This is a genomic window from Vibrio sp. G-C-1, from assembly GCF_021728015.1.
GTDB classification, from domain to species: Bacteria; Pseudomonadota; Gammaproteobacteria; order Enterobacterales; family Vibrionaceae; genus Vibrio; species Vibrio splendidus.
In genome coordinates this window covers 1-57671 of the sequence record NZ_JAKKCR010000014.1, presented here as the reverse complement: position 1 = coordinate 57671, position 57671 = coordinate 1, and the positions used below count along the sequence as shown (strand labels likewise).

General features: G+C 44.1%; 48 protein-coding genes, 1 tRNA gene and 1 riboswitch (1 of these 50 running past the window's edge). Of the genes, 22 read left to right on the top strand and 27 right to left on the bottom strand.

Translation table 11 applies throughout. From position 1 onward, the window contains the following. Together rpmF and yceD are read right to left on the bottom strand one after the other, a co-directional pair. Positions 1-14, bottom strand: the beginning of a protein-coding gene (gene rpmF / locus L3V36_RS18855) for a 50S ribosomal protein L32 (protein ID WP_004737376.1). Its footprint begins 157 nt before the window's first position; 14 of the gene's 171 nt are visible here — the first part of the coding sequence; its start codon is at positions 12-14; the stop codon falls past the left edge of the window. A 44-nt stretch (positions 15-58) separates the two neighbouring features. Further along, on the bottom strand, positions 59-586 hold the full coding sequence (gene yceD, locus L3V36_RS18850; RefSeq protein ID WP_004733994.1) for a 23S rRNA accumulation protein YceD: 528 nt from the start codon (positions 584-586) through the stop codon (positions 59-61). A 149-nt stretch (positions 587-735) separates the two neighbouring features. On the opposite strand from yceD, the gene L3V36_RS18845 reads away from it, so the two are divergent. Then, a complete protein-coding gene (locus L3V36_RS18845) occupies positions 736-1317 on the top strand; it encodes a nucleoside triphosphate pyrophosphatase (RefSeq protein ID WP_102447618.1) in 582 nt (193 codons plus the stop codon). A 288-nt stretch (positions 1318-1605) separates the two neighbouring features. On the opposite strand, the gene rluC is transcribed toward L3V36_RS18845, so the two are convergent. Continuing rightward, complete coding sequence (rluC, locus tag L3V36_RS18840; protein WP_017078123.1) at positions 1606-2550, bottom strand: 23S rRNA pseudouridine(955/2504/2580) synthase RluC; 945 nt, start codon at positions 2548-2550, stop codon at positions 1606-1608. Positions 2551-3168: 618 nt separating this feature from the next. Here rluC and rne point away from each other — a divergent pair. After that, positions 3169-6402: a ribonuclease E gene (gene rne, locus L3V36_RS18835; protein ID WP_102447617.1), complete on the top strand. Its 3234-nt coding sequence runs from the start codon at positions 3169-3171 to the stop codon at positions 6400-6402. Positions 6403-6660: 258 nt separating this feature from the next. Next, positions 6661-8208: a SulP family inorganic anion transporter gene (locus L3V36_RS18830; RefSeq protein ID WP_004733998.1), complete on the top strand. Its 1548-nt coding sequence runs from the start codon at positions 6661-6663 to the stop codon at positions 8206-8208. A 111-nt stretch (positions 8209-8319) separates the two neighbouring features. On the opposite strand, the gene L3V36_RS18825 is transcribed toward L3V36_RS18830, so the two are convergent. Beyond that, the gene (locus L3V36_RS18825; RefSeq protein ID WP_017093775.1) at positions 8320-8769 is read right to left on the bottom strand and encodes a low molecular weight protein-tyrosine-phosphatase; all 450 of its coding nucleotides are present in this window, start codon (positions 8767-8769) and stop codon (positions 8320-8322) included. Positions 8770-8853: 84 nt separating this feature from the next. Between L3V36_RS18825 and cobO the strand changes: the two genes are divergently transcribed. Beyond that, positions 8854-9459, top strand: coding sequence for a cob(I)yrinic acid a,c-diamide adenosyltransferase (gene cobO / locus L3V36_RS18820; protein WP_029224603.1), 606 nt, complete (start codon positions 8854-8856; stop codon positions 9457-9459). Positions 9460-9694: 235 nt separating this feature from the next. Here the strand turns inward: cobO and L3V36_RS18815 are convergent, their stop codons facing one another. The 3 genes from L3V36_RS18815 to apbC all read right to left on the bottom strand — a co-directional run bounded on the left by L3V36_RS18815 (position 9695) and on the right by apbC (position 13904). Next, a complete protein-coding gene (locus L3V36_RS18815) occupies positions 9695-11821 on the bottom strand; it encodes an AsmA family protein (protein ID WP_208775269.1) in 2127 nt (708 codons plus the stop codon). A 106-nt stretch (positions 11822-11927) separates the two neighbouring features. Beyond that, positions 11928-12569: a uridine kinase gene (gene udk / locus L3V36_RS18810; protein WP_004734002.1), complete on the bottom strand. Its 642-nt coding sequence runs from the start codon at positions 12567-12569 to the stop codon at positions 11928-11930. Positions 12570-12827: 258 nt separating this feature from the next. After that, positions 12828-13904 (bottom strand): iron-sulfur cluster carrier protein ApbC, encoded by a 1077-nt coding sequence (apbC, locus tag L3V36_RS18805; RefSeq protein ID WP_017078118.1) that lies wholly within the window; start codon positions 13902-13904, stop codon positions 12828-12830. 158 nt (positions 13905-14062) lie between these two features. Between apbC and metG the strand changes: the two genes are divergently transcribed. Continuing rightward, positions 14063-16123, top strand: coding sequence for a methionine--tRNA ligase (gene metG / locus L3V36_RS18800; RefSeq protein WP_208775267.1), 2061 nt, complete (start codon positions 14063-14065; stop codon positions 16121-16123). Positions 16124-16344: 221 nt separating this feature from the next. Beyond that, the gene (locus L3V36_RS18795) at positions 16345-16824 is read left to right on the top strand and encodes a DUF1456 family protein (protein ID WP_004734005.1); all 480 of its coding nucleotides are present in this window, start codon (positions 16345-16347) and stop codon (positions 16822-16824) included. A gap of 142 nt (positions 16825-16966) precedes the next feature. On the opposite strand, the gene fadR is transcribed toward L3V36_RS18795, so the two are convergent. Next, the gene (gene fadR / locus L3V36_RS18790) at positions 16967-17806 is read right to left on the bottom strand and encodes a fatty acid metabolism transcriptional regulator FadR (protein WP_017084025.1); all 840 of its coding nucleotides are present in this window, start codon (positions 17804-17806) and stop codon (positions 16967-16969) included. A gap of 639 nt (positions 17807-18445) precedes the next feature. Here fadR and nhaB point away from each other — a divergent pair. Together nhaB and dsbB are read left to right on the top strand one after the other, a co-directional pair. Then, on the top strand, positions 18446-20038 hold the full coding sequence (gene nhaB, locus L3V36_RS18785) for a Na(+)/H(+) antiporter NhaB (protein WP_108149842.1): 1593 nt from the start codon (positions 18446-18448) through the stop codon (positions 20036-20038). A gap of 131 nt (positions 20039-20169) precedes the next feature. After that, positions 20170-20694, top strand: coding sequence for a disulfide bond formation protein DsbB (gene dsbB / locus L3V36_RS18780; protein ID WP_237296704.1), 525 nt, complete (start codon positions 20170-20172; stop codon positions 20692-20694). A 122-nt stretch (positions 20695-20816) separates the two neighbouring features. On the opposite strand, the gene L3V36_RS18775 is transcribed toward dsbB, so the two are convergent. After that, positions 20817-21437: a YecA family protein gene (locus L3V36_RS18775; RefSeq protein ID WP_208775261.1), complete on the bottom strand. Its 621-nt coding sequence runs from the start codon at positions 21435-21437 to the stop codon at positions 20817-20819. Positions 21438-21648: 211 nt separating this feature from the next. Here L3V36_RS18775 and L3V36_RS18770 point away from each other — a divergent pair, with 211 nt between their 5' ends. Together L3V36_RS18770 and dusC are read left to right on the top strand one after the other, a co-directional pair. Beyond that, complete coding sequence (locus L3V36_RS18770; protein ID WP_102481761.1) at positions 21649-22203, top strand: type II secretion system protein; 555 nt, start codon at positions 21649-21651, stop codon at positions 22201-22203. A 71-nt stretch (positions 22204-22274) separates the two neighbouring features. Continuing rightward, a complete protein-coding gene (gene dusC / locus L3V36_RS18765) occupies positions 22275-23231 on the top strand; it encodes a tRNA dihydrouridine(16) synthase DusC (protein WP_017084026.1) in 957 nt (318 codons plus the stop codon). Positions 23232-23272: 41 nt separating this feature from the next. Here dusC and L3V36_RS18760 read toward each other — a convergent pair whose 3' ends face one another. From L3V36_RS18760 to yfbV, 4 genes are all read right to left on the bottom strand, one after another. Then, positions 23273-24739: a GGDEF domain-containing protein gene (locus tag L3V36_RS18760; protein ID WP_208775260.1), complete on the bottom strand. Its 1467-nt coding sequence runs from the start codon at positions 24737-24739 to the stop codon at positions 23273-23275. Positions 24740-24929: 190 nt separating this feature from the next. Next, complete coding sequence (malZ, locus tag L3V36_RS18755) at positions 24930-26798, bottom strand: maltodextrin glucosidase (RefSeq protein ID WP_208775258.1); 1869 nt, start codon at positions 26796-26798, stop codon at positions 24930-24932. 190 nt (positions 26799-26988) lie between these two features. Beyond that, positions 26989-27954 (bottom strand): ABC transporter substrate-binding protein, encoded by a 966-nt coding sequence (locus tag L3V36_RS18750; protein WP_208775257.1) that lies wholly within the window; start codon positions 27952-27954, stop codon positions 26989-26991. 349 nt (positions 27955-28303) lie between these two features. Then, on the bottom strand, positions 28304-28756 hold the full coding sequence (yfbV, locus tag L3V36_RS18745) for a terminus macrodomain insulation protein YfbV (protein WP_017084030.1): 453 nt from the start codon (positions 28754-28756) through the stop codon (positions 28304-28306). Positions 28757-29100: 344 nt separating this feature from the next. Here yfbV and L3V36_RS18740 point away from each other — a divergent pair, with 344 nt between their 5' ends. Together L3V36_RS18740 and pta are read left to right on the top strand one after the other, a co-directional pair. Continuing rightward, positions 29101-30297, top strand: a complete 1197-nt coding sequence (locus L3V36_RS18740; protein WP_004734016.1) for an acetate kinase — start codon at positions 29101-29103, stop codon at positions 30295-30297. 147 nt (positions 30298-30444) lie between these two features. After that, positions 30445-32610 carry a phosphate acetyltransferase gene (pta, locus tag L3V36_RS18735; protein WP_004734017.1) on the top strand — a complete coding sequence of 722 codons (2166 nt, stop codon included), beginning with the start codon at positions 30445-30447 and terminating at the stop codon, positions 32608-32610. A gap of 93 nt (positions 32611-32703) precedes the next feature. Here pta and L3V36_RS18730 read toward each other — a convergent pair whose 3' ends face one another. From L3V36_RS18730 to moaA, 11 genes are all read right to left on the bottom strand, one after another. Further along, a complete protein-coding gene (locus L3V36_RS18730; protein WP_102447613.1) occupies positions 32704-33642 on the bottom strand; it encodes a glutathione S-transferase family protein in 939 nt (312 codons plus the stop codon). A 354-nt stretch (positions 33643-33996) separates the two neighbouring features. Then, positions 33997-34983 (bottom strand): murein tripeptide/oligopeptide ABC transporter ATP binding protein OppF, encoded by a 987-nt coding sequence (gene oppF, locus L3V36_RS18725; protein WP_004734019.1) that lies wholly within the window; start codon positions 34981-34983, stop codon positions 33997-33999. Then, positions 34980-35951: an ABC transporter ATP-binding protein gene (locus tag L3V36_RS18720; protein WP_017078105.1), complete on the bottom strand. Its 972-nt coding sequence runs from the start codon at positions 35949-35951 to the stop codon at positions 34980-34982. The genes oppF and L3V36_RS18720 overlap by 4 nt, the downstream gene beginning before the upstream one ends. 42 nt (positions 35952-35993) lie before the next feature. Next, the gene (gene oppC, locus L3V36_RS18715; protein ID WP_004734021.1) at positions 35994-36896 is read right to left on the bottom strand and encodes an oligopeptide ABC transporter permease OppC; all 903 of its coding nucleotides are present in this window, start codon (positions 36894-36896) and stop codon (positions 35994-35996) included. A 15-nt stretch (positions 36897-36911) separates the two neighbouring features. Beyond that, positions 36912-37832 (bottom strand): oligopeptide ABC transporter permease OppB, encoded by a 921-nt coding sequence (gene oppB / locus L3V36_RS18710; protein ID WP_004734022.1) that lies wholly within the window; start codon positions 37830-37832, stop codon positions 36912-36914. 116 nt (positions 37833-37948) lie between these two features. Beyond that, the gene (locus L3V36_RS18705; RefSeq protein WP_102447612.1) at positions 37949-39580 is read right to left on the bottom strand and encodes an ABC transporter substrate-binding protein; all 1632 of its coding nucleotides are present in this window, start codon (positions 39578-39580) and stop codon (positions 37949-37951) included. 663 nt (positions 39581-40243) lie between these two features. Continuing rightward, positions 40244-40717: a molybdopterin synthase catalytic subunit MoaE gene (moaE, locus tag L3V36_RS18700; RefSeq protein ID WP_017088565.1), complete on the bottom strand. Its 474-nt coding sequence runs from the start codon at positions 40715-40717 to the stop codon at positions 40244-40246. A 2-nt stretch (positions 40718-40719) separates the two neighbouring features. Then, a complete protein-coding gene (moaD, locus tag L3V36_RS18695; RefSeq protein WP_004734025.1) occupies positions 40720-40965 on the bottom strand; it encodes a molybdopterin synthase sulfur carrier subunit in 246 nt (81 codons plus the stop codon). Next, complete coding sequence (gene moaC / locus L3V36_RS18690) at positions 40962-41441, bottom strand: cyclic pyranopterin monophosphate synthase MoaC (protein ID WP_004734026.1); 480 nt, start codon at positions 41439-41441, stop codon at positions 40962-40964. Before moaC ends, moaD begins: the two co-directional genes overlap by 4 nt. 12 nt (positions 41442-41453) lie before the next feature. After that, a complete protein-coding gene (gene moaB, locus L3V36_RS18685; RefSeq protein WP_108189401.1) occupies positions 41454-41966 on the bottom strand; it encodes a molybdenum cofactor biosynthesis protein B in 513 nt (170 codons plus the stop codon). A gap of 356 nt (positions 41967-42322) precedes the next feature. Beyond that, positions 42323-43312, bottom strand: a complete 990-nt coding sequence (moaA, locus tag L3V36_RS18680) for a GTP 3',8-cyclase MoaA (RefSeq protein WP_108189402.1) — start codon at positions 43310-43312, stop codon at positions 42323-42325. Beyond that, positions 43301-43453, bottom strand: a riboswitch (molybdenum cofactor riboswitch). (Overlaps the previous gene by 12 nt.) Before the next feature lie 194 nt (positions 43454-43647). On the opposite strand from moaA, the gene L3V36_RS18675 reads away from it, so the two are divergent. Then, positions 43648-44535, top strand: a complete 888-nt coding sequence (locus L3V36_RS18675; protein WP_017092489.1) for a YvcK family protein — start codon at positions 43648-43650, stop codon at positions 44533-44535. A gap of 90 nt (positions 44536-44625) precedes the next feature. Here the strand turns inward: L3V36_RS18675 and luxU are convergent, their stop codons facing one another. The 3 genes from luxU to uvrB all read right to left on the bottom strand — a co-directional run bounded on the left by luxU (position 44626) and on the right by uvrB (position 48716). After that, on the bottom strand, positions 44626-44970 hold the full coding sequence (luxU, locus tag L3V36_RS18670; protein WP_102448429.1) for a quorum-sensing phosphorelay protein LuxU: 345 nt from the start codon (positions 44968-44970) through the stop codon (positions 44626-44628). Between the two features lie 24 nt (positions 44971-44994). Further along, positions 44995-46383 carry a quorum-sensing sigma-54 dependent transcriptional regulator LuxO gene (gene luxO, locus L3V36_RS18665; RefSeq protein WP_004734031.1) on the bottom strand — a complete coding sequence of 463 codons (1389 nt, stop codon included), beginning with the start codon at positions 46381-46383 and terminating at the stop codon, positions 44995-44997. Positions 46384-46685: 302 nt separating this feature from the next. Next, the gene (gene uvrB / locus L3V36_RS18660; RefSeq protein ID WP_108189403.1) at positions 46686-48716 is read right to left on the bottom strand and encodes an excinuclease ABC subunit UvrB; all 2031 of its coding nucleotides are present in this window, start codon (positions 48714-48716) and stop codon (positions 46686-46688) included. Between the two features lie 509 nt (positions 48717-49225). On the opposite strand from uvrB, the gene L3V36_RS18655 reads away from it, so the two are divergent. The 9 genes from L3V36_RS18655 to gloA all read left to right on the top strand — a co-directional run bounded on the left by L3V36_RS18655 (position 49226) and on the right by gloA (position 57474). Next, positions 49226-49301, top strand: a tRNA-Asn gene (locus tag L3V36_RS18655). 485 nt (positions 49302-49786) lie between these two features. Continuing rightward, complete coding sequence (gene rsxA, locus L3V36_RS18650; protein WP_004734039.1) at positions 49787-50365, top strand: electron transport complex subunit RsxA; 579 nt, start codon at positions 49787-49789, stop codon at positions 50363-50365. A gap of 2 nt (positions 50366-50367) precedes the next feature. Continuing rightward, positions 50368-50961 carry an electron transport complex subunit RsxB gene (rsxB, locus tag L3V36_RS18645; protein ID WP_004734040.1) on the top strand — a complete coding sequence of 198 codons (594 nt, stop codon included), beginning with the start codon at positions 50368-50370 and terminating at the stop codon, positions 50959-50961. Between the two features lie 7 nt (positions 50962-50968). After that, positions 50969-53671, top strand: a complete 2703-nt coding sequence (gene rsxC / locus L3V36_RS18640) for an electron transport complex subunit RsxC (protein ID WP_208775719.1) — start codon at positions 50969-50971, stop codon at positions 53669-53671. Beyond that, entirely contained in the window at positions 53671-54717 is a 1047-nt protein-coding gene (rsxD, locus tag L3V36_RS18635; protein ID WP_004734042.1) for an electron transport complex subunit RsxD, read from the top strand. Before rsxC ends, rsxD begins: the two co-directional genes overlap by 1 nt. Before the next feature lie 13 nt (positions 54718-54730). Further along, a complete protein-coding gene (rsxG, locus tag L3V36_RS18630) occupies positions 54731-55360 on the top strand; it encodes an electron transport complex subunit RsxG (protein ID WP_017092700.1) in 630 nt (209 codons plus the stop codon). After that, complete coding sequence (locus L3V36_RS18625; RefSeq protein ID WP_004734044.1) at positions 55360-56052, top strand: electron transport complex subunit E; 693 nt, start codon at positions 55360-55362, stop codon at positions 56050-56052. Before rsxG ends, L3V36_RS18625 begins: the two co-directional genes overlap by 1 nt. Positions 56053-56258: 206 nt before the next feature. Continuing rightward, positions 56259-56894, top strand: coding sequence for an endonuclease III (gene nth, locus L3V36_RS18620; protein WP_102537434.1), 636 nt, complete (start codon positions 56259-56261; stop codon positions 56892-56894). Between the two features lie 163 nt (positions 56895-57057). Next, positions 57058-57474, top strand: a complete 417-nt coding sequence (gene gloA, locus L3V36_RS18615; RefSeq protein ID WP_004734046.1) for a lactoylglutathione lyase — start codon at positions 57058-57060, stop codon at positions 57472-57474. Positions 57475-57671: the final 197 nt, after the last annotated feature.

Sequence of the window (57671 nt, the reverse complement as noted above, 5' to 3'; positions counted from 1 at the left end):
TTTTGTACGGCCATTGACCCTACTCCTATGTAAATTCTTAAAGATACTTACTAATAAGTTACTTCTTTAAGTTTTTTAAAACATCAAATGGATTCGGCTTTTTATCTTCCTCAATTTCTTCAGGAAGTTCACCAAACACCAAGTTATTTGAGTTAACGCTACATTTCGCATCGTCGTGCATTGCTATTTGTGGCAATCCAAGGATGAACTCGTCTTCAACTAATTGAATCAGGTCTAACTCACCGTACTCGTTCAGATCTACCAAATCGTACTCTTCCGGTGCTTCCTCTTCACTTTTCTCGCTGTAAACAGGAGTATAAGTAAATTGGACATCGCACTCATGTGCGAAAACCTCATTACAACGTTGACACTCTAAATCGACTTCGACGTTAGCTTTACCAGAGATAACGACTAATCGTTGTTCATCAAGCCCAAATGACATTGAGACTTGCGCGTCACGTTTTACGCCTTCAGTTGTTTCAGTTAAACGCTTCAAAAGACTGACTTGAATGATACCATCCATATCGAGTCGTTTTTGAGCCGTTCTTGCCGGATCAACTGTACGCGGTATTTTTTCCTTTTGCATAGGGCGCGAATCTTATCTTCCAAATCGTGTTTAGTCAAAGGAAATGGCAAAAAAAATGTACTTTCCTACCTTTCCTGTTCAGAGCATTATGAATAGCAGGATAAGTTACGTTATCCTGAACTAAATGCTTACACGAATTGTAAATTAAAATGAGAAATTACCAACTAGTTTTAGCTTCTACATCTCCATTTAGGCAAGAGATCCTCAAAAAACTACAGTTAGACTTTGTCACAGCGAAGCCTGACTGCGATGAAACACCACTTCCAGAAGAGACACCTCAACAGTTAGTGATGCGTCTTGCCGAGACAAAAGCCAAGTCTTGTACTACCGAACAACCAAGCCTAGTGATTGGTTCCGATCAAGTGTGTGTGATTGATGGAGAAATCATTGGTAAACCACACACTCGTGAAAAAGCGATTGAGCAGCTATCTCACCAAAGCGGCAAAAGCATCACTTTCTATACTGGGATAACCATATGGAACAGCGAAACCAATAAAGCCGACACTCGCTTAGATACCTTCATCGTGCATTTCCGTGATTTAACACAGCAGCAAATCATTTCTTATGTTGAGAAAGAACAGCCTTATTACTGCGCAGGCAGCTTTATGTGTGAAGGGTTAGGTATCGCGCTATTTAAACAGATGGAAGGTAAAGACCCGAATACCTTGATCGGTTTACCTCTGATCGATCTGGTTGATATGTTAGAAGCGCAAGGAATGAGCGTACTATAACGGATACCCTCTCTTTGTTAGAGATTCCCTACTCCTTCCTTCGTCAGTCTAGGGAAGGACGAAGATAGCTACATTATCCAATCAGCTCATGATGTAGAACCTGACTTTAAAAAGTCGTCATCCTTAAGAGCGAGGAAAGAGCGAGTTGGGGATCTTCTACAACAGATGAAAACAAAAAAGGTTGACGAATTTCGTCAACCTTTTTTGTTAATAGATAAGTAAGGCTAGAAACAGCTAACCCTTTCGTATCTCGTATCTCGTATCTCGTATCTCGTATCTCGTATCTTCTTAAAGCTTACGTAGACCAGTGAGTGCTCTCTCTAGCCTTTTTTCCATTGGAGCCGAGATATCCATCTTCTCTTCGCTACCTGGGTGGGTAAACTTAATGTTGGCGGCATGTAAGAACAAACGATTCAATCCTACTTTACCCGTGTAAGCATCAAAACGACGATCACCGTAACGGTCATCCCAAGCAATTGGGTGGCCAGTATACTGAGCATGTACGCGAATTTGGTGCGTACGGCCGGTAATTGGGCTTGCCTGAACTAACGTCGCATCTTGGAATTTTTCCAAAACCTTAAAACGAGTTTCAGAAGCCTTACCATTCGGGTTAACGCGAACAATACTGTTTACTTCATTTTTCAATAAAGGGGCATTAACCACTTTACAGCTGTTCTTCCATTCGCCCATCACTAAAGCGAAGTAGTATTTTTGAACCGTTTTTTCACGGAACTGTGCTTGAAGGTGTCTTAGCGCAGAGCGCTTCTTAGCAACAAGCAAAATGCCAGACGTATCTCTATCAATACGATGCACTAATTCAAGAAAACGAGCATCAGGGCGAAGTGCACGCAATGCTTCAATCGCGCCAAACTTTAGCCCACTACCACCATGAACAGCAGTGCCAGACGGTTTATTAAGAATCAGCATGTGATCATCTTCATAAATGATGCACTGTTCTAATTCAGAAACCTTATTGAGTTTCGTGCTTGGCACGTTCTCTTCTGTTTTCTCTTCAATAGTGACTGGCGGGATACGAACTAAATCACCTGCTTTTAGTTTGTATTCAGCCTTGATGCGTTTTTTGTTTACGCGGACTTCGCCTTTACGCACGATTCGGTAAATCATGCTTTTCGGGATGTTTTTTAATTGGTTGCGTAAGAAGTTATCAATACGCTGACCAGCCATATCTTCGTCAATGTCGACAAATTGGACTTGGGTTCTAATTTCGCTCATTGGGCCATTGTATCACTGTCACTTTTGATAATTGAGATTTTCTTAACCCTATTCTGAACTTATTTATCTATAATCCCTGCCGATCTATCCCTAAAAGGTCATTGAAGTTCTATATTTCTTTGATTCTTCGGACAAAAAAGCACCAAGCTTCCTGCAAATTAAAATATCAATTGATAAATTATTTATAGACAGTGAGTTAGAGCTATCAAAACCCAAACAAAAACTGTTTTTTTTACCGCATTACGACAAAGCAGATTGCTGTGTTTACCGACCACTGCTATAGTTCACAGCTGCTATCAATGGATTGACTAATATTTAAACAGCTAACCATTCATAAGCAAGTAAATGAGTAGATGACTCAGATTAGACAGTGCTGCAATCGGCGTAAGACACGGTCAACTGAGTTCCTTATCGCTCTACTCACGTACACTCATGTTGAGTATTCACCGCCACATCGCGGATCATAGGCTAACTCCCTATGATGACTGACGTGCCCCAGAGCATCCCTACTCCAGCCGGGAGGCTGCACCGATAAAGCCATGGGATCTGGCACCATGAGAAACGAATAAAGCGATAAGACCAATGATGAAAATAAGAAAAGACAATGAGAATTTCTAAATGAAAAGAATGTTAATTAACGCAACTCAAAAAGAAGAGTTGCGTGTCGCTTTGGTTGATGGCCAGCGACTGTTCGATCTAGATATCGAAAGTCCAGGTCACGAGTCAAAGAAAGCGAATATCTACAAAGGACGTATTACCCGTATTGAACCAAGCCTAGAAGCGGCATTTGTTGATTACGGCGCAGAACGTCACGGTTTCCTCCCTCTTAAAGAAATTGCCCGCGAATACTTCCCTGAAGGTTATACATACCAAGGCCGTCCTAGCATTAAAGAAGTGCTAAGAGAAGGACAAGAAGTAATCGTACAAGTTGAGAAAGAAGAACGTGGTAGCAAAGGCGCTGCACTGACAACTTTCATCTCTTTGGCGGGTAGTTACTTAGTTCTTATGCCTAATAACCCTCGTGCTGGCGGTATTTCTCGTCGTATCGAAGGTGATGAACGCACTCAACTGAAAGCAGCATTAAGCACTCTTGAGCTTCCTCAAGGCATGGGCTTAATCGTGCGTACAGCAGGTGTTGGCAAAAGTGCAGAAGAGCTAGAGTGGGACTTGAACGTTCTATTGAATCACTGGGGCGCTATTAAGCAAGCTTCTGATTCAAATGCAGCTCCTTTCCTTATTCACCAAGAAAGTAACGTTATCGTTCGTGCGATTCGTGACTATCTACGTCGTGATATTGGCGAGATTCTAATCGACAGCAATACTATTTTTGAACGTGCACAAGCGCACATTCAATTAATACGCCCAGATTTCATGAATCGCGTTAAGAAATACGATGGTGAAGTGCCACTATTTAGCCATTACCAGATTGAAAGCCAGATCGAATCAGCTTTCCAACGTGAAGTTCGTCTTCCGTCTGGTGGTTCTATCGTGATCGACCCAACAGAAGCTCTAACTTCTATCGATATCAACTCTGCTCGTGCAACAAAGGGCAGCGATATTGAAGAAACAGCGCTAAACACTAACCTAGAAGCAGCCGATGAAATTGCACGTCAATTACGTCTACGTGACCTAGGTGGTCTTGTTGTTATCGACTTCATCGATATGACTCCGGTTCGCCACCAACGCGAAGTTGAAAGCCGTCTACGTGATGCCGTTCGTTTAGATCGTGCACGTGTTCAGATTGGTCGTATTTCTCGCTTTGGTCTTCTAGAGATGTCTCGTCAACGTTTGAGCCCATCACTAGCAGAAGCAAGCCACCACATTTGTCCTCGTTGTACAGGTACTGGTGTTGTTCGTGATAACGAATCTCTAGCACTTTCTGTTCTACGTTTGATTGAAGAAGAAGCTCTGAAAGACAACACAGCACAAGTACTTGCTGTTGTGCCTGTTCCAATCGCCTCTTACCTTCTGAACGAAAAACGTCGCTCAGTAAACCACATCGAGAAGAACCAAGAAGTTAAGATCACTGTTGTTCCTAACTCTGACATGGAAACACCACACTTTGAGGTTATCCGTGTTCGTGAAGGTGAAGAGTTCGATCTACTCTCTTACTTGCTGCCTACCAAGCTAGAAGCTTTAAAAGAAGCAGAAAGCAAAGAACCAGTAGAACAGACTATTCGTCCTAAGAAGATCGAAGAGCCTGCTCTGAAAGGTTTCGCGGCTCCAGCTCAATCAGCACCTACTCCTGCACCAGCTCCTAAAGCTGTTGAAGAGAAGAAAGTTGAACCAGCTGCAACGCAAGAACCTAGCCTAATTGGTCGTTTCTTCAAAGCTATCGGTAGCTTCTTATTTGGCTCTTCAACTCAAGAAGAGAAGAAAGAAGAAGAGAAGAAAGAAGAAAAACCTAAGAACAATCGCAACAACGGTAACCGTCAACGCCGTGATCGTAACGACAACCGCCGTCGTAACCAACGTGGTGACCGTGGCGAACAACGTAACGAGCGTGGTGACCGTGGCGAACAACGTAACGAGCGTGGTGACCGTAGCGAACAACGTAACGAACGTGGCGACAATCGCAACGAAAACCGTGACAACAAACGCCGTCGTAAACCTGTACGTGATGAGAAACCTGAAGAGCAAAAAGAAGCAGCTCCACAGCAAACTCGTCAGCCTCGTAAGCCTAAGCAAGATCGTCGCAATAAGCCACGTGATGAGCAGAAGCAACAAGAAGAGCAAGTACCATCTAAATTAGCAGAAGAAGGTCTACAGCTAGCGGCAGAAGCTCAAGCTGATAAACCAGAAGCGCCAAAGGCGAAGCCTGAAGCAAAAGCTGTGAAAATTAAAGAGCGTCGTCAACGTCGTAAGCTGAACAAACTGGTTCGAGTTAAAGACCAGCAAGCTCAAGCAGAAGCTGACAACAATGCCGATAACGCTTCAAAAGAGCAAAAGGTACAAACAGCAAATCACGAACAAGCTGTGGCTCAAGAGCAAAAAGTTGCGGAACAAGTAGATGCAACTCAAGTAGATGCTGAGCAAACAGAACAGGAAGAGCCGAAGCAACGTCGTAACCGTCGTTCTCCACGTCACCTACGTGCAAGTGGTCAACGTCGTCGTCGCGGTCGTGATCGTCGCCCTAACCCATTCCGCCTACGTAAAGGTGGTGTAGCTTCTCCTGAGATGGCTATGGGTAAAGTGATGCCTCGCTTCATTCCAAAACCTCACCACAATCAGACAAAACCTGAAGTGGCGGAAATGGACGTTGCTGTTGAAGCTCAAGTTGCTACTGAAACTCAAGCTGTTGTTCAAGCTCAAGAGCAAAATACAGCTCAAGAGAATGCACTTCAAAGCAACGTAGTGATGGCTGGCGGTTTTGCTTGTCCTGAATTAGCTATGGGTAAAGTAATCATCTCTCGTGAAGACGCAGTTGCTGCTGAAGAAACTCGCTCTGAAGCTCAGGTAACTGAAGCTCCTGCAGTCGTTGAAGAAGCACCAGTGGTTGTTGAAACTGAGAAAGTTGAAGCTCCAGTGATTGTAGAAGCGACGAAAGTCGAAGCGGCTGTTGCAGTAGAAGAGACAACACCAGTTGTTGAAGCTGAAGCACCTAAAGCTGAAAGTGCAAAAGTTGAAGAAGCGCCTGTTGTAAAAGCAGAAGCTCCTCAAGCTGCACCAAAAGCAACGGTTGCTAAGAAGCAAGCAGGCTCACCAATGACTAAAGCTCCTGGTCCACAAGAGATCAAAGAGATTGAAGTTGTTGCAGCTCCGTTCCGCACTGAGCGTTTTGTACCGAAAGGTGCAGGTAGTCAAGCAGCGTCGAACCAAGCTGGCGCAGGTATGACTAAGCCAAACTACTAGCGATTACTGATAGATAATCACAAGTAAATAGAATCAAAGGCTGCTTATTAAAGCAGCCTTTTTCATATCTACTAATCGAATAAAAATTAACAGATATATTACTCAAAGTTAGGTTCAACCTTGAACTTAGTCACATTTTTGGGTAGCATTCGCGCACTTATCTTTTCGACACTTCGCTATTGCCGCTCTTTTCCATCACTGTTTGGCTACGCAATACACTCGTGTCGGTAAATCCATTTTTAGCATAGCTGAGCAAACATGTTCGAATTCCCACAATTTTCAAAGCACTCTGTAAAGAATGACGTGCTTTCAGGTCTTACAGTAGCCCTAGCTCTGGTACCTGAAGCCGTAGCATTCGCCTTTGTTGCTGGCGTTGACCCAATGGTTGGTCTTTACGCAGCATTCATCGTAGGTTTAATCACTTCCGTCTTCGGTGGTCGTCCAGGTATGATTTCTGGTGCAACTGGCGCAATGGCCGTTGTAATGGTGAGCCTAGTGGCAACCCATGGCGTTCAATACCTATTCGCAGCCGTTATGCTGGCTGGCCTTCTGCAAATTGCAGCGGGTGTATTCAAGTTAGGTAAATTTATCCGTATCGTTCCACACCCAGTAATGATTGGTTTCGTGAACGGTTTGGCAATTGTGATCTTCCTAGCTCAGCTTGGTCAATTTAAAGCGCCAGACGTAACGGGTGCATTAACTTGGTTACCTAGCGGTCAAATGACACTGATGTTAGGCCTAGTCGCACTCACTATGGGTATCATCCACTTCCTACCTAAACTCACTACAGCAGTACCTTCTTCATTGGTAGCTATTGTAACGGTAACGGCTTTGGTTGTAGGCCTTGATCTTGAAACTCGTACTGTTGTTGACTTCCTACGTACTATGTCTGGCGACGAAGCCGCTACGCTAGCGGGCTCTCTACCAACGTTCTCTATTCCCGCAGTTCCGTTTTCTTTCGAGACACTTCAGATCATCCTGCCATACGCTATTATCCTTGCAGCTATCGGCCTGATCGAGTCTCTACTGACACTAACGGTACTAGACGAGATGACAAACACTCGTGGCCAATCTAACCGTGAATGTGTTGGTCAAGGTATGGCTAACGTAACGTGTTCTGTATTCGGTGCGATGGGTGGTTGTGCGATGATCGGTCAATCGATGATCAACGTAAACTCAGGCGGTCGTGGTCGTCTTTCAGGTATCGTAGCGGCAGTTGCACTACTGATGTTCATCCTGTTTGGTTCTGCACTGATTGAAATGATTCCTCTAGCAGCACTTGTGGGCGTAATGTTCATGGTTGTTATCGGTACGTTTGAATGGGCAACCTTCAAGCTTGCGCGTCGCGTTCCTAAGCAAGATTTCTTCGTTATCGTTCTGGTTACCGTGGTAACAGTACTAACGGACCTTGCGGTCGCTGTTGGTGTGGGTGTTGTTGCTTCGGCACTAATGTTCGCATGGCAACATGCTAAACACATCTACGCAGACAAATCAGTTAACGCTGAAGGCTCTAAAGAGTACAAAGTTAACGGCCCAATCTTCTTTGGTTCAACCGCTAACTTCCTTGAGTTGTTTGACGCATACAACGATCCACAAGATGTTATCGTTGATTTCGCCAACTCACGCGTAACAGACCACTCTGCAATTGAAGCGATCGACACGATTGCTGACCGTTACGCTGCACTAGGCAAAACACTTCACCTTCGCCACCTAAGCCAAGACTGTGTTGCTATGCTGCACAAAGCCGGTAGCTTAGTTGAAGCGAACGTTGCAGAAGACCCAATCTACAAAGTAATGTCTAAGTAATCTTAGCTGTAGCTTTAAGTTAGATTTAGAAAGGCCGACATTCGATGTCGGCCTTTTTTATATCGATGAACCTTGATACTTTATCGCCCACCCAAGAACACAGCGTCTACACTACATTGAACGCAGTATCGCTTCGCTAGACTCTTCGATTAAATCCAACACCAACTCAAAGCCATTTCCTTCACCGTAATAAGGATCTGGTATCTCTTGATATTGTGACTCTCCAAAGCTCAAGAATAGCGCAAGTTTGTATTGAAGGTGGGCTGGACACTGATTCGTTAAATCATCTAAATTCGCCTGATCTGCGGCTAGTATTAAATCAAACTCATCAAAATCATTCATCACTACCTTGCGAGACGTAATACCTTTGAAGCTGTAGCCACGTTTCTCACCTGCAGACTTTGAACGAGAGTCCGGTGGGTTGCCTTGATGAAAATCAATCGTCCCTGCAGAGTCGACCACAACGTCAATATCCAGTTGTTGCGCTTTCTTCCTTAGCACCGCTTCACCTGTTGGCGAACGGCAAATATTCCCCATACAAACTACGAGTATCTTTTTCATCCCTAATCACCTGTTCTTCCGATGGTTTTTGCTATCGTTAAGTTAGGCTATGATAGGCGCAATCACAACTTAAAAGGATTTGTTATGTCGACCGAAGACAACAAAGAACAACGCCATAAAGCAAGACAACAGAAAGTAAAAGAACAAGTTGATGCGCGAGTGGCTGCAGCACAAGAAGTGAAAGGCTTATTGTTGGTTATTACTGGTAACGGTAAAGGAAAATCAACATCCGGTTTTGGTACCATTACACGTGCCGTTGGTCATGGTAAGAAATGTGCCGTTGCACAATTTGTTAAAGGGACTTGGGATAACGGCGAAAAGAACGTTCTTCAAAAACTGGATGTGGAATTCCAAGTCATGGGAACCGGCTTCACTTGGGAAACCCAAGACAAAACAAAAGATATTGAAGCCGCACAACGTATCTGGAAAGAATGTCAGCGCATGCTAGCCGATGAGTCGATTGACGTAATTCTGTTTGATGAGCTGACTTATATGGTGAGCTATGGCTATATCGAACTGGATGAAGTGGTAGAAGCTCTGAATAACCGTCCTAAAATGCAGTCAGTAATCATTACTGGCCGTGGCGCGCACCGTACTCTTACAGAGATGGCGGATACGGTATCTGAAGTTCGTAACGTGAAACACGCTTTCGAATCGGGTGTGAAAGCGCTTCAAGGCGTTGACTGGTAATCGCATTCAACTAGAGATCCCCGACTCGGTCATTCTTCCCTCTCGAGGATGACGACCACTAGACTGTCACGTCCTTGAACAAAGCACGACTGCCTATCGTCATTCCCTTGAACGAGGAACGAGTGTCAAAGGTAATCTCTTTGCTTACTAAGCCCGGATAATAATCAGCACCTAAACAAAAGCGCCACTCCTGCAACAAGAGTGGCGCTTCTTTTATATACGAGTTAGGCAAATATTAGTTAAAGAAACCTTTCAACAAACCGTCAACCGCTTCTTTGGTCTTCTCGTCTTTGATCTTATCCGTTAGCTTATTCACACCACGGTCGATCTCTTTTTGTGCTTTTTGCTTCAACACATCATCAAAAACAAGCGCAAATTTCGGGTCAGCCCATTGGCCTGTCACCTTAATTGGGATGGTCACATCTTTCAGGTCATCAATGTTCTTACCGCCCTGACCTTCAAGCGAACCAACAATCGATGTACGAACAAGGAAGTCGACCGTTTCATTGATGAAGTTTGCTTTACCTTGACCTGTCACGCGTAGCAGTGGTGACTGTGCCGATAAGTCGTTCGTTGAAACCCAACCCTTATCAACTTTCAGTGTCGCTTTCATTGCACTGAAGTCCGTTTTTTGAGCTTCATTTGTGCTTTCAACTTTTTCGCCTTTGATCTTAGCGTAGTTTTCTCGAATCAGTTGAGCAACGTTGATGCCATTAACAGCACCATCTTCAAAGTTAATCACGATAGTACCGACTAGGTTCTTCTTGATTCCTGTTGGCGTCAGGCTCTTACCTTTAACGTTAACATCGATATTACCCGTACCTTCCAGCATATCGTTGTTCGCTACATCAACCAGTAACGGTTGAACCTTCACACCTCTAATTTTCTTCTTAGCCGTGTAAGTCGCTGGTGTTTTACGAGCGTCTAGCTTAGCGGTCGCAGAAATAGAACCTTGGTAAAGATTCGAGGTGAATGAGGTTAGCTCTGCAATACCACGATTAACCGAAAATGCCGTTTTAACGTTCTGCATCTTCGCGTTGTTCGCCTTGAACTTATCAATCGTGATGTCACCTTTCACGTCTAGCGTTTTCAGAGCCGACAGATCAGGTTCGACTTCTTTAGCAGGAGCTGAACTACCAGAGTTTGACGTTGAGCCACCAGCAGAACCAGAAGGAGCAGTGCTCGCAGTTTCTGTTGAGTTGCCTAAACCTAAGAATTCATCTAAATCAATGTTCGGGCTATGAAGAGAAAAACGAACCTTTGGTATTTCAGATAGGGTTACGTCTGCTTTACCGTCTAAAGCAATAGCGTTAGCTTGTAGCTTCTCTAACACAAAGCTCAGGTGGCTCTTATTAAGATCGAAGCTTAAATCAGACAGCATGTCGACTTTCATTGGAGACTGAGGAAGCGTGTCACCTTTGAATGTTGAATCTAACGTTAGCTTATTCAGCGTTACTTTTGAAATCGCGCTATCAACCGTAAGTTCACCGCCACCTTTAAGATCAAGGTCAAGGCCAGCCGCATTGCCGATTACAGCGTAAGTCAGTTGGTTTACCTTATCGAACTCAAACGTATTCAAACCAATCTTTGCTGACTCAATCGACGTTGCTGGATCATTGAACTTAGCGTTTAGGTCAATATTACGCAGTGCGTAACTTGCGAAGCCTTCCGCTAATTTGAATTCTGCACTGCCGTTTGCAGAGAACTTCTGTTGGTTGTTTTCACCAGAAGCCGCAAACGTCGCGGTTGTCCATGTATCAACGGCAAACTCAGAAAGGTTCAAAGACACATCGTATAGCTTAGTGAATGAACCTGCTTGCTTGTCGTCCATCTCAAACAATGCATTTGAAACAGTGACGCCTGCAAGGTTGATCGTCCAACCAGATGCGTCTGTAGCACTTTGCTCTTGAGGCGCAGGTGTTGATTCAGAACTTGCGTCGGCTACAGGCTCAGACTCTTGAGGAGCTGATGCTTGCGTTAGCGCGTCGATATTCTTACGACCATCTTTAAGCGTTTCTAAATAGAATTCTGCACCGTCTAGAGTAATGTTACCAATCTCTAGTTGGTTGCTAAATAACGGGGTAACCGAAACATCAACGCCAACGGTATCAACCTTAAACAGGTTTGGTTGGGTGAACCCTTCAGGGTTACGTAATTCAGTTTGACCAAGTTCGAAGCCAATAGATGGGAAGAATTGCCAGCTGATATCGCCCTCGATCACGAGCTCTAGGCCTGTGTGTTTTTGGGCTTGTTCGACAATTAATGGCTTAAATTGGTTAGGGTTCACTAACAGCACTAGTGCCAGAATTGCTGCAACGACAACAAATACTGGTACAGCTATGAAAATGAGTAGTTTCTTCATCCGCATATTCCTTGCTTAGATTCCAAAAGAAAGTGGCACTATAAAAGTGCCACTGATTCGGTAAAAAATAAAGCTAAGTGAGTCACTTAGGCAAATTTTTATTCGATTAAGACTTCAACAACTTCGCAATGTGCGCTTTTAGCACGTCAATCGCAATACGGTTTTTACCACCACGAGGAACGATAATGTCGGCATGTTGTTTTGAAGGCTCGATAAACTGCATGAACATTGGACGTACTGTTTCTTGATATTGCTTAAGTACCGTGTCCATTGTACGACCACGTTCTTCTACATCACGCTTAACACGGCGTAGTAGACAGATGTCTAACGGTGTATCCATAAACACGCTTGCGTGCATTAGTTTACGAAGACGCGGGTCTGTTAGAAGCAGAATACCTTCTAAAATGATCACTTTCTTAGGTGTAAGTGTAGTCGTTTCAGAAGTACGTGTGTGTTCTGTGTAGCTGTATTCAGGAACTTCTACCGCATTGCCACTCATTAGCTGCTGTAGGTGTTCACATAATAGATCATGATCCAGTGCATTTGGGTGATCGTAGTTAGTTTTAACACGCTCTTCCATACTCAAGTGGCTTTGGTCGCTGTAGTAGCAATCTTCCGTGATAACACCAATTTGATGGTCGCCTACTTTCTCGCGCAACTCATTATAAATTGTACTAGCAATCAGACTTTTTCCTGATGCTGAAGCGCCAGCGATACCTACGATGACACATTGATTATTATCAGACATTAATTTTGCACCCGATATGGTTTGGTGGTGGGAAGAGATAAACCGCCTGATTATAGGGGCTAAACAACATAGATTCTAGTCGCCATTCTAGCTAATTGCAGTCAAATTGATGTTATCTATACATTAAATGAATACAATCGTTTGCTTTAGAATAACTGGCGTACAACTATTTGCACAAACCCAACGGCTCTTTAGCCAAATACAAAAGCTATTTATCTCACCCAAACATTATTTATACGGCCTTAAGACTTATCTACTCTAATCAACCATAGAAAAGTTGATCGCTTCCGGTCTCGCTTTTCCCGTCCAGAACATTTTCGCAGCTACATTTTCAGCCAATTCTAAGTAATGACGAGTGTGTTCGCTGTCCGGGCGACGTATAACCGTTGGGCAACCCGCGTCGATGTCTTCTCGTACATCAATATGCAGTGGAATTTGCGCCAAAATATCGAGGAAGAACTCTTCCGACATGGCTTCTGCACCACCAGCACCGAAGATATGCTCTTTTTCGCCACAATGACTACAAATATGGTAGCTCATATTTTCCACTAGGCCTGCAACTGGCACGCTCACTTTATCGAACATCGCCACACCTTTACGTGCATCGGCTAAAGCCAAGTCTTGAGGAGTCGTCACGACTACCGCGCCCGTTACTGGGATCTGTTGCGACAACGTTAGCTGAATATCACCTGTGCCCGGTGGCATGTCGATAACAAGATAATCCAACTCTGGCCATACGGTTTCGTTAACAAGCTGACCTAAAGCCTTCGCTGCCATTGGGCCACGCCAGATTGCAGCATCATCTTTCGACACAAGATAGCCAATAGAATGAGTAAAAATGCCATGCGCCTCGATTGGCATCATCCATTTGTTATTCTGTACTTCTGGTTTTGCGTCTAGCTGACCAAGCATCATAGGCACAGATGGACCATAGATATCCGCATCCAACAAGCCCACTTTTGAACCTGACTTAGATAACGCAAGCGCAAGGTTTACTGAAGTTGTCGATTTACCCACCCCACCCTTTGCTGACGTCACGGCGATAATGTTCTTAACGCCTTTCAATGGTGTTGCGACTGTAGTTTCTAGCGCAGACGGCTTCACTTTTACTTCAAACTGAAAAGTGCTGACAAGCTGTTGTTCAATCTGGGAGTGAATCCACTGTTCCAGTTCAACCGCGAGCTGATTAGCTGCAAAAGGCAAGGTAATGACAAATGACCCACGCGGATCAACCGATACAATATTTTGGTGTAGCGCCCACTCTGGGATGAGGATTGGTGACTCGAACTCATTCAACCATGAACAGAAATCTTGCTTAGAAGTAAAGTTACGCATTGGGGCTCCTTTTTTTATTTATGCTATCACCCACGGGATGAAGACTGAACCCCTAAAAAACTAGGGGAATCCTTTGTCTGATACCTTGGCGTATCACACGTTATAAAGTAGTATTACCTCTCAAAATTTATACCTATCAAAAAAGCGAATTATTAAGTATGGCAACTGATCCAAGACAACTTTTGGTAACTTGTGCGCTTCCGTACGCTAACGGCTCTATTCACCTTGGCCATATGCTTGAGCATATCCAAGCTGATATCTGGGTTCGATACCAGCGTCTACGTGGCAACACTGTAAACTTCATCTGTGCTGACGATGCTCACGGCACGCCAATTATGCTTAAAGCTCAACAGATGGGTATCACGCCAGAAGAGATGATCGCTGCTGTTAGTGAAGAGCACCAAAAAGACTTCGCTGGCTTTGATATCAGCTTTGATAACTACCACAGCACACATAGCGAAGAAAACCGCGAACTGGCTTCTCACATCTATCTAGAACTTAAAAAGAACGGCTTCATTTCTAGCCGTACTATTTCTCAGCTTTTCGATCCTGAGAAAGAGATGTTCCTACCAGACCGCTTCGTAAAAGGTACTTGCCCTAAGTGTAAGTCAGAAGACCAGTATGGTGATAACTGTGATAACTGTGGTGAGACATACAGCCCAACTGAGCTAATTAACCCTAAATCAGCGGTTTCTGGCGCAACTCCAGTAATGAAAGATTCTGAGCACTTCTTCTTCGACCTACCTCAGTTCGAAAGCATGCTTAAAGAGTGGACTCGTTCTGGCTCTCTACAGAATGAAACTGCAAACAAAATGCAGGAATGGTTCGAGTCTGGTCTGCAACAGTGGGATATCTCACGTGATGCGCCTTACTTCGGCTTCGAAATCCCAGGCGAAAAAGACAAGTTCTTCTACGTATGGCTAGATGCACCTGTTGGCTACATGGCTTCTTTCAAGAACCTATGTGACAAGCGTGACGATCTAAACTTTGACGAATACTGGAAGAAAGACAGTACAACTGAGCTTTACCACTTCATCGGTAAAGACATCGTTTACTTCCACAGCCTATTCTGGCCTGCAATGCTAGAAGGCGCTGGTTTCCGTAAGCCAAACAACGTATTCGTACACGGCTACGTAACGGTGAACGGTGCGAAGATGTCTAAGTCGAAAGGCACATTCATCAAAGCAAGCACGTACTTAAACCACCTAGACCCTGAGTGTCTACGCTACTACTACGCTGCGAAACTAAACAGCCGTATTGATGACCTTGACCTTAACCTTGAAGACTTCACTCAACGTGTAAACGCTGACGTCGTAAACAAGATTGTTAACCTAGCGTCTCGTAACGCTGGCTTCATCACGAAACGTTTTGAAGGCAAACTTGCTGCTGAATTTGCAGAACCTGAGCTATACAACGAATTCGTTGCTGCTGCTGAGCGTATCGGTCAGCTATACGAAACTCGTGAGTTCAGCCGCGCTATCCGTGAAATTACTGCACTAGCAGATAAAGCTAATCAGTACATTGACGAAAAAGCACCTTGGGTTCTTGCGAAAGAAGAAGGCAAAGAGAAAGAGCTTCAAGAAGTTTCTTCTGTCGGTATTAACCTATTCCGCGTGCTAATGGCTTACCTGAAACCAGTTATGCCAGAGCTTGCGGCGCGCACTGAGGCTTTCCTAAACGAAGAGCTAACGTGGGAAGCGATTGCTACACCGCTAACTGATCACGAAATCACTAAGTTCAAAGCGCTGTTTAGCCGTATTGATCCGAAGAAAGTGGAAGCAATGATCGAGTCTTCTAAAGAAGATGCAGCCGCAGAAGCAGCTGCGAAAGAAAAAGCAGAAGCTGAAAAAGAGCAAGCAAGCCAAACTGAGCTAGACAAAGAGCCAATCGCAGACGAGATTGAGTTCGATGCCTTTGCAGCAGTCGATATGCGTATTGCTCGTATCATCTCTTGTGAAGAAGTACCAAAAGCGAACAAACTACTGAAATTCCAATTGGACATCGGTGGTGAGACTCGCCAAGTATTCTCTGGTATCAAGTCAGCGTACAAACCTGAAGAGCTAGAAGGCAAGCTAACGGTAATGGTAGCAAACCTTAAACCTCGTAAGATGAAGTTTGGTATGTCTGAAGGCATGATCCTAGCTGCTGGCCCTGGTGGCAGTGACTTGTGGATCCTTGAACCACACGAAGGTGCTCAACCAGGTATGCGTGTAATGTAATTCTGGTTTCAGTCAGATAACAAGCACTCATAGCGAAATCCCTAATGCACTTTTAACTTGAATGAGTTAATAAGCATTGGGGATTTTTTATACCTACCGAAAATAAGCGTTCTCTGTTAGAGTCGCCGTCAACTATGCTATGTAGAGTAGAAATTGGTTTGTCGACGATAACGGGCTAACCAACACCTCTTTACTCTCCAAACCCTTTTTAGGAATCCCCAGTGACTAACAACGAAATCTTGCGTCGTATTCAACACGCGCTAAACCTTAAAAATGCACAGATCATTAAAGCTATCGAGCAAGCTGATGTGACCGTTGCTCATGACCAAGTGATCAACTGGCTAAAAGACGACAACGACAAGTCATGCTCTACGATGAAAGATAAAGAGTTAGCGGTATTCCTAAATGGTTTTATCAACCTTAAGCGTGGCAAAAAAGAGGGTGTTCAGCCTAAACCTGAAGTTGCTCTGACTAACAACATGATTTTCATGAAGCTGCGTATTGCGTTGAACATGAAAGCAGAAGATGTATTAGATATATTAGAAGTGGTAGGCATCAGCCTAAGTAAGTACGAAATTGGTGCCTACTTCCGTAAACCAGAGAACAAGAACTACAAAGTATGTGAAGACCAACTACTTTGCGATTTTCTAAATGGTGTGCAATTTACTAACCGTCCAGACTCAGAAGAGTTTGCAGGGTAAGTTACTGCCTATTGATAAGTTTTCACCAACTATCGATAAATAAAAAGCGGCGAGATAATTTGATTATCTCGCCGCTTTTTCGTTTTCTTTACGTCGTTTACTTAATAAGTAAACCAACCTAACAAGACTTTAATGAAAAGACCTAGCTGTCGTCTTCAGTAAAGTTTGTTGGTAACGTTGTTTTCATCTCGTTCCAAATCTGTGCGCTTGCGATACCGTAGTTACGAATCACAAGTGGTAAGTTTTCACGCTCACCACTTTCACAAATAACAAACAAGTCTTTGTAGAACTCCATGGCTAAACGACGAGCTTCTGGGTTAGAGAAGTAGTAGCTGCCAACACGGTCGTACAATTTACGAACACCGTTGAAGATCAGACCATAAATTTGGTTACCTGAATGGAATGCTAAACGTTGGAAAAGCATGTAATCGTAGAAGTTAAAAGTTTTAGCAACTAAGATCGTTTGACGCTTCGTTTCATCTTTTTCTGCGTCTTCTTTCACTGATTGTTTGATCTTGTCAGCGTACGGGGAAGACTCTAAGAATTCATCCCATGTCGGTGCCGCAAGTAAAGCTTCACAAGATTCAATCACGTTAGTAATCGTACGCTCAGAAGCTTCTTTATTTGCTTTAAATGCATAGCGCATAAAAATAGGGCTGATATTGGTGCGTGCAGCAAGTAAGTCTTCTACCATTTTGCTTGCGTTATCAACATCCAACGTCATTAATGTATCAAGAATATGAAGACCTGACGTTTCCATAAACTGGTTAACTTTAGTTGGCTTACCGTGTTGGATTGTCAACCAACCATCACGAGCAAGACGCTGAAGTACTTCACGAAGCGTAGTACGTGTAACACCAATCAGCTCAGAAAGCTCACGCTCTGCGGGCAAGATAGAACCTGGAGCGAAACGGCCATTCCAAATACTTTCAATGATATACTTTTCTGCAAATCCTGCCGGGCTTTTAGCCTTAATGACCATCTACACTTCAATCCAATTTAATTATTCTGTTCTAATTTACTCATCATACCACTAGTTCACACCCAGCGGAAACACCCTCAAAAATTTTACTCACCCAAAACACCAGTAGAGTTAAAACTCTAAAGTTCAGCACACGTTTGCACCCTAGGTTTGAAAAGCAAGCAACGATAAACCACCATTTCAACAAACCATTAACACAACAAATTTTCTTTAAAATCAATGAGATTGGTCATAATTTCAAAGTTATTAATTTGCAATATTAAGTTGTAATAATCATATATAAACCGTCGTTATTCTGTTAATTTCAATCATTTCGCTGAAATATTGATTCTAGTCGGTTTTTATCACATTTTAAGTGGTATGCTTGCGCTACTTTGATCGCGTTTCTCAACAAAAAAGAGGTATTTTTAGGGCTACAGGGGTTTTCCTGTTGACTAAATGTTATCTAAGAGTAGAGTTGCGCTCAAAAATTAGCAGTGCTTGAGTTTCTAAGGGAGTGACTTGGCAAGACCACAGAACATTACATGGAATGTAGTTTTTCTAAGTCACTGTTAGTTATAGTTTTTAACAACCTCTATAGCTCGATTCTCAAATGTTGTATTGCTTATCTATTCATAATCAACATAAAAGAGTATTAACATGCCGATGTCTCTCGGAAACGCTTTTATCAAGAACTTCCTTGGTAAGGCTCCTGATTGGTATAAACTTGCCATCATTTCCTTTTTAATCATCAACCCGTTTGTTTTCTTCCTAGTTGACCCATTTGTTGCGGGCTGGCTATTAGTGGTTGAGTTTATTTTCACTCTAGCTATGGCTCTAAAATGCTACCCTCTTCAACCGGGTGGTTTATTGGCAATTCAAGCGGTCGCCATTGGCATGACCAAACCCGAAATGGTTTATCATGAGCTACAAGCAAACCTTCCAGTTTTACTCTTATTAGTATTCATGGTTGCTGGCATCTATTTCATGAAAGAACTGCTTTTGTTCATTTTCACGAAGATCCTGCTTGGCATTCAATCCAAAGTCCTACTCTCTGTCGCTTTCTGTATCGCTGCTGCTTTCTTATCAGCATTCCTAGACGCACTAACGGTAATCGCCGTTGTAATCAGCGTTGCAGTTGGCTTCTACTCTATCTACCACAAGGTCGCATCAGGTAAGGGCACAACGTCAGCACACGATCATACTCACGATGAAGAGATCTCTGAGCTTACACGTGACGATTTAGAAAACTACCGTGCTTTCCTACGTTCACTACTTATGCACGCTGGTGTGGGTACTGCACTCGGTGGTGTAATGACCATGGTAGGCGAACCGCAAAACTTAGTGATTGCTAAGCAAGCCGGCTGGGAATTCGGTGAATTTATCATCCGTATGTTGCCAGTAACATTGCCTGTATTCATCTGCGGCATTATCACTTGTGCACTTGTAGAGAAATTTAAAGTATTTGGCTACGGTGCAAAACTGCCAAATAACGTTCGCCAAATCTTAGTTGAATTTGACAACAAAGAACGCGCAAACCGTACAAAACAAGACGTAGCAAAACTATGGGTTCAAAGTGCAATCGCAGTTTGGCTTATCGTAGGCCTTGCGCTTCACGTCGCTGAAGTCGGTTTGATTGGCCTTTCAGTTATCATCTTAGCAACGGCGTTTACTGGTGTAATTGAAGAGCACTCAATGGGTAAAGCCTTTGAAGAAGCGCTACCATTTACTGCACTTCTTGCTGTCTTTTTCGCTGTCGTTGCTGTAATCATTGACCAGGGACTGTTTAAGCCAGTGATCGATGCAGTACTTCACGTTGAAGATAAAGGCGCACAGCTCGCACTATTCTATGTGGCCAACGGTATCTTATCGATGGTGTCAGATAACGTGTTCGTAGGTACGGTTTACATCAACGAAGTGAAAACTGCACTGGTTGAAGGCATCATCACTCGTGACCAATTTGACCTACTTGCTGTTGCTATCAACACAGGTACTAACCTACCTTCTGTTGCTACGCCAAACGGTCAAGCTGCATTCCTATTCTTATTAACATCGGCACTTGCCCCGTTAATTAGACTGTCTTACGGCCGCATGGTTATCATGGCTTTGCCATATACTATCGTACTGGCTCTTGTTGGCCTTGCTGGTATCGTGTTCTTTGTTGAGCCGATGACTGCTTGGTTCTACGATGCAGGTTGGATCATTCAGCGTACTGGTGAGGTTGTCGCTCCAGTTATCTCTGGTGGTCACTAATCCGATTTTGTGTTGCGAAACACAATAAGTGTATCTAACTAATCAAAAATATTAGTTGATTAGGAAACTTATCCAAGATAAAAAGCTCTGAGTATTCAGAGCTTTTTTATTTTATAGACGGGATTAAATTCGTGAACTTTCTTGCAATGCTCAAAGACTTCTCTAAGGGACGTTTATCTTGGCTTTTACTGCTGGCTTTTATTGTCTTTTTTGAGGCATGCGCTCTCTTCTTTCAACACGTGATGATGCTTGGCCCTTGTGTGATGTGCATCTATGAGCGCGTTGCTATGCTTGCTATCGGTGTCGCTGCAATGATTGGTGCTATTGCTCCGAATAACCCGATATCACGTTGGTTAGGCCTTGCTGGTTGGGGATTTGGCGCCTACAAAGGTTTGACGTTGGCTTTAGAGCACGTCGATTACCAGTTTAATCCGTCTCCTTTCGCAACCTGTGATTTATTCGTTACTTTCCCTAGCTGGGCACCTTTAAACCAATGGGCTCCGTGGATGTTTGAAGCTTACGGTGACTGTAGCAAGGTGGTATGGCAGTTCTTAGAGCTTTCAATGCCTCAATGGCTAGTGATTATCTTTGCGGGTAACTTGGTTGCTTTCGGTTTTGTGGTTATATCTCAATTTGTAAAATCGAAAAACGATTAACACTAGATCATCTAAATTAGAACAACAAAAAGTCGACCACAAGGTCGACTTTTTTATCGCTTAAGCTTTTTATCACTTAAAGAAAGTCTATCACTCAAGCTGAGTTACTCAACAAGCCGTGATTAACTGTTTTTGCCACAGCAGTGTTTAAACTTTTTGCCGCTTTCACATGGGCAAGGGTCGTTTCGACCGATATCTTTAAATGGGTTCACACTCTGTGACTTATTACCCAGCATCGCCTCATCAGCCGCCATTGCAACCTCTGAAATCATCAGATCTATCTGATCGATTAAATCGGCAAGCGCTGGTGGATTTTCGAGCCCGGCCGCAACCATTTGTTGCTGAGTTTGTTCTTCATCAATCCCAAGCATCAAGGTTGTTAGGAGTGCTTGCAGCATACGCAGAGTACCATCCGCGACAGTTACACTTTGCCACTGCTTTTCCACTGTTGGCCAAACCATCATGAAGCCTTCAGCGAAATCCGCGAATTGTTCGTTAAAGTCACCATCAACAAGTACGTCTGTCAGTAAGTATTCACTACGCTGAATCAGGTTGTGCTGGCGATTAATCTGTTCCGTCACGATTGTTACAAGCTCTTTACCTGTTTCAGGTGCAACGATAGCTAACCATTCTTCTGGATCGAGTGGTTTGGTCGCTAAGTTGGAAGCAAGGATTGAACCTTCAATGAACTGTGGAGTAATGTCAGTGATTGATTCCGGTAGGCTTAATAATTGATATGTCATGAAAGCTCTGAATATTGGGGCATTTTCGATATTATAACGCCATACTCCCCAAGATGTCGCCAACCACTTTCCTCTGTTTTCCCGCCAGTAACCATACGCAAACCATTGCTATTCAAATGTCGTCGACATTTTACTTATTTCGCTTTGATAATCAGAATATTGGGTGTAAAAAGCCCACTGAAACATTCAGTTACATATAGGCGTATTCATCATGAAATCAAGGTCCCAAGGTTTTACATTACTCGAGCTTATCGTGGTGATCGTTATTTTAGGTGTATTAGCGGTAACCGCGGCGCCTCGTTTTCTTGGTGTTCAGCGAGACGCTCATGAAGCGTTAGCGCAAGGTGCGTTTTCAGCATTTAGAAACAGCATCGATATGTACCACTCGCAATGGCTTGTCGATGGTGAGCCTGCTTTTGATCAAGTGGTGAATTATGGTGAAGGAGATGTATATCCGTCGGAAACTGGTTTTCCAATTTCGGTTAGAGAACAACCGCCTACAGGAGATCCGCAAGTAGAAGGTGACCAATGTGTGGCACTTTGGAACTCTTTAATTGATTCTGATTTAGTCGCTCGTTCTCAATATGACACTGGCTTTATCCTTCCTTCTGATGAAGCGATTGTTAGTTGGTATACAGGAACACCCGAGTGCTATTACTACTACACTCCGAGCTTTACAACTTCTGAACGTTTACCCATTCTCTATTATTCACCGATTACCGGAGAAGTGAGAGTAACCCGAGAAATGGCGAACACCGCTCCTTAGTGACAATCTAACTAACAAACCGTACAATCACGCCTCGAATTTTTCGGTTCACTTAGTTTCGGTAAAGCAGCATGCGAGTAATACTTGGCCCTATGGAGGGCGTACTAGACCACCTAATGCGTGAGATTCTTACAGAGATCAATGATTACGATCTCTGTGTGACAGAGTTTGTGCGCGTCGTTGATCAACTTCTTCCTCCGCATGTGTTCCACCGTATTTGCCCAGAGCTGCATCAAGGCTCTCAAACCATGGCTGGTGTGCCAATCCATCTGCAACTTCTAGGGCAACACCCGAACTGGATGGCCGAAAATGCTTTTCAAGCGGCAAACTTAGGCGCTAAAGGCATTGATCTTAATTTTGGGTGCCCAGCAAAAGCGGTAAACAAAAGTAATGGTGGGGCTTCACTGCTAAAAGAGCCAGAGCTCATCTATCAAGTGGTGAACGCCTGTCGAGAAGCAGTCCCTGCGCACATTCCCGTGTCCGCAAAAATCCGATTGGGTTGGGAGCACCCGGAAGAGTGCTTTGAAATTGTCGACGCTATCGAGCAAGCAAAAGCTGACGAACTCACTGTGCATGCAAGAACCAAAGTTGGCGGCTATAAAGCCAGTGAAATCAAATGGGATTACATCAATCAAATAAGAGAGAAAACCTCTCTGCCGTTGATTGCTAATGGGGAAATCTGGAACTACCAAGATGGTCAAGATTGCATAGAAGCCACAGGTGTTGATTCATTGATGGTCTGCCGCGGCGCTTTTAATATTCCCAATCTTGGCAACGTTGTTAAGCACAACCACCAGAAAATGCCATGGGACAAAGTAATCGCACTTTTACTCCGCTATTCCGAGTTTCAAATTAAAGGGGATAAAGGCATGTACTACCCCAATAGAGTGAAACAATGGTTTGTCTATTTAAGTAAAGGCTACCCTGAAGCGAACGAACTGTTTAAAGAAATTCGTACTTTCAAAAAAGCGCCACCCATTGTAGAGCGCCTTCAACGTTATCAAGAAGAATACCACCAACCCGTTTGAGTTAGTTCCCCCCTATCGCGATATTGAACTTCATAGCGTGGCTAAAATACGATCTGGTCTTTACCCGTCGTCTTAGCCACGTACAGTTTTTCATCGGCGTATTTAAATATCTCTTCAAAGTTAAGCTTGTTTTGCTCTGTTTCAACAATACAAACACCGCCAGATACCGTAAATCCATTAGGTACAATGTCGGCCGAGTTCGCGCAGACCGCATTTTTTACACGTTCTAATGTCCTTATCAGCATCTCACGATCATCGCCTTTCATATAAACGACAAACTCTTCTCCGCCAAACCGTGCTGCCACATCACTACTTCGAACACTGTTACTAATTTGACGTGACATATAACGAATCACATCATCACCTTTATCGTGACCATGAGTATCGTTAATTGACTTAAAATCGTCTATATCAAATACCGTTAAGGCAAACAGTTGATCGTGCTCTACGCTGCGCCAGAACGCTTCTAAGCCTCGTCGATTCAATAACCCGGTCATTGGGTCTTTAGCTGCTAGTTCTTTGAAGTAACCACGTTCAATATTGGAGTTAACATAAAAGAAAATCGTAACCGAGAACAGGTACACGATAATAGCGACGATTAGGCTGTCTTTTTCATAAACGAAAAAGTGCTCCACTTCGCTAGCAAGATCCAACTCGTAGTACATCGCATGATGAGACGCGACCCCTTCTAGCTTAATCTCGTGATAGAACGTGGCCGTATCAATCGGGCTAGCTAAAGTCGTATCAATAATATCGATCCGACCCGCTAGGTGCTCATTAGAGCTCGCGAGTAACCTGTCAGCATCAATATCTACTGAGAGCATCCCTTGGTGCACTCCTTGATGGAACACGGGAATCGTCATACTAATAATTCGATCAAGGGAGTCAAACCGATATGCAGGGCCAGATAAAGTCAGTAGATCTGGGTTGTTAGCGGTTCTTTGCCAATATGGACGGCTTTTGATGGTCGAAAGTAATTCCTTTCCTAACTCTTTAGCAAAATCTTCCGGTGACGAAATAACGTATCCGCGTTTATCAATAAAATGCACACCATTGTGGAATTCATCAAGTTGAGAGAGAAATGAAAGAATAGGTGCTAGAGCTATTTTCTCGGAAGCACTTTTATAGGTACCGCTGGTTTCTGTACACAAAGATTCTTCACCGACCAGCATATAATCAATATCAACGGAAGGAATGTCGGTAGTTTTACCATCGGCAAGAAGCAGGCTATCGATAGGCCAAATACGGCAAAGACCATCAACCACTTGCTTGTTGTGGTCGAGGAAAAGAGGATTAGCAGATTTGTAGTAATTTGAGAAGCTGTAGTCTAAGGCGGTGACAACTTTAGTAGTTCCTTTGAACACGTCTTCAATACGGTTGAATTCGCTGCTGATGTCTTTTTCTACCGCGTCAAAGTGGTTCTTTCCTATTAGGCCAAGTAGCATCGCGGCGATCACTGCGGGAAACCCGAAGACAAAGGTAAGGCTAAAGTGCCTGTTTACTTTCATATAATGTGCTCTTAGCGATCAGCTGTTTTCATTTACTCCATTAATATTATTACATTAATGGACATTTTCCTCGAGGTAAAAGAGTGTAAGTTGATATGAATCAGGCCGTATCATTGAACAATCGACTCCTTTAAAAAACTAACCCTGCATTGAGCAGGGTTAGCGGATACTGTCTTAGTCAGTTTAAAATTCAACGATTTACCACGTCATAAATCTTAGCTTCCATCGCGGTGACCACAAGATCAACGACACCATTAACAATTGGCTCGCCCTTCACTTTACCTTGTAAGTCAACCAACTCATCTTGTAATTCAATCAACTTCCCTTGTTCTTGCCCAAGCATCCACACAGGTAAAGACAACACTTTTTCATCTTGAGATAGATTGAGCACAACCAGTGTCTTTTCACCCCTAAGGCAACGAGTAAACACTAACGTCTCTGCATCACAATATAACTCTAGGTAAGCACCACTTTGTAAGCTGTGGCGTTCTGTTCTTAATTTTATCAACGCTTGATGGAAAGGGAACCAGTGCGAAGTATCTTCTTTATCCCACGGGAAGCATCTGCGATTGTCTGGGTCTTGACCACCTTCCAAGCCCACTTCTGTCCCATAATACAAACATGGAGTTCCAACATAGGTAAACAGTAACGTCAGCGCCAATTTTTGCTTAGCTTGGTCACCATTTAGAAGCGTTAGCAGTCGAGCCGTATCATGACTGTCCAGTTGATTTAGCTGCGATAATTGATTCAACCAAGGAACTTTAGCTCTCGCTTCAGCTAACCAATCAGAAAAAGCCAACATATCAATATCAATCGGCTCGTACGCGATGTCTTGCTTTGCCAATAGCGCACGAACTGGGTGAGCAAATCCATAATAGTTCATCGATCCGTCTTCTTGCTCTCCCTGTAACCATGATGTAGCCTCGAAGAAGTGCTCTCCCAAGATGTAGGCTTCGGGGTTCTCTGCTTTTGCTGAGTCACGGAATGCTTTCACATAATGTGCGTTGTTATAGGCTCCCTCCCCTTCACCTAACATATGAATCACATCGAAGCGCCAGCCATCGATGTTATAAGGTGCTTTTAACCAGTGCTTAATCACAGAGTCTTGTGACTGGTATATATGTTCTCGCACAGAAACATTGGAGAAGTTTAAGACTGGAAGTGAGCTAATATTTTTCCAACTAACATATTGCTGAGTGTTTTCAGGGTCGAAAAAATAATAGTCATGAAATGCCGAACCTGGGTTGTCATATGCACCGGAGTCAGTGGCTTTCAGTTTATCAAACCAAGGGTGCTCAACCGAAGTGTGATTAAATACCGCATCCAGAACGATTCTCATATCACGCGTGTGAATGTCTTTTGAAAGTGCAGAGAACTCATCATTGGTCCCGAAATGGGCGTCGACATTGTAGTAATCGGTTGTGTCGTATTTATGGTTGCTCGGTGACTGAAAAATGGGGTTGAGATACAACGCGGTGATGCCTAGATCTTGCAGGTAATCTAACTTGCTATGAATACCCGCTAGGTCACCACCAAAGAACTCTGCGGCGCCCGTTCCATTGTGCCCTTCGACAGGCTCGCCCCATTCTTTCACTACGACATCTAAGGTATCTTCTTTTAAGCGATACTCGCCCGCTTTGACACTGATACTCGGATTTCCGTTGCAAAATCGCTCAGGGAAGATTTGATAAAATACCTGCTCCGACACCCATGATGGTGGGCGATGTTGGGTATTAAACTTAAAGTGAAACTCACGACTCGCGACGCGGCTATGGACGCCCTTAGCATCAAGCCAATACTGTCCTTTTGAATCGACAAGCTTGAACGCATAGTGAGTAACGTTTCTGTTTGTATTCGCAGGGAAAGAGGCTTGCCACAGCGTCAACCGCCCTTCAGTACCAACTTGCACCATGTCGAGTAAATACTCTTCATTATCTGGCTCATGCCTCAGCTGTACCTTATTCCAGTCAGTGCGTTCAGACACTAATGTTACGGTTAGCACACCCTCTTTTTCGTGGAAGTAATCGGAGGTTTGAGCATGAAAGATAAAAGGATTCATAGCGGTTCTCGAGCAATATTTAATTTGCTTAAGATATGAAAAATTTCTTTGACCACAACGAGAAAAATAACATCAGTCAAAGTAGATCACGCTTTGTAGATCCACTTTGTTTACAGTAAGTCGATTTCTCTCAAAATGATCAAATGAATCGACCATTTTTCAAGAGGAGGTCCAATTTTCAATTACTCCATCAACGGCTAACTATCGCACGATCAATCACAGACTGAGGCAATGTGACACCAAGCTCACGAGCAGCATCCAAATTCACAACCAGTTGCGAACTCTTTGCAGTTTTAACACTCAGCTTCCCCGGTTTTTGTCCGTTCAGAATAGCAGCCACATAATCGGCGGTTTGCACCCCAACATCATAGTAGTCTAGACCTAAGCCAGCTATCGCCCCCTTACCCACATAAGACGTCGCTCCGGCAACCACTGGCGTTCCAGCCCGGTTCGCAGCTTCTATAAGCCCTTCGATACCACTTGCAACAGTGTTATCTGTCAATGCGTAAATAACATCAGACTTCTTAGCAATGGATTCGGTTTTTGATTCTACATCATCGATGGTTAGCGCTTTTTCAGTGTGCAGAGTAAAACCAAAATCTCGTGCCGACTTCTTTAATAGCCCAACTAACGCGACAGCATTTGCCTCGGCGGGGTTATAAACCACCCCGATTGAATCCGCATTAGGGAGTAATTCTTTAATAAGAGATACGTGCTGGGAAATAGGTGATAAGTCAGAAAGGCCCGTGACATTTCGTCCCGGTTTATCCAATTGTTTAACAAGCCTTGCACCGATAGGGTCAGTAACCGCGGTAAATACAATCGGTATTGAGCGAGTCGCAGAAACCAAAGCTTGCGAAGTCGGTGTCGCGATGCCAACTAAGACATGAGGGTTTTCGCTGACGAGCTCTCTGGCAATTTTTGCTGCCTGAGCGGGGTTACCATCAGCCATTTCATAGGAGAATTCTAAATTTTTTCCCGGTTCGTAACCTTTGGCTCTTAACCCTTCAAGAAGCCCTAGACGCGTCGCATTCAGATCTGGATGGTCGACAACTTGTGAAACCGACACTTTGGCGACGTTCGCCATTACATTGCCAGTCCATAGCAACAACAGACAGCTTAAAACTGCTGCCAATACCTTTCTTACAGAACTCATTATCGCTCCCTAAATCAAGCTCTACTCGTTATTACTCGCTCGAAGAGAACAACATCAAAAATCACTATTGACATTATTACCAGTAACCATTGATAACTTGAAGTGATATTTAACAAAAATACAACAAGGTTCGAATTATGCGGGGATAAGCGGGTTTGTTTAATTTAAAAGGTAAGAAACTCAATGAATACAAGATAAGCACAGCAAATAAAGGCAAGGCTATGTGGATCAAGGGAGGCTAAGCGAATAAAAGGCAAGTGAAGCGATTAGAAGAGAGGAGCAAATCTGAGAACGAGTTATCGATGATGTATGACTGTTCTCAGACTAGAGGGAGAGATGAGACGACCTGCTAGAACCAACGTTCCATTGAAGATTTGTCTAGCTGACGAAATGCGCGATTCAAAATGATCGCCAACTCTTTGTAACGAGGGCGTGGTTTCATTGGTTCCAATGCAAAACCTGTTTCGCTGATCTTCTCGTGCAACTCTCGATACCAAGAAACCAATGCTGGCGGTAATTGAGTGTTCGAACGGTTACCTAACCACCACATGCCTTGAAGTGGCAAGCTAATCGCAAACAACGCCATAACCACAGCTTGCGGCATCGCATGATAATTGTTGAAGACCATTTGTGTCAAAATACTAATAGCAGCTATCGCTGGCATCACTTTCACACCAAAACGCGTGGCTTTAATGATGCGCTGTTCAGGGAAGATAGCGTTTAACTCTTTTCGAACAGGCCAGAGATCCATGTACTTTTGGCCATCTTTTAAACTGCTCGCTAAACCAACTCTATTACTCATATGAGTCTCCCATTAAAAAAAAGTTGAAATCATCAACTAAAAACACAAAAATTTGACGAAAAATAATATTCTTTCAAATTTTTTTGTTATATTTGCACAATATCGCTATTATTTGCAGACCTCAATCTCATTGTTGCCCTTATTTACAATTTAAGCAACTTTGGGACGACTTCTGCAAGGAATGCAAAAGCCTCTTTTTCTGAAAAAGTGCGCTTTCACTTTAATACGGAAATTAACGTTTTTTTGACCAAGGTTAGTACGCAAGCCTATGTGCTTCGACTATTCTTGAGATTAATTTTCATCCTTAACTGATTTCGATCAGAAAAATAAACAGGTAGTCATTAATGTCTAAGCTAGTTTTAGTTTTAAACTGTGGTAGTTCTTCTCTTAAATTTGCTGTTGTTGATGCAGAAACAGGTGCTGAGCACCTAACTGGTCTTGCTGAGTGTCTTGGTCTTCCAGAAGCTCGTATGAAGTGGAAACTTGACGGCAAGCATGAAGCACAACTAGGCGCGGGCGCAGCTCACGTAGAAGCACTATCTTTCATGGTAGAAACTATTCTTGCTTCTAAGCCTGAGCTTAAAGCTAACCTTGGCGCTATCGGTCACCGTATCGTACACGGTGGCGAGCAGTTCACTTCTTCTGCACTTATCACTGATGAAGTTCTTAAGGGTATTCAAGACGCTGCGACTTTCGCACCTCTTCATAACCCAGCTCACCTTATCGGTATCGAAGCGGCTCAACAGAACTTCCCTGGTCTACAAAACGTTGCTGTATTTGACACTGCGTTCCACCAAACAATGCCTTCTGAGTCTTACCTATACGCTCTACCGTACAACCTGTACAAAGAGCACGGCATCCGTCGTTACGGCATGCACGGTACTTCTCACCTGTTCATTACTCGTGAAGTTGCTGGTCTACTAAACAAGCCAGTTGAAGAAGTTAACATCATCAACTGTCACCTAGGTAACGGCGCATCTGTATGTGCTATCAAGAACGGTCAATCTGTAGATACTTCTATGGGCCTTACTCCTCTTGAAGGTCTTGTAATGGGTACTCGTTGTGGTGACCTAGATCCTGCGATCATCTTCCACCTACACGACGCTCTTGGTTACTCTGTTGAAGAAATCAACAACATGCTAACTAAAGAGTCTGGTTTAGCTGGTCTAACTGAAGTGACTTCTGACTGTCGTTTCGTTGAAGACAACTACGGTGAGAAAGAAGAAGCAACTCGTGCAATGGACGTGTTCTGTCACCGTCTAGCTAAGTACGTTGCTGGTTACACTGCAACTCTAGAAGGCCGCCTAGACGCAATCACTTTCACTGGCGGCATCGGCGAGAACTCTGGCCCAATCCGTGAAATGGTTCTTAACCGCCTAGGCATCTTCGGCATCGAAGTTGACAGCGAAGCTAACCTTAAAGCACGTTTCGGCGGCGAAGGTACTATCACTACAGCTAACAGCCGTATCCCTGCAATGGTTATCTCTACTAATGAAGAGCTAGTAATTGCTGAAGACACTGCGAAACTAGCAGGTCTTTAATTGATTTTCCTGACTAGCTTCACTCGAAGCTAGTCAGTTTTTCATATCAAGAAAATGGGGCTCAACTTCTATTCCTACCCCAATTTAAATATCGGTGGGAATAGCAGTTGAGCTTTTTTTATTTCCAATAGTCAAAGGTGTTCGTCAATGTCCCGTACTATTATGCTTATCCCTACAAGCGCTGGTGTTGGTCTTACTAGTGTTAGCATGGGTGTTCTTCGCGCTATGGAGCGTAAGGGCGTAAGTGTTTCTTTCTACAAGCCAATCGCTCAACCTCGCAGCGGTGGTAACCAACCTGATTTAACGTCTACTATCATCAGTGCAAACAGCGACATTAAGATTGGTGAGCCAATCGCAATGACTAAAGCTGAAGCTTTGATCGGTAGCGAAAAAATGGACGAGCTTCTAGAGTCTGTTGTTGAGCAATACAACAAGATCAACAAAGATGCAGAAGTAACGCTTATCGAAGGTCTAGTACCTACTCGTAAGCACCCATTTGCTAACCAAGTGAACGCGGAAATCGCTAAAACACTAGGCGCAGAGATCGTATTCGTTGCGACTCCGGGTACATACAACCCTATTCAGCTTAAAGAGCACATTGAAGTAGCATGTTCTAACTTCGGCGGCACTAAAAACAAGAACATCTCAGGCGTTATTATTAACAAACTGAATGCACCTGTTGATGAAGCTGGCCGTACTCGCCCTGACCTTTCTGAAATCTTCGATGATGCAGATAGCGCTCAACAAGCGAACCTTGAAGTAATGCAAATCTTCAACTCTAGCCCTATCCGTGTTCTTGGCTGTGTGCCATGGAGCATCGACCTAATCGCAACTCGTGCGGTTGATATGGCTAAGCACCTTAACGCTGAAATCGTTAACGAAGGTGAAATCTCAACTCGTCGTATTAAGAGCATCACTTTCTGTGCACGTTCTCTACCGCACATGATTGAGCACTTCAAACCAGGTTCACTGCTAGTAACTTCTGCAGACCGTCCTGACGTTATCGTTGCTGCGGCTCTTGCTGCGAAAAACGGTGTTGAGATTGGCGCAATCCTACTGACTGGCGGTTACGACATTCCAGAAAGCATTGCTAACCTTTGTGCACCAGCATTCGCTTCAGGTCTACCGATCTTCAAGGCTCAAGGTAACACTTGGCAGACGTCTCTAAACCTACAGAGCTTCAACCTAGAAGTGCCTGCAGACGATAAAGAGCGTATCGAGTTCGTTAACGATCACGTTGCAAGCCACATTGATGGCCCTTGGATTGATTCTCTATCTGAAGGTACTCAAGGCATTCGTCGCCTAAGCCCACCAGCATTCCGTTACCAGTTAACTGAATTTGCTCGTAAAGCGGCTAAGCGTATCGTTCTTCCTGAAGGTGATGAGCCACGTACTGTTAAAGCAGCTTCTATCTGTGCTGAACGCGGTATCGCAACTTGTGTGCTTCTTGGTAACCCAGACGAAATTCGTCGCGTTGCTGCACAACAAGGTGTTGAACTAGGCGCTGGCGTTGAGATCATCGATTCTGCATCAGTTCGCGAAAACTACGTAGCTCGTCTAGTAGAACTTCGTGGCGCTAAAGGTATGACTGAAGTTGTCGCTCGTGAGAAGCTAGACGATTCAGTATTCCTAGGTACTATGATGCTTGAAGCTGGTGAAGTTGACGGCCTAGTTTCTGGTGCTGTTCACACAACGGCGAACACAATCGTTCCTCCATTCCAGATCATCAAGACGGCTCCTGATGCTTCTATCGTATCTTCAATCTTCTTCATGCTTCTGCCTGATCAAGTGCTTGTATACGGTGACTGTGCGATCAACCCAGATCCAACAGCTGAACAGCTTGCTGAAATCGCTATCCAATCTGCAGATTCTGCTGCGGCATTCGGTATCGACCCACGCGTTGCTATGATCTCTTACTCTACTGGTGAATCTGGTAAAGGTGCAGACGTAGATAAAGTACGTGAAGCAACGAAACTTGCTCAAGCGAAACGTCCTGATCTTGTGATCGACGGTCCTCTTCAGTACGACGCAGCAATCATGGAAAACGTAGCCGCTTCTAAAGCGCCTAACTCTCCAGTTGCAGGTAAAGCGACAGTATTCGTATTCCCAGACCTAAACACGGGTAACACGACTTACAAAGCTGTACAGCGTTCAGCAGATCTAGTATCTATCGGTCCAATGCTTCAAGGTATGCGCAAGCCAGTAAATGACTTGTCTCGTGGCGCTCTAGTAGACGATATCGTTTACACAGTAGCTCTAACGGCTATCCAAGCAGACCAAGCAGCTCAAGCTGAAGAAAAAGTGATTAACTAATTTTTCTTTTGTAGAAAGCAAAAAACCCTAGATTCTTATCTAGGGTTTTTTTATGTCTAACGCTTAAGGTTATTTGATACTTTTAAGATTAATCTAGCCTCGCCCATGGGCTGACTCTAAATCTAATGCTGGTCCTTTGGGCACAACTTGAGTCGGATTAATACCAGTGTGGCTGTAGTAGTAGTGACGCTTAATATGGTAGAAATCAGTAGTCTCTTTAATACCCTCTACTTGGTACAACTCTTTTAAGTAACCCTGAATATGGACATAGTCTGAAATTCTCTGCTTGTTACACTTAAAGTGACCAACATACACCGCATCGAATCGAACCAGAGTGGTAAACAATCTCCAGTCTGCTTCTGTGATGTCATTACCCGCTAGATAACGATGTTCACTAAGATGTGCATCTACTTTGTCTAACGCCTCAAATAACGCGTCATACGCTTCTTCATAAGCTTCTTGTGTAGTTGCAAAGCCAGTACGATAAACTCCGTTATTGATGCTTGGATAGATATAGTCGTTCCACTCATCAACCTTCTTAGCCAATTCCCACGGATAGTAATCATCCGTGTTGCCTGTTAACTCATTAAATTCTGAGTTGAACATGCGAATAATTTCAGACGACTCGTTACTCACGATGGTATTGGTCTTTTTATCCCACAGTACAGGAACCGTTACTCGTCCTGAGTAATCAGGCTTGGCTTGAGTGTAAATTTGGTGCATACGAGTATGGCCGAATAAAGGTTCAGGTAACCCCATTTGCCACCCTTCACTCATCATGTCAGGGCAGACTACCGTCACGTCAATATGATCGGTTAGCTCTTTAAGTTCACGGAAGATTAAAGTTCGGTGCGCCCAAGGGCAAGCCAATGATACGTATAAGTGATAACGGCCGCTTTCTGGCTGAAATTGTGCACCGGCTTTGTTCTCTATCCAGTGACGAAAGCCTGCATCTTCGCGAACAAACTTGCCACCGCTTTCTTTGGTGTCATACCAAACGTCATGCCAAACACCTTCAACTAACTTACCCATATCCAAACCTCTGTCATCCAAAATTTTTTATACCAATCACAGTAAGTAAATGTTCAGAAATAGCGCAGAGAAAAGGCTTGAGAACAAGGAAGAATTTTTCTGTTAGTAGTTATTCTACAATCAAAAATTCTAACGCCGTTATCGAGCGTTTTAACAAGCTAGGATGAGCAGTTATTTACTACGATTGGTATTAGTATAAAAAAAGCCAACTTTTTCAAAACTAGAAGAAGTTGGCTTAGTTGTTCAAATAATTTGATGAAGGTGAAGATCCTCGAAGACATAAGCATAAAAAAAGCGCAACCTATAAAAAGTTGCGCTTAAGCCTGTCACAGGCTGAACCGTATCAAACGGGTTCTAGACTTGTACGTGCAAGCAAGATACTGCGTGTACGTCGTCGCCTTGAATGGTTGGCTTGGTTTGCGCGCAGGCCTCGGTTGCTTCAGGGCAACGAGTACGGAACACACAACCCGATGGTGGGTTGATTGGCGATGGTAAATCACCTTCCAACATCTGAATCGTTTTGCTGCGCTCTAAGCGAGGGTCTGGAATTGGAACTGCAGACATCAATGCTTTGGTATATGGGTGCTTAGGATCTGAGAACAAGGCATCTGATTCACCTAGTTCAACAGCATTACCTAAATACATCACCAATACACGGTCAGAGATGTGTTTCACCACTGACAAATCGTGCGCGATGAATACCAAAGACAAACCTAACTCTTTCTGTAGTTCCATAAGAAGGTTTACTACTTGAGCTTGGATAGAGACATCCAGAGCAGAAACCGGCTCATCACAGATGATCATCTTAGGTTTCAAGATAAGTGCACGCGCGATACCGATACGTTGACACTGGCCACCAGAGAATTCATGTGGGTAACGGTTGATTACGTTGGGTAGTAGACCAACCTTTGCCATCATCTCTTTAACTCGATCTTTCACTTCCTGTTTAGAAAGCTCTGGATAGAAAGTTTGTAGAGGCTCAGCAATGATGTCCCCTACTGACATACGTGGGTTAAGCGATGCTAGCGGGTCTTGGAAGATCATCTGAATCTCTTTACGAGTCTCACGACGCTTAACTTCCTGCATCTTAGTCAGGTCTTGACCTAACCACATAACTTCGCCTTCAGTTGCCTCAACTAAGCCAATAATTGCGCGTGCAAATGTTGACTTACCACAGCCAGATTCCCCTACTACACCCAGAGTCTCACCTTCGTAAAGGTGAACATCCACACCATCAACCGCTTTAAGGTTTGATGGTTTCGCCCAAGGCCAAGCAGACTTAGCCGCAATGCTAAAGTGAACCTTAAGGTTTTTAATATCTAATAGTAATTCTTTACTCATTTTGTCCAAGTCTCCCAGTCAGAAAAACAAGCACGCTGACGATCTTTCGCAAATGGCTGCAAAATTGGTGCTTCTTGCTTACAACGGTCCATTACCCGATGACAACGATCTTGGTAAGGACAGCCTGTTGGCAGGCGAAGTAAGTTAGGTGGGTTACCTGGAATCGTCGGCAGAATTTCACCTTCGGTATCCAAACGAGGAATTGCTTTAAGCAGGCCTTCCGCATAAGGGTGGCTAGGCTCATAGAATATTTCATCTACTGTGCCGTATTCCATGGTACGGCCAGCGTACATAACTAGAACTTTGTCACAAGAACCGGCAACTACACCCAAATCATGGGTGATCATGATGATTGCTGTATTGAACTCATCTTTAAGCTCGTTCAGCAATTCCATGATTTGCGCTTGAATGGTTACATCCAACGCCGTTGTTGGTTCATCAGCAATCAGTAGTTTTGGACGACATAGCAAAGCCATTGCAATCATCACACGTTGACGCATACCGCCAGAAAATTCGTGTGGATACATGGTAATACGTTTACGTGCCTCAGGGATTTTCACCGCTTCCAGCATACGTACTGATTCTTCGAACGCTTCCGCTTTGCCCATGCCTTTATGCAGCATAAGCACTTCCATCAACTGATCACATACTTTCATGTAAGGATTCAGTGACGTCATTGGATCTTGGAAGATCATCGCGATCTGTTCAGCGCGAACTTTGTTCAGTGCTTTCTCTGGTAGATTGAGAATCTCATTACCTTCAAACTTTGCACTGCCTGAGATGATGCCGTTCTTAGCCAGCAGTCCCATTAGTGCAAATACCGTTTGAGATTTACCCGAACCCGACTCACCAACAATACCCAGCGTTTCGCCTTGGTTGAGTGAGAAGTTCAGGTCGTTTACTGCGGTTACGATACCATCTTGCGTGGTAAATTCGACGCGCAGATCTTTGACATCTAATAAGCTCATTATTGCTTCCTTAATCTTTTATAGCTTTTAATTGCTATTTCTTTATCTGTCTTTTGGATCAAGCGCGTCGCGCAGACCATCACCTACGTAGTTAAAGCAGAACAGCGTAACTACCATGAATGCCGCTGGGAATGCCAGTTGCCAAATAGCAACTTCCATTGTTTGCGAGCCTTCTTGTAACAGCGCGCCCCAACTTGTCATAGGCTCTTGAACACCAAGACCAAGGAAAGATAAGAATGATTCAGTAAGGATCATGCTTGGAATAAGTAGCGTTGAGTAAACCGCAACAATACCCAATACGTTCGGTACGATATGACGTGTAATGATTTTCCATTTACTGACACCACATACGTGAGCAGCCTCAATGAACTCTTTACTACGTAAACTCAATGTTTGGCCACGTACAATACGCGCCATATCGAGCCAAGCAATCGCACCGATAGCAACGAAGATGAGTACGATATTACGACCAAAGAATGTCACAAGTACGATCACGAGGAACATGAAAGGAACCGCGTATAAGATCTCCAGGATACGCATCATCACTCGGTCAGTACGACCGCCAATGAAACCTGAAGCCGCACCGTAAAGCGTACCTATCAGTACCGCTACGAATGCGCCCATCACACCAACCATAAGTGAAATACGGCCACCAATCATCGTACGAACATATAGGTCACGACCTAAACTGTCGGTACCAAACCAGTGATCAGCATTTGGGCCTACGTGCATTGCGTACCAGTCAGTATCATCGTAAGCATGCTGTGCCAACATAGGTAAGAAGATTACCGATAGCACCATAACAATTAGAATGAACAGACTGATCATTGCGGCTTTGTTGCGCATAAAACGAATACGCGCATCCTGCCACAAGCTACGACCTTCAATTTCCAAACTCTCAGAGAATTTTTCGATCGCTTCTAAGTTTTCTTTTTTCTTCAACATAACCATGCGTCCCTGCTAGTAGCGAATTTTCGGGTCAATAAGCGCTAGTAAAATATCAACGATTGCGTTGAACAAGATGAATAGGAAACCAATCAAAATGGTTACACCCATTACTAACGAATAATCACGGTTAAACGCGGCATTAACAAACAGCTTACCAATACCCGGTAGGCCGAAGATGGTTTCAACAACAACTGAACCTGTAATGATACCTACAAACGCAGGCCCCATGTATGAAACAACAGGTAGCATTGCTGGCTTAAGCGCATGTTTAAGAACGATATAACGGTAACTTAGACCTTTAGCTCGAGCTGTACGGATAAAGTTACTGTTTAGGGTTTCAATCATGCTACCGCGAGTGATACGAGCAAAGGTTGCTACGTATAAAAGAGACATCGCGATAACGGGTAGGACGATGTACATGTACGTACCACCGTGCCAACCACCTGCTGGAAATATATGCCAGTGTAAAGAGAATAGGTAGATAAGCGCTGGAGCCAACACGAAGGATGGCATCACCACCCCGAGCATGGCGGTCGACATTATGGTGTAGTCGATCCAGGTGTTGTGCTTCAAGGCGGCAATGGTTCCGACCGTTACCCCCATCAATAGTGTGAAGATAAAGGCAACAAAACCTACCTTCGCAGATACTGGAAGCGCAACAGCAATCAGCTCATTTACTGTGTAATCTTGGTATTTAAAAGATGGACCAAAATCACCCTGAAGGATGTTGGTCAAGTACGTGGTGTACTGTTCAAATACAGGTTTATCTAAGCCGTATTTAGCTTCGATGTTAGCCATAACTTCTGGCGGTAATGGACGTTCGCTTGAAAACGGGTTACCCGGTGCGAAACGCATGAGAAAGAAAGATATAGTGATCAACACCAACATGGTTGGAATCGCTTCAAATATCCTTTTCATAATGAATTTAAGCATAAACTCACTCTTTCAGTCTGTGACAATTAAAATTAGAAAGACGCTACATGCGCGCTCTGCGCATGTAGTGTCTGTATCGTTATAGTTATATTAACTTTTTAGAATCTAAGCTCTTATTATTGAGCTTTGATGTATAAGTCTTTCGAGAAGATCTTATCTTCCGCGTTGTTAGTAGGGAAGCCACCAACGTGCGGATTTAGTAGACGTGATTTCACGTATTGGTAGATAGGTGCGATAGGCATGTCTTGAGCCATTAACGCCTCAGCTTCTAGGTAAAGTGCTTCACGCTCTTCTGCTGATGTAGAGTTAAGTGCTTTATCAATGATTTGGTCGTACTCAGCGCTATCGTAGTGAACACCACCGGTAGTGTTGTTGCTCTTCATTAGCGTTAGGAATGACGACGCTTCGTTGTAGTCACCACACCAACCAGCACGTGCTACTTCGAAATCACCTGAATCTTTAGAAGATAGGTAAGTTTTCCACTCTTGGTTTTCAAGCGTTACTTTAAGACCCAGTGTTTTCTTCCACATAGAACCTAGCGCTACAGCAATCTTCTTGTGGTTTTCAGAAGTGTTGTAAAGTAGGTTGAAGTTTAGTGGGTTGTCTTTGCCGTAACCCGCTTCTTCAAGAAGGCGTGCAGCTTCTTCATTACGTTCTTTTTGAGACATCTTGCCGTAAGCAGGAAGTTCAGGGTTAAAGCCAGCTGTGATTTCAGGCGTTAGGAAGTAAGCTGGTTTTTGACCTTGTGCTAGGATTGCGTCACTTACGATATTACGGTCAATTGCGTAAGAAATTGCTTTACGTACACGAACATCATCAAATGGTGCTTTCTTAGTGTTAAAGATGTAGTAGTAAGTACATAGGTTACCCGCTACAGATACATCTTCCGCATACTCTTTCTTAAGGCGCTTGAAGTGCTCAGTTGGAAGTTCATTTGTAAAGTCGATTTCACCAGATAGGAAACGGTTCATTTCCGCAACTTGGTTTTCGATTGGTAGGAACGTTACTTTATTAAGAACAGTTTTATCATTGTTCCAGTATTGGTCGTTACGCTTGAGTACTAGGCGTTCATTAACAACCCATTTATCGACAGCAAATGCACCGTTACCTACAAAGTTACCCGGCTTAGTCCATTGGTCACCGAATTTTTCAACAGTCGCCTGATGTACCGGCTTCATTGTTGTGTGGCCCATCATCATTACGAAATATGGTACCGCTGTATCTAGTTCAACAACAAGCGTGTTTGCATCTACAGCTTTAACACCTAGCTCACTCTTGTCTTTCTTACCCGCTACGATGTCTTTCGCGTTCACCATCTTGGTATATTCCATGTACCAAGCATATGGAGAAGCAGTGGCAGGATCGACTGCACGTTGCCAGCTGTAAACGAAATCTTCAGCTGTTACAGGATCGCCGTTAGACCATTTTGCATCTTTACGTAGGTGGAAAGTGAATGTTTTGTTGTCCGTCGTTTCCCAGCTTTCGGCTACACCTGGGATTGTATTACCTTCGCCATCTTGGTTCACTAGACCTTCTAGAAGATCACGAATTACGTGAGATTCTGGTACACCTTGAGATTTGTGTGGGTCGATAGTCGCAACTTCAGTACCGTTACCGCGAACAAGTTCCTGAACTTTTGCTAGTTCTGTGCCTGCTGGAACTTCAGCAGCGATAGAAAGAGTAGAAGTGGCAGCCACTGCCAAACCAGCACCTAGAAGAAGGGCCTGAGTGATTTTATTCTTGTACATTTAATAAACTCCAAGTTTTACGTATTGCATCCATGACTTCTTTGCTAAGTTCACTGAACGGCAGTGATTTAGATTTATTTAGCTCAAAATTTAAGCATAAAAATCTAAAACCTTACAAAGATTGAGGCACACACTATCAACCATTGAAGTAATTTGCCATAAACAAGTCGCAAAAAATCGGATAATTCTCCGAATTACTCAAGGTCACAGTGTAAATCTCTAATAAAAACCTAATGAATAGTTAATTACACATAGGAATTAATTAAAAAACAGCCTTTAGTGTTGATGTATCTGAATTGATACTTTTATTTAGCATCTTATGCTAGAACACTGTCGGCAAATTAACATTAATGCCACATGAAATCTAATTGCACATCACATATCCCCTAAATAGACTGCACTATTTGTGAGGATTATCACTTTATACAAAACAGCATAAAGCACTGCACCAAAACAGATTTGGAAATGCACCAAGACAGACTAAATCACGCGTTGAATTCATATGCAACTTGACTGCTTAACCATTTATTAAAGAACCTTTTATTTATAAATCACTTTGTAGCACGCACAAAAAAACCGACGTCAAACGTCGGCTTTCTTACTATCTACGTCCCAACCTGAAATACACTTTCACGTTAAGAGCGAAACACGCTAGGGAGTGGATTATTTCTCCCAACGCTCCGCTGCTTTCGCGTCGGAGTCTCGAGAGTCAACCCAACGAGTCGCCTCAGTAGTACGTTCTTTTTTCCAAAACGGCGCTTTGGTTTTCAGAAAATCCATAACAAACTCACACGCTTCGAAGGCAGCGCCACGATGTGCACTGGATACACCAACGTAAACAATCTGGTCACCGATATCTAGGTCACCAACGCGGTGAATCACTCGCATCTTCTGAATAGGCCAGCGCGCTTCAGCTTGATCACAGATCTCGCTCAACGACTTCTCTGTCATACCCGGATAATGCTCCAGAGACAAACCAATCACGTTGTCGCCAAGGTTCATGTCGCGAACTTTACCAACAAACGTCACAACCGCTCCTGCAGCCGTACCTTGAGCTAGATAATCGTATTCGCCACCCACAGAAAAGTCTTCAGCAGTCACTAATACTCTTGGATCAATAACTCGAGAGTCATTCATGGCTAACCTCCAGTAACAGGTGGGAAGAAAGCCACTTCGTCGCCGTCTTTCACTTCAGTCGTCAAAGGTACGATTGATTGGTTGAGTGCTGCCAGCAGCTTGCCCTCTTCCAATGCGATATCCCATTTCCCTTCTTGTGTTACAAGGTGGCTGCGAATCGCTTCAATAGTATTGTATTGCGCATCGATCTCTAGGCTGTCAACACCGACAAGTTCACGAGTTTGAGCAAAGAAAAGTACCGTAATCATGATTCCACCTTGAAGTGACCTGATTTACCACCCGTCTTCTCTAACAGGCGTACGTTCTCGATAACAATGTCTTTCTGAACAGCTTTACACATATCGTAAATCGTTAGCGCGGCAACAGAAGCGGCCGTTAGCGCTTCCATTTCTACGCCTGTCTTACCTGCAAGCTTACATACCGATTCGATACGAACCTTGTTTTCAGATTCAATGGCTTCAAGTTGTACTTCTACTTTAGTCAGTAGCAAAGGGTGACACAGTGGAATCAAGTCCCACGTCTTCTTCGCTGCTTGGATACCAGCAATACGTGCCGTTGCGAAAACATCACCTTTATGGTGGCTGCCAGAAACAATCAGCTCTAGCGTCTCTGCTGACATTTGAACAAAAGCTTCTGCTCTTGCCTCACGTACTGTCTCTGCTTTAGCCGATACATCGACCATGTTCGCTTCGCCAGACGCGTTAATATGTGTAAATTGGCTCATGCTCAATCCACCTTATACAGAAAGATGTGGCATGAAGTTACAAGGACGGTGACTCGCATCCATCTGTTGCTTGATGATCTTAGTCCAACCTGTGCGGCATGCACCTGTAGAACCAGGCATCGCAAAGATAACCGTGTGGTTGGCAAAACCCGCAATCGCACGAGATTGAATCGTCGATGTACCAATCTCTTCGTAAGACACTTGGCGGAAAAGCTCACCAAAGCCTTCTACTTCTTTGTCGAATAGTGGTTTCAGTGCTTCAGGTGTGCTGTCACGAGATGTAAAACCCGTACCGCCCGTGATCATGATCGCTTGAACGGTGTCATCAGCAATCCACTGAGATACGATCGCACGGATCTTGTACATGTCATCGATAACGATTTGCTTATCAACCACGTTGTGGCCTGCTTCTTTAGCATGCTCAGCTAGGTAACCACCTGACGTGTCATTTTCTTCTGTACGAGTATCTGAAACGGTTAGTACTGCGATGTTTGCTGCTTGAAATTTGCTTTCTGCGTGACCCATTTGTTCACCTATATAAATTTTTCAATTATGAGGGCGTGTTGACCTTTCATGATTAAATTTTGTTCGAGATAAAAGCGTTTTAATCGCGGCGAGGGGGAAGTAGCCTAGTCATTCTAAGCAAATCTCCCTCAACAAAGAGTAAAACGCTTTTAGCCGAACCCTTCGGGCAGCGTTTGCTGGTCATTTCTACTACGTTATCGGCTTCTCATGTAGGCTAGCTACACATCAAAGCCTCTGCCTTGTATAAATACCCAGCAACTCGCTGCAAAAATCAGCTCGAAAGAGCAACACGCCCTAGACTGATTCGCCCAGCTTAAAGAAGCTGAGCGATAAAATGCTTTAGAGTATATAGCGGGTTAACCGCCGATTGACGCCAAGTTTGGAGTCATGCCACTGTTGCCATCGTGTAAGAAGTGGCTAACGGACTTGGTTTGAAGCTGAGCCTGAATTCGATCAATGAGCGCTTGCTCTTGTTGATCTTCTTGAATTAGATCTCTCAGTTCAACACCATGGTCGCCAAACAGACATAAGTGAAGTTTACCGGTCGCAGAAACACGCAGTCGGTTACAACTCTCACAAAAGTCTTTCTCGTAAGGCATGATCAAACCGATTTCACCCTTGTAGTCTGGGTGGACAAACACTTGCGCGGGGCCATCATTAACGGCTTTGACTTTTAACAGCCAACCATTAGCAATAAGCTGGTTGCGGATCGCAACGCCAGACACATGGTGTTTATCGAACAACTCGTCCATCTCGCCGGTCTTCATCAGCTCGATAAAACGTAATTGAATAGGTTTGTCTTTGATCCAATTAAGGAAGGCTGGTAATTCCTGACTATTGAGGTCTTTCATCAATACGACGTTGACTTTGACTTGTTCAAAGCCAACCTCAAACGCTTTATCAATGCCTCGCATAACCTCTGTAAACTTATTCTCACCAGTGATCTGATGGAACATGCGCGAATCTAAGCTATCCACGCTCACGTTTATATGGGTTAAACCAGCATCACGCCATTGCCCTACTTGTTTCTCCATGCGGTAGCCATTCGTTGTCGTGGCTACTTTTTCGATGCCTGGAGTAGAAGCAACAGTATGTATGATTTCAGGAAAGTCTTTACGCAGGCTCGGCTCTCCGCCTGTAATGCGGATCTTTGAGGTACCACAATCTGCAAACGCTTTAACAATACGTTTGATCTCGGGAACACTTAAAAAAGACGAGTTTTTTTGCCCTGACGGTTTATAACCATCTGGCAAGCAGTAAGTACATTTAAAGTTACAGACGTCTGTAACCGACAAGCGCAAGTAATAAAACTTGCGATGGAATCTATCTTCGAATTGTTGCGCCACGGAACACCTTTCCAAACACGGGAGGCATAATCATTTCCAATTAAGCCCTTGTGACAACATGTCACTGGCTCTTGATGCGTATCGGTACAGCAAATACCACTGTGCGACTTAGCATGCGAGAGCTCGGAGTTATGGCAACTGCACGTTATATTCACACGCGCAGTAGCTGAGTAATAAAATACTTAATATTTGTACGTGAATCTAGCTCTGATGACAAAAAACGGGTCACATCGGCAAAAAAAACGTATCAAACCCTCAAAATAACTCTTGTTGAGTATCTGACGAGAAGCATTTAACCTAAATTATAGTTGGTAATAATCTAACAAGAACAAAAAATGAATATTTACTCTTCAAAGAAAGTCGTAGCAATCGGTGGGGGCCATGGCTTAGGTCGTATGCTAGCTGCATTAAAAGACTTTGGTAGCAATGCGACTGGCATTGTTGCAACAACAGATAATGGTGGTTCCACCGGGAGAATTCGAGACTGCCAAGGTGGTATTGCTTGGGGAGATACTCGTAACTGTATCAACCAATTAATCACAGAACCTTCGATCAGTTCGATGATGTTTGAATATCGCTTTCGCGGTCAGGGTGAACTCGATGGTCACAACTTAGGTAACCTAATGCTAACGGCGCTAGACAACCTTTCCGTTCGCCCATTGGAAGCAATTAACCTAATTCGAAATATGCTCAAGGTCGATGTCAATATCGTCCCGATGACCGAGCACCCTTCTGATCTCACGGCGCTATCAATGGACGGTCGTTGGGTAACTGGCGAAACTAACGTTGATGACATGACAGAAAAGCTGCGAATGATGGACTTATCTCCAGAAGTACCGGCAACCAAAGAAGCTGTTGCTGCAGTTGAGCAAGCAGACTGCATTGTCCTTGGACCAGGAAGCTTTTTAACCAGTGTGATGCCCCCGCTGCTACTGCCAGAAATTGGCAAAGCAATCGCGGAAAATACCAAGGCAAAAGTTATCTTTGTTGAAAACCTTTCGCCAGAGCACGGCCCTGCAGGAAAAATGACGCTTCAAGAACAATTGGAGTGGTGTGAACGTACCTGTAAGGCAAGAAAAATAGACATTGTACTGGGCAATGAACCACACCCTGAATTAGAAGGGCAATGGAATTGTGTGACCACTGATCTTGCCTCTCCTAACCGAGATTGGCGACACGACCGTTTAAAACTCCAACAAGCGATTAGGGATCAACTGGCTTAATGCTTGTAGCTTAGGCTAAACGACAGAGACCAGTAAAAACAAAAAAGGAGCATCATGCTCCTTTTTTAGTCTCTTTAATAACTAGCCGCTTTAGAGATCCGTCATCAACTGCTGATATTCAGTGTACGTTGATAACAGGAGCTCTTGCATATATTGGAAATCAATCTCGGTTACAGGCAATGCTTGCTTCACTTTTGCGTCTAAGCTAATCGCAAAACTACACAAAGAGTCTGCGCCAAAACTCGCAGCGCTACTCTTAAGTGCATGGCTTATATCAGCCAAGTACTTAGATGTATCCGACGCTTTATTTATCTCTAGATGTTCGTAGTAGCCTTTCAACTCACCTAAGAAGATTTCCAGCAAAACTGGTACATTCTCTTGCCCTATTTCACCGGCGAGCTCATCAACTTTTTGCTGATTTAATACTTTCGTCATTATGATTTTCTTATTGTTTGGTGATTACTGCTTCGCATTCCACGTTTGCAACTTACGGTATATCGTCGATGGACTGACATCTAAGAAACCGGCCGCGCGGGGAATGTTGCCGTCACACGCTTTTATGGCCTGTTCGATAGCCGTCTTCTCAGTGATCCACAATGGGAAAATATCTTTTACCGTGATGTCTTCGTTCTGCTTCTCTTTCAAGCGCAAGCTGTTTTCAATCGGTTGGTTCAATGGTGGTGGAAGCATGTTGAGAGTAATCTCTTTGCCGTTATTCAATACCACCACGTTCCGTAATACGTTTTGTAGCTGACGAACGTTACCCGGCCACTCATATTGATTAAAGCGATCAAGCACTTCCTGAGCAAAACGCACAAACGCCTTACCTTCCTCAACCGACATGTAACCTAGTAACGAGTACGCAATCTCGATGACATCTTCACCGCGCTCGCGCAATGGCGGCAGGTGCAATGGAATCACGTATAAACGATAGTATAAATCTTCTCTAAAGCGACCTTCTTGTACTTCTTTCCAAGGGTCACGGTTGGTTGCACATACGAAACGAACATCGACACTCTTCATCTTCGAAGAGCCAACTTTTTGAAAAGTACCGGTTTGGATAAAGCGCAGCAGCTTGGTTTGCAGCTCTAAGTCCATTTCGCACAATTCATCAAGGAATAGTGTTCCGCCATCAGCAAGTTCAGCGGCACCTTGACGATCAGTTGCAGCACCGGTAAAGGCGCCTTTAACGTGGCCAAATAGCTCACTTTCAATCAGATCTTTAGGGATAGCCGCACAGTTAATCGCGATGAAAGGCTTGTCACCACGCTTGCTCGCCGCATGAATAGCTTCTGCACAAACCTCTTTGCCCGTACCACTTTCACCCGTGATGAAAATACTGGCTTTACTCGATGCTGCAGAGTCGATAGTTCGGTAAACCTGCTGCATGGTTTGGCTACTGCCAATGAAACCTTGATAGTTTTGGTTTCCCGGATGTTCCGAGCTGTTTTTAAGTTTGGTGGCTTTGCGGATCGCGTTGTTCACCGTAATACGGAGTCGGTCGGCTTCACACGGCTTGATAAGGAAATCTTGAGAACCATGACGCATGGCTTCTACGGCGGTATCGATAGAACCGTGAGCCGTCATGAAGATAACCGGAACTTCAGGGTATTTTTGTTTTACAGCAAATAGCACGTCCATACCCGTCATGTCAGGCAGACGTAGATCTAATAAAATAAGGTCTGGGATTCGATGATTCAAACTCTCGATTGCATCGCGGCCAGTGCCGACAATGTTGATATCAATTTCGAGCGGTGTAAGATACGAGCGATATAAAGCTGCTACCGAAGCGGTATCCTCGACCATCAACAAATACTTCGATTTGTTATCTAGCGTTTTTGATTGCATATCCTAGCCATTTATAATTTGCATTTCTTATTATAGTCGCATTCCGCTTTGCATTATGCAAATTAGCCACAATATTTGTAGTGTGTTTTTTTACTTACTTCAAATAATCAATGTTTTATCTATCTGGCACGAACGATGCAACGGTATAAATGACCTTCGGGTCACCTAGCCAACTGACGTTGTTAGTGGACCGAGTGTTCACAAACGTAAGCCAGTAGAACATTTACTACTGGCTGTTTTTTTGCCTGAAACACTCTCAATTCTTGTATTGAGGGGAACAATTCTTCGAATGAAAAGTGAGATTAGCTGTTGGTAATAAACTGCTTTCTTAGCTGCTCAATTTCATCACGCTTCTGTGCGGCCAATTCAAATTCTAGGTTCTGAGCATGCTGATACATCGCAGTTTCTAGCTTGCTGATCTCTTTATCAAGCTGTTGCGGTGTAAGTACTGCATAACTTTCAGAAGGCTCTGCAACCTTAGATAGAGGAACTTGCTTCGATTGGCGCTGCTGCTTCGACTTGGTTAGATCACCCAACTCCATAATATCTTTGATATTACGTTTAAGCGCTTGTGGCGTGATACCTTGCTCTTCGTTGTAAGCTTGTTGTTTTTCTCTACGACGATCAGTCTCATCAATCGCTTTTCTCATCGACTTGGTGATTGAATCACCATACAAAATTGCTCGACCTTCCAAGTTACGAGCTGCACGACCAATGGTTTGGATCAGAGAACGCTCAGAACGCAAAAAACCCTCTTTATCTGCATCAAGAATAGCCACCAGCGACACTTCAGGCATATCCAAACCTTCACGAAGTAAGTTAATACCTACTAACACATCGAACTCGCCCAAACGTAGGTCTCGAATAATCTCTACACGCTCAACGGTATCGATATCTGAGTGCAAGTAACGAACCTTAACACCATGCTCACTAAGGTATTCGGTTAAGTCTTCTGCCATTCGCTTAGTTAGCGTCGTGACAAGCACACGCTCTTCCTTAACAGAACGTATTCTTATCTCAGACAGTAAGTCATCAACTTGAGTAGCGACAGGCCTTACTTCAATAATCGGGTCAAGTAAGCCAGTAGGACGCACCACTTGATCAGCAATCTCACCATCTGATTTCTCAATCTCATAATTACCCGGCGTGGCCGACACAAAAATGGTTTGTGGCGCGATCGATTCGAACTCTTCAAATTTCATCGGACGGTTATCCAACGCAGAAGGCAACCTAAAGCCAAACTCAACCAAAGTCTCTTTACGAGAGCGGTCACCTTTATACATGGCGCCAATTTGCGGCACAGTTACGTGTGACTCATCGATGATCAGCAAACCATCATCAGGCAGGTAATCAAATAACGTTGGAGGCGCTTCCCCTTCCGCACGGCCGCTCAAGTATCGTGAATAGTTTTCGATACCGGAACAGAAACCCAGCTCAGTCATCATCTCGATATCAAACTGAGTTCTTTGAGAAATACGCTGTTCTTCTAACAGTTTGTTGTTGTCTTTTAAATATTGAGCCCTATCGCGCAACTCATCCTTAATCTTCTCAATCGCCTCAAGGATCTTCTCTCTTGGGGTGACATAGTGAGTTTTTGGATAAACGGTAAAACGCGGTAAGTCTCTTTGTTTCACCGCACCAGTCAGAGGATCAAAAATACTAATGCAGTCCACTTCGTCATCGAACATTTCAATTCGAACCGCATCTTGGTCAGATTCAGCGGGAAAGATATCAATAACTTCACCACGAACACGGAACTGCCCACGCTCAAACGCGACATCGTTTCTTGAATATTGCAGCTCAGCCAAGCGGCGTAGAATGTCTCGCTGATCCATCACCTCACCACGACTCAAATGAAGCATCATCTTCAAATAAGACTTAGGATCACCAAGACCGTAGATAGCCGATACAGACGCAACAATAATGGCATCTTTTCTTTCTAACAAAGCTTTGGTCGCTGAAAGTCTCATTTGCTCAATATGAGCATTTATCGACGCATCTTTCTCGATAAAGGTATCCGTGGTTGGAACGTAGGCTTCCGGTTGGTAATAATCGTAGTAAGAAACAAAGTACTCAACGGAGTTATTCGGAAAGAAAGATTTCATCTCGCCATAAAGTTGAGCTGCCAACGTTTTGTTAGGCGCTAACAAAATTGCAGGTCTTTGAGATTGAGAAATGACGTTGGCTAACGTAAAGGTTTTACCAGAGCCCGTAACCCCTAATAGAGTTTGATGTGCCAAACCGGAATCTAATCCATCTAATAATTTGGTTATTGCAGTCGGCTGATCTCCGGATGGGCTATAGTCCGATACCAAGTCAAAGAGTTTACTCATAGGTCGCCATTTCCATACTGTTTTTATAATCAGGTCATTGTCACTCTAGGAGGAGTGTAGTTGCAACTATTATCTAGAGAAATGCATCTTAAGATTAGATATCAGTGATAGCTTTTACTTTTAGAACTTGGTATTATCCGTGCCCTTGCAAGATCTCTTCAGCTAAATCACTCAATTTTTCATCCACTACTTTTCCCCAAAAAATCTAAAAATAGCACTTGTTTTACTGTATGTTTTATAATCGTCAAAAGTTATACAATAGTGATATTTTGATACAAATCTTTTAAATACATTACCTTACCTCAGATTTTTATATTCTCAGATTTATCCCAATTATTGTTGTTAAAGTTTCACACACACACTTATCCACAATTTTGGTGGATAACTAAAGAAAGGCTAAATCCGGTAAGGCGTCCAAGAAAGTAAAGTTTTTTATATTATTTTTTTCTGCTATTTTTTGTTGACAGAAATTCGGACTATTATTAGAATTCGCGTCGCTAACAAGCAATTCCCCTTTAGTTCAGTTGGTAGAACGGCGGACTGTTAATCCGTATGTCGCAAGTTCAAGTCTTGCAAGGGGAGCCAAATTCAGAAAAAAGCTCAATCGAAAGATTGGGCTTTTTTCGTATATAACTGCGACTAACTTGTTCCAAGTTAATGTCACAAACCTAGCCGCCCGCGTTCAAGTCTCGACAAGGGGGCCAAATTTAAAGAAGCCGCATCACTCGATGCGGCTTTTTGCGTTTTAGTGCTTTGGGAGCGTATTCGACTCGCAACTTCCTTCTCTTTTTGATAGTTCTGAGCACAAAAAGCCACAAATATGACCCTATTCTTAGGAAGCAAATCGAGCTCAATTCAAGAATGATCTTATGAAAGATCCAATTCAACTACTCCTACAAACTTGTCTCACGAAGTAAAAATTGGCCGTCTATACTTACGGTAACTTTAATAATCAATCGATTACCTGATGTTTTTTTCACCAAGTGTCTAAATCCCTAGTGATCCTTGGTTGTTATTAGGTAAGCAAAGCAGGATAATATCGGGATCGGAATCTCAAGAATTAATCCATTATGACCGAATACCTTTTGTTGTTGGTTGGCACAGTGCTAGTCAATAACTTTGTGCTAGTGAAGTTTTTAGGACTATGTCCATTTATGGGAGTCTCCAAGAAACTGGAGACTGCGATTGGCATGGGCCTCGCGACGACTTTCGTTCTGACGTTAGCGTCGGTATCTGCATACCTAGTAGAAACCTACATCCTTACCCCTCTGGGTATTGAATACCTGCGTACCATGAGCTTTATCTTGGTTATCGCGGTGGTTGTTCAATTTACGGAAATGGTCGTTCACAAAACCAGCCCGACTCTATATCGCCTGTTGGGTATCTTTCTGCCGCTTATCACCACCAACTGTGCGGTATTAGGTGTGGCACTTCTGAACATCAATGAAAACCACAACTTCATTCAGTCGATCATCTATGGCTTCGGCGCTGCGGTTGGTTTCTCGCTTGTATTGATCCTATTTGCTGCAATGCGTGAGCGTATTGCGGTTGCTGATGTTCCAATGCCCTTCAAAGGCGCATCGATTGCGATGATCACAGCAGGCCTAATGTCTCTGGCATTTATGGGCTTTACTGGGTTGGTGAAGTAAGCATGAGTACCATCTTAATTGCAATCATTGCACTCGCCGTTTTAGCCGCCGTTTTTGGCGCTATCTTAGGCTTTGCTTCTATCCGCTTTAAAGTGGAAGCCGATCCGATCGTTGATCAAATCGACACCATATTGCCGCAAACTCAATGTGGTCAGTGTGGCTACCCTGGCTGTCGCCCATACGCAGAGGCGATCGCTAACGGAGATAAGATCAACAAATGCCCTCCCGGCGGCCAAGCTACGATTGAGAAGCTTGCAGATTTAATGGGCGTAGAAGTTGAAGACTCCGCTCATGACTTAGATAACAAAGTAAAAACCGTTGCCTTCATTCATGAAGATATGTGTATTGGCTGTACCAAATGCATTCAAGCCTGCCCTGTTGATGCCATTGTTGGTGGCACCAAGGCACTTCACACAGTAATCAAAGATGAATGTACAGGTTGTGATCTATGTGTCGCACCGTGCCCTACTGACTGTATCGAAATGATTCCAGTGGCAACAACGACTGAAAATTGGAAATGGCAGATGAACATCATCCCTGTTACTGACATCACTAACCAAGCAACTGATGCGACCGCGTCAGAGCCTAAAGCATAGGGTTAGTATGATCTCTTTAATTGAACAAATTCGCACGGGCTCTATTTGGAACTTCCCAGGCGGTGTGCACCCTGCTGAAAACAAGAAACAGTCGAATACTACTGATATCGTGCATGCAAGGCTTCCTGAAGAAATCGTTCTTCCGGTGAAACAGCACATCGGTAAGCCTGGTAACTTGTTGGTTGCTGTCGGTGATGCCGTACTAAAAGGTCAACAACTGACGGCCTTAGAGACTGGTTTCACTTTGCCAGTACATGCACCAACATCGGGTGTGATTACCGCTATTGAACCACGAACCACCGCTCACCCTTCAGGCTTGAGCGACGTGTGCGTGGTTATTAAACCTGATGGCTTAGACACTTGGATTGAAAAAAAACCAGTTGAAGATTTTTCGACAAAGACTTCTGACGAACTGCTTGATGTGATTCGCCAAGCTGGTATCTCAGGCATGGGCGGCGCAGGCTTCCCTACGGCTAAGAAGCTTCAATCAGGTCTAGGTCGCACCGACATTTTGATCGTCAATGCTGCTGAGTGTGAACCTTACATCACCTCAGATGACAAGTTGCTGCAAGAGCATGCCGAAGAAGTATTGAAAGGCATCGAAGTGGTTGAACACATCCTTCAACCAAAGCTGACGGTTATCGGCATTGAAGACAACAAACCAGATGCGATAAAAGCACTGGAGATTGCTGCGAAAGACAAAGATATCGTCATTCGCGTTATCCCAACCAAATACCCTTCTGGTGGTGAGAAGCAACTTATCAAGATCCTCACCAACAAAGAGGTTCCAGCTGGCGGCATCCCTGCAGACATTGGTGTTTTGGTTCAGAACGTCGGCTCTCTTTACTCGATTAAGCGAGCGGTAATTGACGGCGAACCTGTGGTTAACCGCGTTGTGACATTAACCGGTAAAACCTTTAAGCAACCTCGTAACGTTTGGGCGCTATTAGGCACACCAGTACATGAGTTACTTGAAGAGTTTGGCTACAAAGCAGATAAAAAACTGCCGCGTTTAATTTTGGGTGGCCCGATGATGGGCTTTACCTTGCCGCATGCCAATGTGCCAATCACCAAAACGTCGAACTGTATTTTAGCGCCAACGCGTCGTGAGATCTCACCAAGCACTTACGAAATGGAATGTATTCGTTGCAGCGCATGTGCTGAAGCTTGTCCTGCGTCTCTACTTCCTCAACAACTGCAATGGCATGCGAAAGCCAACGAGTTGGATAAGTGTGAAGAGCTAAATATCAAAGACTGTATTGAATGTGGTGCTTGTGCGTTTGTCTGCCCAAGTGAAATCCCTCTTGTTCAGTACTATCGCCAAGCAAAAGCAGAAATCAAAACCAGAAAAGACGAAGCAACAGCTGCGGAACGTGCCAAGATTCGTTTCGAAGAGAAAAACGCTCGTATGGAGCGTGATAAAGCCGAGCGTGAAAACCGCTTCAAGAAAGCTGCTGACAACCGTCGTAAAGATATGAAGTCTGCGGATGGTGATGATGCGATTGCAGCTGCGATTGCTCGCGTTAAAGCTCAAAAAACAGCAGCAGACCAAACACCTAAGGCAGAACCAGCAGTGAAACCTGCGGTAGCTGCTGCGATTGCTAAGGCAAAAGCGAAACAAGCTGCGGCTCAGAAAGCAGATAGCACTGAACCAGACAATTCTGAAATGTCGAAACTGCGTGAAGAACGTAAACGACAAGCTCGAGAGCGCAAGGCACAACAAGCAGCCGCTGATACTCCTGCAGAAAGCTCTGGCGATGCCAAGAAAGATGCCGTCGCTGCCGCTATTGCTCGCGCTAAAGCCAAGAAAGCACAACAAGCGGAGTCAGCTACTCAAACCGAAAGTGAAGCTCCAGCTGAAAGCTCTGGCGACGCTAAGAAAGACGCCGTTGCTGCGGCTATTGCTCGTGCTAAAGCGAAGAAAGCTCAACAAGCAGAATCAGCTACTCAAACCGCAAGTGAAGCTCCGGCTGAAAGTACTGGCGACGCTAAGAAAGATGCTGTTGCTGCCGCAATAGCTCGCGCTAAAGCGAAGAAAGCACAACAAGCAGAATCAGCTGCTCAAACCGAAAGTGAAGCTCCGGCTGAAAGCTCTGGCGACGCTAAGAAAGATGCTGTTGCTGCAGCTATCGCTCGAGCTAAAGCGAAGAAAGCACAACAAGCTGAATCAGCTACTCAAACCGAAAGTGAAGCTCCAGCTGAAAGTACTGGCGACGCTAAGAAAGATGCTTTAGCTGCAGCCATTGCTCGCGCTAAAGCCAAGAAAGCTCAACAAGCGGAGTCAGCTACTCTAACCGAAAGTGAAGCTCCGGTTAAAAGTTCTGGCGATGCTAAGAAAGATGCTGTCGCTGCGGCCATTGCTCGAGCTAAAGCCAAGAAAGCACAGCAAGCTAAGCAAGACCAAACAGCAGAAACTCCTGAGCCAGTGATTGAAGTTGAAGCTGAAATTCAATCAGAGCCCGTCGATCCTAAAAAAGCTGCCGTTGCTGCTGCAATAGCTCGCGCTAAAGCGAAGAAAGCACAGCAAGCTAAGCAGGTCGAAGCAGAAGCAACCGCTCCTGAAGCTGTAGTTGAAATTGAAGTGGAAGCTGAGATTCGATCAGAACCAGTCGATCCTAAAAAAGCAGCTGTTGCTGCCGCAATTGCTCGTGCTAAAGCAAGAAAGGCGCAGCAAGAGCAAGACAAAAAGAATAATGAGGAGAAAGAGTAGTGGCCTTCTTTATCGCCAGCTCACCGCACGCACACAATCGTAGAAGCACCCCTGATCTCATGAAATGGGTCGCTATTTGTGCATTGCCAGGTCTACTAGCTCAAACCTACTTCTTTGGATGGGGCACGCTCATCCAGTTAGTATTTGCTATTGCACTTGCTGTTACCTTTGAAGCCGCTGTAATGCTGCTAAGAAAACGTCCGCCAGTGATGGCATTACGTGATTACAGCGCTGTTGTGACCGCTTGGCTACTCAGTGTCGCGATTCCCCCACACTCTCCGTGGTGGATTCTAGTGATAGGTATGTTCTTCGCTATTGTCATCGCTAAGCACCTATATGGCGGCCTTGGACAAAATCCATTTAATCCAGCGATGGTTGCTTACGTTGTTTTGCTGATCTCATTTCCAGTTCAGATGACCAGCTGGAATGCGCCGACCAGCTTAACCGCTGAAGCAACAAGCTTTGTTGACTCCTTCTTGATGATCTTTACTGGTTTCAATAATGAAGGTTTATCTCTTCAACAAGCGCGTCTTGGTATTGATGGCACCACGATGGCAACACCACTCGATGCATTCAAAACCGCATTAACGGCAGGCAACACCGCTTCTGAAGCTCTGTCTCAACCGCAATTCAGCTGGTTAGCTGGCGTGGGTTGGGAATGGGTAAACCTTGCTTACCTTGTTGGTGGCCTAGTGTTGATTAAGCAACGTGTGATTCAATGGCATATTCCGGTAGCTTTCATCGGCAGCCTTGCGCTGTTTAGCCTGGTATTCTTAATCTTAACGCCAGGTGAAACCGCTTCGCCAACCATTCACCTATTGTCTGGCGCAACCATGCTTGGTGCATTCTTCATTGCAACCGATCCGGTTTCCGCCTCGACGACAGTGAAAGGTCGCTTAGTATTTGGTGCGCTGATCGGTGGTCTAGTCTTTATCATCCGCAGCTGGGGCGGCTTCCCTGATGGTGTAGCGTTTGCTGTATTGTTAGCCAACATGTGTGTTCCACTGATTGACTACTACACCAAACCTCGTACATACGGCCACTAAGGAAGCAGATGCTATGCTAAATGCAATTAAGAAAAACGGTCTTGTACTTGCGATTTTTGCCTGCGCTTCGACAGGTTTGGTGGCCGTTACTCACTACCTGACCAAAGATCAGATCAAACAGCAAGAACAGGCTCAGTTACTGTCTGTGCTGAACCAAGTGATCCCGCACAATCTTCATGACAACGAGCTGTTTTCAGCTTGTACTTTGGTGGAAGCTGAGGATCTTGGAACAGAACAAGCAATGCCAGCTTATATTGCTACACTCAACGGTGAACCTAGCGCGATTGCGATCGAAGCCATTGCTCCTGATGGCTACAATGGTGCAATAAAAGTAATTGTTGGGATGAAAATTGACGGTACCATTTTGGGTACACGTGTGCTTTCCCACAGGGAAACTCCGGGGTTAGGCGATAAGATAGACCTTCGAGTGAGTGATTGGATACTCTCTTTTGCAGGTAAACAAGTAACCGAGTCAAATCTTGATCGCTGGAAGGTTCGTAAAGATGGTGGTGATTTCGACCAGTTTACTGGCGCGACCATCACACCAAGAGCTGTCGTTAAGTCCGTCAAACAGGCGGTTCAATACGTTAACCAAAACAACCAAGCATTGCTTGCTCAACCTCTAAATTGTGGTGGTGAATAATGAGTGACCATAAAACACTAATTAAAAATGGCATGTGGGCCAATAACCCTGCTCTAGTTCAGCTTCTTGGGTTGTGTCCGCTGTTGGCTGTCTCTTCGACAGTGACGAACGCACTTGGCTTAGGTATTGCTACCTTGCTTGTATTGGTCGGTTCGAACGTTTCTGTCTCTTTGGTTCGAAACCATGTGCCAAAAGAAGTTCGTATTCCAGTATTCGTGATGATCATTGCATCACTGGTAACCTGTGTTCAACTACTGATGAATGCCTACGCATACGGGCTTTACCTATCTTTGGGTATCTTCATCCCACTGATCGTAACCAACTGTATCATCATTGGCAGAGCTGAAGCCTTCGCTTCTAAAAACGAAGTTTTACCTGCTGCTCAAGATGGTTTCTGGATGGGCCTTGGCATGACATCGGTACTGGTTGTATTGGGTGCGATGCGTGAGGTTATTGGTAACGGAACCCTATTTGATGGCGCAGACTTGCTCCTTGGTGATTGGGCTTCGGTATTGCGCATCCAGATATTCCAATTTGATAACAGCTTCTTGTTAGCCCTGCTACCACCAGGTGCCTTTATTGGTGTTGGTTTCTTGATTGCTTTGAAAAATATCATCGACAACCAAGCTAAAGCTAGACAGCCCAAACAAGAAAAACCAGCTATTGAACGCGCTCGCGTTACCAATGCCTGATAAGTTACAGTAGCTTAAACCCTGCTGAGTAACTCAACCGCTCAGCAGGTAAATAGATTAACCAAGTACACATAATAATGACGCTCATAAGAGCGCGTAACCGATGATAAAGCCTGAACCATTGCGGAACTTGTTATTTTAAAACGAGTAAGTTTGAAAGAACTCCGCCGGAACTCAAGCCCTAACTATTTGAAAGTAATGTCGCTATGAACAATGTAAAACGAGTAGAAATACTTGAGCGTTTAAGAGAAAACAATCCCAAGCCAGAAACTGAGCTTAACTGGAACAGCCCTTTCGAGTTGCTGATCGCCGTGCTCTTATCTGCGCAGGCAACCGATGTCAGCGTTAACAAAGCCACTGACAAGCTTTACCCAGTGGCTAATACACCACAGGCTATTTTCGACCTAGGTGTCGATGGCCTAAAAGAGTACATCAAGACCATCGGTCTGTTTAATTCGAAAGCAGAAAACACCATCAAAACGTGTCGTATGCTGCTTGACCTACACAATGGTGAAGTACCGGAAGATCGCGCTGCATTAGAAGCCCTTCCAGGCGTTGGTCGTAAAACAGCCAACGTAGTGTTAAATACTGCATTCGGTTGGCCAACCATTGCCGTTGATACTCACATCTACCGTGTATCAAACCGAACTAAGCTAGCGATGGGAAAAACGGTCGACGATGTTGAAACAAAGCTGCTCAAAGTCATTCCAAAAGAATTCAAACTGGATGTCCACCATTGGCTCATTCTTCATGGACGTTACACCTGTGTCGCGCGTAAACCACGCTGTGGCAGCTGTATCATAGAAGACCTATGTGAATTCAAAGAGAAGACGGACGTCTAGGATCATAAGCTTTAGCTCTAAGTAAGAAGCTAAGAAGCTAAGAAGCTAAGAAGCTAAGAAGCTAAGAAGCTAAGAAGCTAAGAAGCTAAACAATGCCGCATTTTTCTAGCGGCATAAAACAGAATTACAAAAACGTATAAATAATTAAAGCTAGGAGCAAATCATGTCAAACGGTCGTATTTTACACACCATGCTGCGCGTGGGTGATCTAGACAAATCTATCGAGTTCTACACCAATGTAATGGGCATGCAGCTATTACGTAAGAACGAAAACAAAGAGTACGAATACACGCTGGCTTTCGTTGGCTTTGGTGACGAATCTCAAGGCGCTGTGATTGAGCTGACTTACAACTGGGGCACGACTGAATACGACCTTGGCTCAGCTTTTGGTCACGTTGCTATCGGTGTTGATGACATCTACACAACGTGTGATGCAATTAAAGCAGCAGGCGGTAACGTAACGCGTGAAGCTGGCCCTGTTAAAGGCGGCTCTACACACATCGCATTCGTTAAAGATCCTGATGGCTACATGATTGAGCTGATTCAGAACAAACAAGCAAGCGCAGGTCTAGAAGGTTAATCCCTCAACCTCTTTGCGAAGTTGGGCTTGAACGCCTGATGAAATGAAAAAAAGAAGCGAGCACTGTGCTCTAATGCCGTTCACTTAAGAGTGAACGGCATTTTTGTTCTTAGCATACCGCTGTGGTCTAGGCTTAACTGTTCTAGGGAATGTTCTTTCCCTCCGCCCTTCAAGTATTAAGCTTTCAGCCATGTTGT

Bases quoted from the DNA above. Each gene is read 5' to 3' on its own strand.
- rne (WP_102447617.1), top strand. From the start codon at position 3,169: ATGAAAAGAATGTTAATTAACGCAACTCAAAAAGAAGAGTTGCGTGTC.
- moaC (WP_004734026.1), bottom strand. From the start codon at position 41,441: ATGAGCCAATTTACACATATTAACGCGTCTGGCGAAGCGAACATGGTC.
- rsxG (WP_017092700.1), top strand. From the start codon at position 54,731: ATGCTAAATGCAATTAAGAAAAACGGTCTTGTACTTGCGATTTTTGCC.
- L3V36_RS18705 (WP_102447612.1), bottom strand. From the start codon at position 39,580: ATGTACAAGAATAAAATCACTCAGGCCCTTCTTCTAGGTGCTGGTTTG.
- luxO (WP_004734031.1), bottom strand. From the start codon at position 46,383: ATGCAATCAAAAACGCTAGATAACAAATCGAAGTATTTGTTGATGGTC.
- L3V36_RS18825 (WP_017093775.1), bottom strand. From the start codon at position 8,769: ATGAAAAAGATACTCGTAGTTTGTATGGGGAATATTTGCCGTTCGCCA.
- rsxA (WP_004734039.1), top strand. From the start codon at position 49,787: ATGACCGAATACCTTTTGTTGTTGGTTGGCACAGTGCTAGTCAATAAC.
- rsxC (WP_208775719.1), top strand. From the start codon at position 50,969: ATGATCTCTTTAATTGAACAAATTCGCACGGGCTCTATTTGGAACTTC.
- oppB (WP_004734022.1), bottom strand. From the start codon at position 37,832: ATGCTTAAATTCATTATGAAAAGGATATTTGAAGCGATTCCAACCATG.
- moaB (WP_108189401.1), bottom strand. From the start codon at position 41,966: ATGGGTCACGCAGAAAGCAAATTTCAAGCAGCAAACATCGCAGTACTA.
- dusC (WP_017084026.1), top strand. From the start codon at position 22,275: ATGCGAGTAATACTTGGCCCTATGGAGGGCGTACTAGACCACCTAATG.
- L3V36_RS18720 (WP_017078105.1), bottom strand. From the start codon at position 35,951: ATGAGCTTATTAGATGTCAAAGATCTGCGCGTCGAATTTACCACGCAA.
- L3V36_RS18830 (WP_004733998.1), top strand. From the start codon at position 6,661: ATGTTCGAATTCCCACAATTTTCAAAGCACTCTGTAAAGAATGACGTG.
- nth (WP_102537434.1), top strand. From the start codon at position 56,259: ATGAACAATGTAAAACGAGTAGAAATACTTGAGCGTTTAAGAGAAAAC.
- fadR (WP_017084025.1), bottom strand. From the start codon at position 17,806: ATGGTCATTAAGGCTAAAAGCCCGGCAGGATTTGCAGAAAAGTATATC.
- udk (WP_004734002.1), bottom strand. From the start codon at position 12,569: ATGTCTGATAATAATCAATGTGTCATCGTAGGTATCGCTGGCGCTTCA.
- metG (WP_208775267.1), top strand. From the start codon at position 14,063: ATGGCAACTGATCCAAGACAACTTTTGGTAACTTGTGCGCTTCCGTAC.
- L3V36_RS18775 (WP_208775261.1), bottom strand. From the start codon at position 21,437: ATGACATATCAATTATTAAGCCTACCGGAATCAATCACTGACATTACT.
- L3V36_RS18760 (WP_208775260.1), bottom strand. From the start codon at position 24,739: ATGAAAGTAAACAGGCACTTTAGCCTTACCTTTGTCTTCGGGTTTCCC.
- moaE (WP_017088565.1), bottom strand. From the start codon at position 40,717: ATGAATGACTCTCGAGTTATTGATCCAAGAGTATTAGTGACTGCTGAA.
- L3V36_RS18845 (WP_102447618.1), top strand. From the start codon at position 736: ATGAGAAATTACCAACTAGTTTTAGCTTCTACATCTCCATTTAGGCAA.
- yceD (WP_004733994.1), bottom strand. From the start codon at position 586: ATGCAAAAGGAAAAAATACCGCGTACAGTTGATCCGGCAAGAACGGCT.
- rsxB (WP_004734040.1), top strand. From the start codon at position 50,368: ATGAGTACCATCTTAATTGCAATCATTGCACTCGCCGTTTTAGCCGCC.
- oppC (WP_004734021.1), bottom strand. From the start codon at position 36,896: ATGTTGAAGAAAAAAGAAAACTTAGAAGCGATCGAAAAATTCTCTGAG.
- L3V36_RS18750 (WP_208775257.1), bottom strand. From the start codon at position 27,954: ATGAGTTCTGTAAGAAAGGTATTGGCAGCAGTTTTAAGCTGTCTGTTG.
- L3V36_RS18770 (WP_102481761.1), top strand. From the start codon at position 21,649: ATGAAATCAAGGTCCCAAGGTTTTACATTACTCGAGCTTATCGTGGTG.
- L3V36_RS18815 (WP_208775269.1), bottom strand. From the start codon at position 11,821: ATGAAGAAACTACTCATTTTCATAGCTGTACCAGTATTTGTTGTCGTT.
- nhaB (WP_108149842.1), top strand. From the start codon at position 18,446: ATGCCGATGTCTCTCGGAAACGCTTTTATCAAGAACTTCCTTGGTAAG.
- L3V36_RS18675 (WP_017092489.1), top strand. From the start codon at position 43,648: ATGAATATTTACTCTTCAAAGAAAGTCGTAGCAATCGGTGGGGGCCAT.
- apbC (WP_017078118.1), bottom strand. From the start codon at position 13,904: ATGCGTAACTTTACTTCTAAGCAAGATTTCTGTTCATGGTTGAATGAG.
- oppF (WP_004734019.1), bottom strand. From the start codon at position 34,983: ATGAGTAAAGAATTACTATTAGATATTAAAAACCTTAAGGTTCACTTT.
- L3V36_RS18740 (WP_004734016.1), top strand. From the start codon at position 29,101: ATGTCTAAGCTAGTTTTAGTTTTAAACTGTGGTAGTTCTTCTCTTAAA.
- rluC (WP_017078123.1), bottom strand. From the start codon at position 2,550: ATGAGCGAAATTAGAACCCAAGTCCAATTTGTCGACATTGACGAAGAT.
- L3V36_RS18625 (WP_004734044.1), top strand. From the start codon at position 55,360: ATGAGTGACCATAAAACACTAATTAAAAATGGCATGTGGGCCAATAAC.
- moaD (WP_004734025.1), bottom strand. From the start codon at position 40,965: ATGATTACGGTACTTTTCTTTGCTCAAACTCGTGAACTTGTCGGTGTT.
- uvrB (WP_108189403.1), bottom strand. From the start codon at position 48,716: ATGAGTAAACTCTTTGACTTGGTATCGGACTATAGCCCATCCGGAGAT.
- pta (WP_004734017.1), top strand. From the start codon at position 30,445: ATGTCCCGTACTATTATGCTTATCCCTACAAGCGCTGGTGTTGGTCTT.
- cobO (WP_029224603.1), top strand. From the start codon at position 8,854: ATGTCGACCGAAGACAACAAAGAACAACGCCATAAAGCAAGACAACAG.
- luxU (WP_102448429.1), bottom strand. From the start codon at position 44,970: ATGACGAAAGTATTAAATCAGCAAAAAGTTGATGAGCTCGCCGGTGAA.
- malZ (WP_208775258.1), bottom strand. From the start codon at position 26,798: ATGAATCCTTTTATCTTTCATGCTCAAACCTCCGATTACTTCCACGAA.
- yfbV (WP_017084030.1), bottom strand. From the start codon at position 28,756: ATGAGTAATAGAGTTGGTTTAGCGAGCAGTTTAAAAGATGGCCAAAAG.
- gloA (WP_004734046.1), top strand. From the start codon at position 57,058: ATGTCAAACGGTCGTATTTTACACACCATGCTGCGCGTGGGTGATCTA.
- L3V36_RS18730 (WP_102447613.1), bottom strand. From the start codon at position 33,642: ATGGGTAAGTTAGTTGAAGGTGTTTGGCATGACGTTTGGTATGACACC.